44 protein-coding genes (2 of these 44 cut by a window edge) are annotated in these 57,671 nt (G+C 40.0%); 4 read left to right on the top strand and 40 right to left on the bottom strand.

Annotated elements, in window-relative coordinates:
* Positions 1-868, bottom strand: partial view of a DUF4317 domain-containing protein gene (locus tag ABD010_RS17755; RefSeq protein ID WP_343816177.1) — the 5' portion only. The gene continues 326 nt to the left of window position 1, outside the view; only the first 868 of its 1,194 coding nucleotides appear in the window; it begins with the start codon at positions 866-868; its stop codon lies beyond the left edge, outside the window.
* Between the two features lie 170 nt (positions 869-1,038).
* Here ABD010_RS17755 and ABD010_RS17760 point away from each other — a divergent pair, with 170 nt between their 5' ends.
* Positions 1,039-1,812 carry an SDR family NAD(P)-dependent oxidoreductase gene (locus ABD010_RS17760; protein ID WP_343816179.1) on the top strand — a complete coding sequence of 258 codons (774 nt, stop codon included), beginning with the start codon at positions 1,039-1,041 and terminating at the stop codon, positions 1,810-1,812.
* Positions 1,813-1,877: 65 nt separating this feature from the next.
* On the opposite strand, the gene ABD010_RS17765 is transcribed toward ABD010_RS17760, so the two are convergent.
* The 8 genes from ABD010_RS17765 to ABD010_RS17800 all read right to left on the bottom strand — a co-directional run bounded on the left by ABD010_RS17765 (position 1,878) and on the right by ABD010_RS17800 (position 9,601).
* The gene (locus tag ABD010_RS17765; protein WP_343816181.1) at positions 1,878-2,669 is read right to left on the bottom strand and encodes a putative hydro-lyase; all 792 of its coding nucleotides are present in this window, start codon (positions 2,667-2,669) and stop codon (positions 1,878-1,880) included.
* 105 nt (positions 2,670-2,774) lie between these two features.
* Positions 2,775-3,542: a LamB/YcsF family protein gene (locus ABD010_RS17770; RefSeq protein WP_343816183.1), complete on the bottom strand. Its 768-nt coding sequence runs from the start codon at positions 3,540-3,542 to the stop codon at positions 2,775-2,777.
* Positions 3,539-4,558, bottom strand: coding sequence for a 5-oxoprolinase subunit C family protein (locus ABD010_RS17775; protein ID WP_343816185.1), 1,020 nt, complete (start codon positions 4,556-4,558; stop codon positions 3,539-3,541). The genes ABD010_RS17770 and ABD010_RS17775 overlap by 4 nt, the downstream gene beginning before the upstream one ends.
* Positions 4,555-5,265 carry a 5-oxoprolinase subunit PxpB gene (gene pxpB, locus ABD010_RS17780; protein WP_343816187.1) on the bottom strand — a complete coding sequence of 237 codons (711 nt, stop codon included), beginning with the start codon at positions 5,263-5,265 and terminating at the stop codon, positions 4,555-4,557. Before pxpB ends, ABD010_RS17775 begins: the two co-directional genes overlap by 4 nt.
* A gap of 49 nt (positions 5,266-5,314) precedes the next feature.
* The gene (locus ABD010_RS17785) at positions 5,315-5,593 is read right to left on the bottom strand and encodes a hypothetical protein (RefSeq protein ID WP_343816416.1); all 279 of its coding nucleotides are present in this window, start codon (positions 5,591-5,593) and stop codon (positions 5,315-5,317) included.
* Positions 5,594-5,640: 47 nt separating this feature from the next.
* Positions 5,641-7,092, bottom strand: coding sequence for an MDR family MFS transporter (locus ABD010_RS17790; RefSeq protein ID WP_343816188.1), 1,452 nt, complete (start codon positions 7,090-7,092; stop codon positions 5,641-5,643).
* A 46-nt stretch (positions 7,093-7,138) separates the two neighbouring features.
* The gene (locus tag ABD010_RS17795) at positions 7,139-8,269 is read right to left on the bottom strand and encodes an FAD-dependent monooxygenase (RefSeq protein ID WP_343816190.1); all 1,131 of its coding nucleotides are present in this window, start codon (positions 8,267-8,269) and stop codon (positions 7,139-7,141) included.
* A 135-nt stretch (positions 8,270-8,404) separates the two neighbouring features.
* A complete protein-coding gene (locus tag ABD010_RS17800; protein ID WP_343816192.1) occupies positions 8,405-9,601 on the bottom strand; it encodes a dicarboxylate/amino acid:cation symporter in 1,197 nt (398 codons plus the stop codon).
* 521 nt (positions 9,602-10,122) lie between these two features.
* Here ABD010_RS17800 and ABD010_RS17805 point away from each other — a divergent pair.
* Complete coding sequence (locus tag ABD010_RS17805) at positions 10,123-11,862, top strand: M14 family metallopeptidase (protein WP_343816194.1); 1,740 nt, start codon at positions 10,123-10,125, stop codon at positions 11,860-11,862.
* A 155-nt stretch (positions 11,863-12,017) separates the two neighbouring features.
* On the opposite strand, the gene ABD010_RS17810 is transcribed toward ABD010_RS17805, so the two are convergent.
* From ABD010_RS17810 to brxF, 12 genes are all read right to left on the bottom strand, one after another.
* On the bottom strand, positions 12,018-13,565 hold the full coding sequence (locus tag ABD010_RS17810) for an acyl-CoA dehydrogenase family protein (protein ID WP_343816196.1): 1,548 nt from the start codon (positions 13,563-13,565) through the stop codon (positions 12,018-12,020).
* Positions 13,562-15,064 (bottom strand): class I adenylate-forming enzyme family protein, encoded by a 1,503-nt coding sequence (locus tag ABD010_RS17815; RefSeq protein ID WP_343816197.1) that lies wholly within the window; start codon positions 15,062-15,064, stop codon positions 13,562-13,564. Before ABD010_RS17815 ends, ABD010_RS17810 begins: the two co-directional genes overlap by 4 nt.
* Positions 15,061-15,441 carry a MerR family transcriptional regulator gene (locus tag ABD010_RS17820; RefSeq protein WP_343816198.1) on the bottom strand — a complete coding sequence of 127 codons (381 nt, stop codon included), beginning with the start codon at positions 15,439-15,441 and terminating at the stop codon, positions 15,061-15,063. Before ABD010_RS17820 ends, ABD010_RS17815 begins: the two co-directional genes overlap by 4 nt.
* 195 nt (positions 15,442-15,636) lie before the next feature.
* On the bottom strand, positions 15,637-16,191 hold the full coding sequence (locus ABD010_RS17825) for a hypothetical protein (protein WP_343816199.1): 555 nt from the start codon (positions 16,189-16,191) through the stop codon (positions 15,637-15,639).
* 411 nt (positions 16,192-16,602) lie between these two features.
* The gene (locus tag ABD010_RS17830; RefSeq protein WP_343816201.1) at positions 16,603-20,982 is read right to left on the bottom strand and encodes an AAA domain-containing protein; all 4,380 of its coding nucleotides are present in this window, start codon (positions 20,980-20,982) and stop codon (positions 16,603-16,605) included.
* A gap of 675 nt (positions 20,983-21,657) precedes the next feature.
* Positions 21,658-22,425, bottom strand: a complete 768-nt coding sequence (locus ABD010_RS17835) for a hypothetical protein (protein WP_343816204.1) — start codon at positions 22,423-22,425, stop codon at positions 21,658-21,660.
* A 42-nt stretch (positions 22,426-22,467) separates the two neighbouring features.
* Complete coding sequence (locus ABD010_RS17840) at positions 22,468-24,843, bottom strand: DEAD/DEAH box helicase (RefSeq protein WP_343816207.1); 2,376 nt, start codon at positions 24,841-24,843, stop codon at positions 22,468-22,470.
* A gap of 49 nt (positions 24,844-24,892) precedes the next feature.
* A complete protein-coding gene (locus ABD010_RS17845; protein ID WP_343816210.1) occupies positions 24,893-25,609 on the bottom strand; it encodes a hypothetical protein in 717 nt (238 codons plus the stop codon).
* Positions 25,602-27,548, bottom strand: coding sequence for a BREX-3 system phosphatase PglZ (gene pglZ / locus ABD010_RS17850; protein ID WP_343816213.1), 1,947 nt, complete (start codon positions 27,546-27,548; stop codon positions 25,602-25,604). Before pglZ ends, ABD010_RS17845 begins: the two co-directional genes overlap by 8 nt.
* Positions 27,549-27,559: 11 nt before the next feature.
* Positions 27,560-30,367 (bottom strand): DNA methyltransferase, encoded by a 2,808-nt coding sequence (locus ABD010_RS17855; RefSeq protein ID WP_343816216.1) that lies wholly within the window; start codon positions 30,365-30,367, stop codon positions 27,560-27,562.
* Between the two features lie 15 nt (positions 30,368-30,382).
* Entirely contained in the window at positions 30,383-34,084 is a 3,702-nt protein-coding gene (locus ABD010_RS17860; RefSeq protein ID WP_343816219.1) for a DUF6079 family protein, read from the bottom strand.
* 19 nt (positions 34,085-34,103) lie between these two features.
* Positions 34,104-34,544, bottom strand: coding sequence for a BREX-3 system P-loop-containing protein BrxF (gene brxF / locus ABD010_RS17865; protein ID WP_343816222.1), 441 nt, complete (start codon positions 34,542-34,544; stop codon positions 34,104-34,106).
* A 319-nt stretch (positions 34,545-34,863) separates the two neighbouring features.
* On the opposite strand from brxF, the gene ABD010_RS17870 reads away from it, so the two are divergent.
* Positions 34,864-35,259 (top strand): (deoxy)nucleoside triphosphate pyrophosphohydrolase, encoded by a 396-nt coding sequence (locus tag ABD010_RS17870; protein WP_343816225.1) that lies wholly within the window; start codon positions 34,864-34,866, stop codon positions 35,257-35,259.
* 21 nt (positions 35,260-35,280) lie between these two features.
* Here ABD010_RS17870 and ABD010_RS17875 read toward each other — a convergent pair whose 3' ends face one another.
* The 12 genes from ABD010_RS17875 to ABD010_RS17930 form a co-directional block, all read right to left on the bottom strand.
* On the bottom strand, positions 35,281-38,094 hold the full coding sequence (locus ABD010_RS17875; protein WP_343816227.1) for a DEAD/DEAH box helicase: 2,814 nt from the start codon (positions 38,092-38,094) through the stop codon (positions 35,281-35,283).
* Between the two features lie 1,438 nt (positions 38,095-39,532).
* Positions 39,533-39,679 (bottom strand): FbpB family small basic protein, encoded by a 147-nt coding sequence (locus ABD010_RS17880; protein ID WP_343816230.1) that lies wholly within the window; start codon positions 39,677-39,679, stop codon positions 39,533-39,535.
* A 194-nt stretch (positions 39,680-39,873) separates the two neighbouring features.
* Positions 39,874-40,503 carry a 3-hexulose-6-phosphate synthase gene (gene hxlA / locus ABD010_RS17885; RefSeq protein WP_343816232.1) on the bottom strand — a complete coding sequence of 210 codons (630 nt, stop codon included), beginning with the start codon at positions 40,501-40,503 and terminating at the stop codon, positions 39,874-39,876.
* Between the two features lie 15 nt (positions 40,504-40,518).
* Entirely contained in the window at positions 40,519-41,469 is a 951-nt protein-coding gene (locus ABD010_RS17890) for a sugar kinase (protein WP_343816235.1), read from the bottom strand.
* Entirely contained in the window at positions 41,462-42,178 is a 717-nt protein-coding gene (gene rpiA / locus ABD010_RS17895) for a ribose-5-phosphate isomerase RpiA (RefSeq protein WP_343816238.1), read from the bottom strand. Before rpiA ends, ABD010_RS17890 begins: the two co-directional genes overlap by 8 nt.
* Positions 42,179-42,201: 23 nt before the next feature.
* A complete protein-coding gene (locus ABD010_RS17900; protein WP_343816241.1) occupies positions 42,202-43,488 on the bottom strand; it encodes a TRAP transporter large permease in 1,287 nt (428 codons plus the stop codon).
* Positions 43,488-43,973, bottom strand: coding sequence for a TRAP transporter small permease (locus tag ABD010_RS17905; protein WP_343816244.1), 486 nt, complete (start codon positions 43,971-43,973; stop codon positions 43,488-43,490). The genes ABD010_RS17900 and ABD010_RS17905 overlap by 1 nt, the downstream gene beginning before the upstream one ends.
* Before the next feature lie 17 nt (positions 43,974-43,990).
* Entirely contained in the window at positions 43,991-45,010 is a 1,020-nt protein-coding gene (locus tag ABD010_RS17910; RefSeq protein WP_343816247.1) for a TRAP transporter substrate-binding protein, read from the bottom strand.
* A 34-nt stretch (positions 45,011-45,044) separates the two neighbouring features.
* Positions 45,045-45,677 carry a bifunctional 4-hydroxy-2-oxoglutarate aldolase/2-dehydro-3-deoxy-phosphogluconate aldolase gene (locus ABD010_RS17915; protein WP_343816250.1) on the bottom strand — a complete coding sequence of 211 codons (633 nt, stop codon included), beginning with the start codon at positions 45,675-45,677 and terminating at the stop codon, positions 45,045-45,047.
* A gap of 12 nt (positions 45,678-45,689) precedes the next feature.
* Positions 45,690-46,247, bottom strand: coding sequence for a 6-phospho-3-hexuloisomerase (gene hxlB, locus ABD010_RS17920; RefSeq protein ID WP_343816253.1), 558 nt, complete (start codon positions 46,245-46,247; stop codon positions 45,690-45,692).
* A gap of 20 nt (positions 46,248-46,267) precedes the next feature.
* The gene (locus ABD010_RS17925; RefSeq protein ID WP_343816256.1) at positions 46,268-47,272 is read right to left on the bottom strand and encodes a LacI family DNA-binding transcriptional regulator; all 1,005 of its coding nucleotides are present in this window, start codon (positions 47,270-47,272) and stop codon (positions 46,268-46,270) included.
* A gap of 236 nt (positions 47,273-47,508) precedes the next feature.
* The gene (locus tag ABD010_RS17930) at positions 47,509-48,477 is read right to left on the bottom strand and encodes a nuclease-related domain-containing protein (RefSeq protein ID WP_343816259.1); all 969 of its coding nucleotides are present in this window, start codon (positions 48,475-48,477) and stop codon (positions 47,509-47,511) included.
* A gap of 317 nt (positions 48,478-48,794) precedes the next feature.
* Between ABD010_RS17930 and ABD010_RS17935 the strand changes: the two genes are divergently transcribed.
* Positions 48,795-49,166: a DUF1360 domain-containing protein gene (locus ABD010_RS17935; protein WP_343816263.1), complete on the top strand. Its 372-nt coding sequence runs from the start codon at positions 48,795-48,797 to the stop codon at positions 49,164-49,166.
* Between the two features lie 79 nt (positions 49,167-49,245).
* Here the strand turns inward: ABD010_RS17935 and ABD010_RS17940 are convergent, their stop codons facing one another.
* The 7 genes from ABD010_RS17940 to ABD010_RS17970 all read right to left on the bottom strand — a co-directional run.
* On the bottom strand, positions 49,246-49,887 hold the full coding sequence (locus ABD010_RS17940; protein WP_343816265.1) for a DUF3889 domain-containing protein: 642 nt from the start codon (positions 49,885-49,887) through the stop codon (positions 49,246-49,248).
* A gap of 34 nt (positions 49,888-49,921) precedes the next feature.
* Complete coding sequence (locus ABD010_RS17945; RefSeq protein ID WP_343816267.1) at positions 49,922-50,680, bottom strand: hypothetical protein; 759 nt, start codon at positions 50,678-50,680, stop codon at positions 49,922-49,924.
* Between the two features lie 123 nt (positions 50,681-50,803).
* Positions 50,804-53,632, bottom strand: coding sequence for a VWA domain-containing protein (locus ABD010_RS17950; protein WP_343816270.1), 2,829 nt, complete (start codon positions 53,630-53,632; stop codon positions 50,804-50,806).
* A complete protein-coding gene (locus ABD010_RS17955; protein ID WP_343816273.1) occupies positions 53,613-55,439 on the bottom strand; it encodes a vWA domain-containing protein in 1,827 nt (608 codons plus the stop codon). Before ABD010_RS17955 ends, ABD010_RS17950 begins: the two co-directional genes overlap by 20 nt.
* 4 nt (positions 55,440-55,443) lie before the next feature.
* Positions 55,444-56,325, bottom strand: coding sequence for a DUF58 domain-containing protein (locus ABD010_RS17960; RefSeq protein WP_343816275.1), 882 nt, complete (start codon positions 56,323-56,325; stop codon positions 55,444-55,446).
* 38 nt (positions 56,326-56,363) lie between these two features.
* Positions 56,364-57,368 (bottom strand): AAA family ATPase, encoded by a 1,005-nt coding sequence (locus ABD010_RS17965; protein WP_343816277.1) that lies wholly within the window; start codon positions 57,366-57,368, stop codon positions 56,364-56,366.
* A gap of 1 nt (position 57,369) precedes the next feature.
* Positions 57,370-57,671, bottom strand: partial view of a hypothetical protein gene (locus ABD010_RS17970; protein ID WP_343816280.1) — the final stretch only. Its footprint extends 1,336 nt past the window's final position; only the last 302 of its 1,638 coding nucleotides appear in the window; the start codon falls outside the window, past its right edge; it ends in the stop codon at positions 57,370-57,372.

Below are 57,671 nucleotides of genomic sequence, written 5' to 3' on the forward strand. Positions count from 1 at the left end.
TGTAATCCAGCTTCGGTGTATCTTCTTCTTCACTCTCTTCCACGACCCGATGGATTTCATCATATACATTCGATAGCTTGGACGTATTCATTGCCTGATCACCGGCAACTTTATTTACGATTTCTTCAAAAACCAGTTTATCCTGAGCGGCAGTCATGATTTCTTCCGCATTTAATACGTCTTCCATAAAGTGGTAACTCGGTTCATTCTTCTTCCCTGCCGAATATAGTACATGATTAACATCCGCCGCATTATCCGTGATGGATGGAAACAGAAATCCTGAAATCGGAGCCTTCAAATTGATAATCGGATCGACGACAATATTATATTTGAACTCTTTTTCCACATAGTCAAACAGCAATTCTTTTTTCGGATCCTGCGTTTTATTCATACTGCATAAAATAAACGGATTGGAATAAACCGTATCCCGCTCACTCTCCTCTGATTCATCGCTCTGACGCTTCATCGGCTTCATATATTCCCCGTGAATAAACGTAACCACAATATCCATTTCATATTGCTTATCCTGCAGCATTCTTTCAATAAGCCGGAGCATCTGCCCTTTCCATTCTTCGGTATCATTGCTTAACAGCGCCTGATGAAGAGTAAGCTGACTGCTGTTTTCTACGTCACGCTGAAACTTTAATTCAAATAACTTCTCATCCAGCTGGCCGGACAGCACTTTTTTGAAGTTTTCCAGAAACAACTCCTGCTGCTCCTGTTCCAGCATGTCAAACGGCATACTCTGGTGGTGATAAATCTCGCTCGATTCCTTCATGATGTACACGTTAAAAATGTCATGTATTTTCAGTAAGTCATTATCTGGTTTAAATTGTTTTCGGATATTCGCAATGTCTTTTTTATCCAAGGTTGATCCCACTCCTATGTCTGTAGTCAGGTGTATATTACGCACACATTCTTTTATTCTATCATAGAGAAAGGGAGTTTTTGAAAGTGCCTATCTTGATAAATAAATTTACTTGATAATACCACACTGAAGCGTACAATAAATAGTGGATTAAAAAAAGGAGTGTTCCGATGACACAATTATTGGCAGGCAAAGCAGGTTTAGTAACAGCATCTGGTTCCGGTATTGGAAGAGGAAGTGCTGTGGCGCTGGCAAAAGCTGGAGCCAGCGTGATGGTTTCTGACGTCAATGAAGAGGCAGGTAAAGAGACCGTAAAAATAATAACGGACAATGGCGGGGAAGCAATGTTTTTCAAATGTGATGTAAGTGATGAAGAACAAGTGAAAGCATTGGTCGATGAAACGGTTTCCGCTTTTGGTAAATTAGACTTTGCGCATAATAACGCTGGCATCAATGCCGGCCAAAAGAAAATTGGAGAACTGGATTCGAATGATTGGGATAAAACATTGAAGGTTACGTTATATGGAACGTTCTATAGCATTAAACATGAAGTAAATGCGATGTTAAAAACAGGCGGCGGCGCAATCGTTAACACTGCGTCCGGTTCCGGTATAGAAGGTTCCCCAAACATGACGCCCTATACAGCCTCCAAACACGGTATTGTTGGATTAACAAAATCCGTCGCCCTGGAATATGGGAAACAAGGCATTCGGATTAATTCTATTGCGCCAGGCGCAACAATTACACCCGCAATAGAAGGTTGGGCAAAAAAAGCACCTGAACAATATAAAGGTGTTCTGGAAACACTTCCAGCGGGAGAAATGTCAACACCAGAAGATCAGGGGAATGCGGTGACATTTTTATGTTCTGACTTAGCCAAACAAATAAGCGGTGTGACCATTCCTGTTGACGGCGGGTATGTTGCGGGGAAACTCCAACAGTAAGCGAATGACCAAAGTTAGAGCGTATCCGGTTCAATACCGGATACGCTTATCAATCAGGAAGTGAATTACAACACCGAAAACTGCTCGTCCTTCAAATCGGTTATGAACATATGGCCTGGTGCATGCGTGATCATTATTTCCGGTCTGCTGTTCATGGCCACAGCTTGTGGTGTCACGCCGCACGCCCAAAATACCGGAACCTCCCCTTCCTTAACGGGAACCTTGTCGCCAAAATCCGGTTTGTCCAAATCTCGAATGCCAATTGAGTCAGGATTGCCGATATGAACCGGTGAACCGTGTACAGACGGGAACCTCGACGTTACCTGCACCGCCCGAACAACATCCTTTTCCTGCATCGGCCGCATACTGACAACGAGCGGACCGTCAAATTTTCCTGCCTGAACACACCTGCGATTCGTGATATACATTGGTACATTGCACTGTTCCTCGATATTTCGAATCGGAATGTCATTACGGATCAACGCCTGCTCAAATGTAAAACTGCATCCAATTAAAAACCCGACCATATCATCCCACCATAAATCCATGATATCGATACGTTCATCATCGAGTACACCATTTCTATAAATACGATATCCCGGAATATCAGTCCGTAAATCGGCATCCGGTGCTGCCGCAGCTGGTGCAAATACACCCGGCTCCGTGACATCCAGAACCGGGCAGGCCTTTGGATTCCGATGACAAAACAACAAAAATTCAAACGCGGACTCCTTGGGAAGCACAACAAGATTCGCCTGTGTAAATCCACTGGAAACGCCGGATGTCGGCTTCGTCCACTTTCCTTCACGAATCCGTTTCCTTGCTTCAGTTGGGGTTGCCTCAGCAAGTGTAGTCATTAGAAAACTTGGTTGTCGCCAAGCCTTTAGGTGACAGCCATAGTTGCACTTATGCAGTAAGAAAGTTTTATACTTTCTTATCTGCCAAGAAAACCTCCTTCCCGTTTAACGTAAAAATGTTCCAATCTTTGAAACTGAAATAGCTTCACTGGCCAATTTCTGATTAATATGCTGTGCAAATTCCAGCGCGTGGATACCATCTCCATGGATGCACACCGTATCCGCTTGAATGGAAATATCCGTACCTTGCTGTGACTGGACTGTTCCGTTTTTCGCCATATGCACCACCTGGCTGGAGGCAACTTCCTGATCCAATATGAGTGCATCCTTCTCACGGCGGGATGTTAAGGAGCCGTCTTCCTGATATGTACGATCAGCAAACACTTCACTGGCTGTCGGCAAGCCGATGTTTTCACCCGCTTTAACCAGTTCCCCGCCGGCCAAACCAAATAGAATCAGCTCCGGATCAAGATCATAGACCGCTTTCGCAATACTTTCCGCAACAGCTTTATCTTTTGCGGCATGATTGTACAAAGCACCATGCGCCTTCACATGCTGCATTTTTGCCCCTTCCGCTTTAACAAAACCTTGCAGCGCACCCACCTGGTAGATGACGAGTTCATAAATTTCTTCCGGAGATAATGCGATATACCTTCTTCCAAAGCCGTTTAAATCCGGAAAACCGGGATGTGCACCAATTCCGACATCTTTTTCCAAAGCCATTTTTACCGTTTTCCGCATCGTGGACTGATCGCCGGCATGGAATCCGCAGGCAATATTTGCCGATGTAATATAATCAAGAATTTCCTCATCCCGTCCCATGTTGTAGACGCCAAAGCTTTCTCCCATATCACAATTTATATCGATTTTCATGCATAGCCCTCCTGTTCTTTTTTCAAATCAATACTGACCTTTAACTGTTCAAAATGCTTTTCATTTTCCAACAGCAGCTCCTGGGCTTCGCTGTGCTTCATTTCATTAAAATATATTTTTTCGCCTGGTTTTAATTGTGCCATAACCGGCAAGTCTGCCGTAATGACCTGGCCGATCTTCGGATATCCGCCGGTTGTCTGCCTGTCAGCCATCAGCACAATCGGATTTCCGTCCGGCGGAACCTGAATAGTACCGAAAGCCACTGCTTCGGATAATAAGTCCTTTTTATTTTGCAACGCCAATTCCGGTCCATTTAACCGATATCCCATCCGGTCAGATTGGGTGGAAACGGTGAAGGCTTCCGACAAAAATAACTTCCGGCTTTCATCTGTAAACCATTCCGCTTGCCGCCCCGGTATCGTACGAATTATCGTTCCGTCACGGTCATCAGACTGAAAACCGTTTGAGACACCCCAATCCATTTCACGAAAATGTCCGGTATCAGCCTGGTCCCGCATTTGTTTCATGACTTTCCCGGCATGGTTGGATGGTGAACCAACCGGAAGCAAATCATCTTTTTGCAGTGCCCGTCCATTCAAACCGCCAATCCCGGCCCGTAAATACGTGGAGCGGCTGTCCATAACCAGAGGCACATCAATTCCACCTGCAACAGCCAGGTACGTCCGGCAGCCTGTCCGCGCTGACGAGAATTTTATGGTACTTGCTTTTCGAACCCATACCGCTTTATTCATCTGTACCGGCTCACCATCAATTACCGGTGCCATATCTGCTCCACAAATGGCAAGCAGCACATCTTCCTGCAATTCGATTATTGGACCGGCTATGGTCATTTCCAGTACAGCGGCATTCGGTGCATTACCGACAAGTAAATTGGCAAGCCGGCAGGAATTCCTATCCATTGCACCACTTACAATGACACCATATTTCTGATATCCGTATCTCCCTGAATCCTGAACCGTTGTTAACAGCCCGGATTTTATTACATGAATACTCATGACCTTTCTCTCCCCCAGTTGCTGTACTGTTCTTCAGATATAGGGAAAAAGCGAATGGAATCCCCTGCCTGCAGTAGAATGGGGACTTCCTCATCCGGCCGGAACAGTTCCAGCGGCGTTCTTCCAATCAGCTGCCATCCCCCCGGTGTTTCAATCGGATAAACCCCGGTTTGGCCGCCCGCGATCCCCACTGAACCGGCGGGAATCGTAAGCCGCGGTGAATCTTTTCTTGGGGTAGCAATCCGTTCCGACATCCCACCGATAAACGGGAATCCTGGTGCAAACCCAATCATGTACACCATATATTCCCCGTTTGCATGAATATCCATAACTTCCTTCTCCGTAAGATTATTCTCCTGTGCAACAACTTCCAAGTCCGGACCAAATTCGCCCCCGTAGCATACCGGAATTTCAACGACATTAGATTCAGTTTCGAAATTTTCCGGAAGACGGGAAATCATTTTTTCAATTTCATCAAGCATATGTTCATAGGCGTTTGTCCCGGTCGAATTCGCAATTACCTCCAACGCATTATAAAAAATGGTTATAGTCGTATATGCTGGAATGTATTCAACCATCCCTTGGATTGGATGATCATCCAGATAAGCGGAAACAGCCATAATCTGCTTTTGTTTTTCACCGGAAATTTCCACGCCAAATTCCAATACAACCGCTTCATCCCCCAGCGGTGACACTGTATAATCCATCATCATCCCCCGTTTCGACTAACGCTTTCAAGTTCGCTGAATCAGCACGTCATCCCGTCCAGATATCGGCAATCCCCTGAAGTGAGAAGTAACCTGCAATAACTGTAATGAGTACTGCCACCACACCAAGCACAATCATCCATGTCGGATGATGATAATCGCCGACGACTTTTTTCTTCCTTGATGCAACAAGAATGGCACCCAATGTGAGCGGCAGGATTCTCGACTTCGCACGTTTGAGCGGCCACTTCGCACGTTTAACCCTGACTTTGCACGTTTGGGCGGCCACTTCGCACGTTTCAATAGTTTCAGAACGACAACTAAACAAGAATATACTTCTACCTAATCAGGTATGACTATCCTTTCAAGGCCTATTCATCCTTCACTTTCAGCAGGCTGCTTCCTTCTTTCCAAAAACAAGGAAAGAACCAAACCCGTAACAGCAAACAAAAATGCGACGAAAAAGGCATTTTGTACACCGGTCAGGTACGTGGCGGGCTCGACAATTGTTTCAGAGCCGGATCCAACCATCGTAATGAATGAGATGATGAACGTTAATCCCAGTGAACCCCCAAATTGACGCGCTGTATTAATCACCGCTGTACCATGGGGAATCAGATGATCGGGCAACGCATTGATGGCGGAGGTCATGATCGGCATATTAATCATTGCCACACCAGCCATCGCGACCATAAACAATACCATCGTAATAGCGAATGGCGTATTAAGACCAAGAATAAAATGAAAGCTGAGCGTGCTTACAGTAAGCAGGGCAAAGCCAATAATCGCAATCATTTTACCACCATATTTATCGAACAATTTTCCCGCAAGCAGCGACATAACAGCAAGCGTCAATGCGCCGGGCATCACGATCAAACCGCCATAATATGCCGAGAACTGCTGTGCGTTTTGCACATACATCGGTAAAATGGTCTCAGTAGATATAAGCAAACTGAATGAAAGAATGGAAATAAACGAAATCAATGCAAATACCGGCACCTTGAGCACACGAAGTTCCAAAATAGGTGTCGTGAGCCGAAACTGACGCACTGCAAACAAGCCTAATGCCACCGCACCTGCAATCATACTGACAAGTGTGACCACATCAGTCAGTCCATTCTCCTGAATTTTATTAAATCCGAAAAGCAGTCCGCCGAAACCGATTGTGGAAAAAATGATGGAAAGACTGTCGATTTGCGTTGTCCGCTGTTCCGTGATGTTTCGCATAAACAGGAAAACCATCAACAGAATTAACGCGGCAATCGGCAACGTCACGAAAAACAAGGAACGCCACTCAAAATATTTTATCAAAATACCGGAAATCGGCGGTCCCACCGCGGGGGCCACGTTAATCACCAGTCCGGCAATTCCCATCGCATATCCTCTTTTTTCCTTTGGATAGACAAGGAACAATAATGTCTGCATTAACGGAATCATAATACCAGAGCCCATCCCCTGAATAACGCGCCCCGCAATCAGAATGGAGAATGATGGCGCAATCAAACAGATAAAGGATCCAGTAAAAAACAGAAACATGGCACTCATCATGATGGTCCGTGTCGGAAATTTATCAATGAGATAAGCCGTTATCGGAATCAAAACAGCAATGGTTAGCATATAGCTCGTTGTCAGCCATTGAACTTCTGTTGAGTTAACCGTAAATTCATCCATAATTTTTGGAAAAGCCGTAATCAGCAGAAATTGCGTTAAAACAGATAAAAAAGCGGCCGATAATGCGACCCCCACTATTAACCGCCGCTGCAGACGTGTCAGATTCGCAGCTGTCACTTTGTCTGCACCCCCTTTAACAATTAATCTAAACACCATCTTACATCCCGCCCGCTGTTTCGGCAATCAAACAGCAAGCCCCAACTCATTTAAATAAAAACGTCAGCCTGCGAAACAGTAACGATTTTGGAATCAGCGGAAGTACGGTGTTTCGAAACCCGATTAACAGCGGATGCTGCCACTGTGCTGCCCGGCCGATTTGTCGGGACAGCTGAATGACCTTTTTTGTTTTTTTAACGCGCCTTGTATTATAACGGGACAGAGCTTCCTTCATAGAAGCCTCTTCGTCAATGGCAAGCATTAATTCATAAGCATCCTCAATCGCTTGTCCAGCCCCTTGTCCCATATTCGGGGTTGTCGCATGAGCAGCATCACCCAGCAAAATCACCCGTCCATAAACAAAGGAATCCAGCGGTTCAATATCATACAAATCGTGATGTAAAAAAGACGCGTCCGCTGACTCACAGATCAGGCGTGCAACTGCTGGGGAAAAATGGGCAAACAAACGGGCTGCTTCGTCTTGATTCAAGTGTGCATAGCGAGCATCGTTTTCCGTCGCATTCACACACGCAAACCAGTATACTTCCCCATCATGAAGCGGTGCCCAGCCAAACCGCCCTTGTTTGGACCATGCTTCAGACGAAATATGTAATGGAACATCGCTCTTATTTTTCGCAATCCCACGCCAGCATGTATACCCTGCAAAATGCGGCTCGCTATTGGGCACAAGGGTCTGGCGAAAAATCGAACGAATGCCATCAGCCGCAATCACATAATCAAAATCTTGGTTAACGTTATCCTGAAAAGTCAGGGTGACACCATGATCATGCTGCGCAAAATCAGTCACTTGTTTATCAAAGTGAACATAGGCAGCGTCAACAGCCTCAAATAACACGTTATGTAAATGCGCCCGATGAATCGTAATCGTTTCTTCACCGAATTTCTTTTTTAACAGGGAAAAATCAATCTTATTCATAACATCTAACTTGCCATTTAAAAATCGCTGTTCCTGAAGCGGCATCCCGAATTTTGCAACATCCGCAGCAATCCCGATTCGATCCAGGGCGAGCATTGCATTACTGCCAAGTCCAAGCCCTGCACCAAGCGGCTTAAAAGAACGCGCCCGCTCAAACACATGCGTTTTCATGCCAATTTTATGCAGCCCCGCAGCCAACGTAAGACCGCCAATGCCACCGCCAACAATAGCAACCTTCACCGAAATCACCTCCAACGTTATTATACAAATGGACGATTACTTTATAAAATAAATCACCACGAATTCAAAAAGGCCAACACCTTTTTGAAAAAGGATGTTGACCTGATTTAATGCTATATTGTTTTGCAGTTATTTCTAAGAGGCGCTTCGCTGCTCACTCGCATCCACAACAACACTTGCTGCTGCATCACCTGTGACATTAACAGATGTGCGCATCATATCCAGAATCCGGTCGATTGCACCGACAAGCGCAATTCCGGTCAGCGGTAAGTTAACAGCACTCAATGCCATTGTCAGCATAATCAGACCTGCACCCGGAACCCCGGCAGTACCGATGGATGCCAGCGTACCAACCAGCACGACTGTGACCATTTGCGAAAACGTCAAATCAATTCCAAAGTACTGGGCGACAAACATCGAACAAAGCCCGACATACAATGCCGTTCCATCCATATTAATCGTCGCCCCCAACGGCAATACGAACGTGCTCGTCTCTTTGGATACGCCAAGATTTTCCTGAGCACTCTTAATCGTGACAGGCAAGGTTCCGGAACTGCTGCTTGTACTGAAGGCTACAGCCGATGCCGGGAAAATGCCTTTGAAAAATTTAATCGGACTCATTTTACCAAGCGATTTAACAAGCAGTGAATAGACCACGAACAGTTGTATAATACACCCTGCTACCATAGCCAGAATCAGCTTGATCAATGGAAGCAATACATCCAATCCATACTGCCCGACTACCGGAGCAAGCAGACCAAATACACCAATCGGAACAATGGTCATCACCATACCGGTTATTTTATACATCACTTCCGCAAATCCATCGAAAAAGTCTTTAACAGGTTTCGCTTTTTCACCCACCAATGCAATCGCAATACCAATCATTAAGGCAAAAAAGATAATTTGCAGGATATTCCCCGATGCCAACGATTCGAACGGATTCGTCGGTATAATATTTAAAATGGTTTGTACGACACCCTCCGTTTCAGTCGGCTCCGGGGCTTTCTTTCCTTCCAGTGACACATCAATACCACTGCCCGGCGAAAAGACCTTCCCAGCGATGACACCCAGAATAATAGCAAACATACTGGTAAGCAGATAAAATACGACGGTTTTCCCGCCCAGTCTTCCAAGTTTCTTCACATCATTTGTGCTGGCAACCCCAACAACGAGTGTAGCAAGGACTAAGGGAGCAATAATGAATTTAATCAATCGCAGAAATAAATCCCCAAGCGGCTGCACAACTTGCGCTTTGTCACCAAGTATGAGACCGGTTACAATGGCAAGTATAAATGCAGCAATCAACTGCCATATTAGACTTTTCTTCATAGCATACGCTCCTATCTTTTGTATATCTTCCAAAATTCGACGGCCCCTACTAAACTATCATATATTAGATAAGCGTACAATTGACTGCGGAGAAATAGGTCAAGGTCCTCATTTGTTTACATTTGGCTGCATACACAATTGCAAAAATCCGGATCCCCCTTAAAGGACCCGGATTTTGCAAGTTACAATGGCTTCTTTTTTAGCTATTCAGCTTTTCAACTTCTTCTGGTTCCAGATTGGTTACTCTTCTAATAATATTATAGCATCTCACCAAAATGCGAACAAACGTTTTCGTTAAGGTGGGATTTTACGAAGTTTAACAGTTTAACATACGGCATTCACATTGCCTCTTTTGGCAATCAAATCAGCAAACTTTGCTGCGCCCAAAACTATGGTTACTTTATACGACATTCTTCCTATTCTATAAAACACATCTTTTGTCGGAAGGAGTTGTTCCCCCGACCACGAACTTGTCTAATTAGGATGATAAATGTCAAAATCTATCAAAGGAGGAATGCATCTTGAAACGAAAAGCTTTATCTATTTTAATTCCATTAATTTTAGTTCTTCCGGTATTGTTTGGCAATCAATTAGCTGGTGAGAAATCTGCCAAATCGAATAATAACGAAGATCATATGGATTCGTCGGACATACCTATAGCAGGGCAAATGGGTTCAGACTTTACACCTTATTTTGGAAAGAAGTATGACTTGCCTAAACAAGTTGAATCGTTATATCCAGCTCCTGATATTGAATTCAACACACCTGGCTTTAAAAAAGGAAAAGAAAACTTCACGACTCAACGTGAAATGATGTCATTTTTACACAAATTAGATTCCTCAAGTGACCTAATGGAAATGAAAACAGCGGGGACTTCCCTTGAGGGGCGTGCATTGCCCTTGATCATTTTATCAACCAGCCATAATAATAAAACGGAATTCAAGGATAAAACAACGGTGATGTTGGAGGGGCAAGTTCATGGAGATGAGCCAACAGGAGGTGAATCCGTTCTTGTTATGGCTCAAAAACTGGCTAAAGGTAAGCTTGGTCAGAAAGTATTAGATAAAATCAACGTCATTTTAGTTCCAAGGATTAATCCCGATGGTTCCCGCTACTTTCAACGCCAGACCGCTAATCGGTTAGACGCCAACCGTGATCACGTAAAATTGGAACTCCCGGAAATTCGTACGCTGCATAAAATTTTCAATCGATATCAACCAGAAGTTGTTATTAGCGCCCATGGTTATCTGGCACTCCCTAGCAAATTTCCAAATGCAGCTGATAAATTTCCTGGAATAGGAGATAAAGGAGCTTTACCTTACCACGACATTCTTTTGGCACCGGACTTAAACCTCAATATCCCGGAGACGGTGCGCAACAAAGCAGTTAAATGGTTTATTAAACCGACTCACAAGAAACTTAAGAAAAATGGTTTTTATTCTTATCCGTATTACCTGATGAAAAAGAATGCGGAGAAACCAACAATTACAGGTGGCGGTCTGGCAGCAGGAATAGATACCAATGCTTATGGTCTGCAGCCTGCATTTACGATTCTTGTCGAGAGTCGCGGATATGGTTTAGGTCGGGAAACTTTTAAACGACGTGTAGCCGCATCGGTAAACGCCCATACGAATATAATCAAAATGACCGCCAAGCGTGCAACAGCAATTGAATCTATCATAGAAAATGCAAAAGCCAAGATTACGCGCCAAGGAGAAAAAATCGGGAAAAAAGATAAAATTGTCTTGGATTTTAAACGCCAGGAACGTCCTGGTCAGCAACACCTAAAAGTCGTTGATATCGCTGAAGGAGCAGTAGAAGAAATTCCTGTTGACTTTTATAGTTCCATAAATGCTGTCCCGACTGAAGAGATTGTCCGACCAACAGCGTACATTATGCCTCCAGCCTATCATGAAGCAGCGAAAAAACTGAAGATGCAAGGGGTAAACGTAAAACGGCTCGATGAATCCAAAACATTAACCGTTGAACGCTACAAAGTGACAGATAAAAAGGTGGATGAAAAATATAACCAAGGTCATTTACTGACTCATGTTGAAACGGACATCAAGACGAAAAAATATCAATTTCCCAAGGGTAGCTATGTATTCAGCTCAGCACAGCCAACAGCTAATCTGATTGCCCTGTCCCTTGAGCCGGAATCCCCGGCAAGTTATGTAACCTATAATTACCTGCCTGTAAACATCGGGGAAGTGGTTCCTGTATTCCGTTATATGAAAGAAGATAAAATTGTCGAGAAGTAACGGAAATGAATAAATCAAAGAACGAACTTACGCTAGAACAATAGAATTGAATAATTGTTACTTTCAACTGTCCTGTTATAGGGCAGTTTTTTGTCTGCTCACTCCACTAAAAAGGGATGCTGCCAAAACAACATCCCTCTTATTTTTACATTCATTCAGTAACCCAATTCCACATACACAACCCGTTCATACAGCTCGGCCATTTCTTTTGCCATCGATTTCGCCTTCAACTCCTGTGTAACATGGTCATCTTCGGCAAACACATCAAGACGGCCCTTTAACGCCTGCCACTGCTCCACTAATTCCAATGCCGCCATTCCGTCCAATCGTTCTTTTAAATCATGGAGAAAAATCTCATGTGCGGAAAACTTGTTGACCAGACGAATCAACTCCAGTCCGAGAATGTTGGCGGTGCCCTCCCAGACGGTTAACACCTGTGCGTCCCGGAGCAATCTCGGTGTGACAAAGTCTTCAATGTAGCCGTTTCCGCCGTGCATTTCAATCGCCTCATGCGCAAAAGCGATAGCCTGTTCTGCTGACTCCTTTTTCATGATGGCGATCAGCAGACGGTTAAGCGCCTCTTCTTCTTTTGTCGCTTCTCCGTTTGTCACCTTTTCATATAATTGAACCATCTCGAATGTAGCTGCCATTTCCGCCTCCAGTTTCTGCTGAAGCTGATTCAATGTTTGCTGCACCATCGGAAATTCAACCAGCCTTTTGCCAAAAGCGTCACGGCGTTCGGCATATGCTTTTGCTTCTGCATAGCTCCTGCGCATGATACTAATCGATGCTACTGTATTGCAGATTCTTGATAGATTAAGAGCCTCCATCATATAGTAGAATCCGCGATCTGGATCCCCGACCACATATGCTTTTGCCCCGTCAAACTCCACTTCAGCGGAAGGAACTGCCCGTACGCCAAGCTTATCCTTTAACCGTCGAATCCGTAAATGATTCACACTGCCATCTTCTTTTTTCCACGGAACAGCGAATAATGTAAGCCCCTGTGATCCGGCAGGTGCTCCTTCCCGTCTCGCAAGCACCATCGCCACTCCGCACATGCCGGCATTGGAGGCAAAATATTTTTCGCCGTATAACCGGTAATGACCCCCTTCTTCTTTTGCCTGTACCACATTAGCGCCAACATCAGACCCGCCTTGCCTTTCCGTAAGAAACGTTGCACCCTCATACAGTTCGACATCGCCGGTTGCACAAATATAAGGTAAAAATCGCTGTTTAACCGCTTCATCCGCATAATGATCCAGCAAATAAGCAGTTGCCAGCGTCAGCGTGACCGGACAATGAAAGCCGGGCTCAGCCTGTGACAGCAGATAACCTTGCGCAAAACTGTAGGTATAGTTTCCTTTCCGTCCAAGTTCAGGTATTTCTTTGTGCACATAACCAACAATTCCTGTGCCATACGTTTCCGCAACCGTCTTTTTGTAGCCTTCGTTCACCCATACCTCGGACACTTCTTCACCATATTTATTGTAGCGGATTAACTGTGGTCTCCCGTCCCGGTCGGTATGTGTCGCACGTTCGTCAATTTCATTCGCACAAGTTTCCCCGAACTTCTCCAATTCCTTCGTTGCATATGCATAAAACTCATCGTCCAAGTGTTTTTTTAACAGCTTCTGGAAAAATTCATCTTCGGTAAAAAAATTCCGCCGTTTTTCTGTACGTTCTTCCTGCAGTACCTTCACTTCGCAACCCCTTCCCGCAATACCTGTTTTAAAATTTTTCCGGATGCATTTCTCGGCAAGTTCTCCACCTGCTCATAGATACGCGGCACTTTGTACGATGCCAGCTGTTCTTTTATAAAACTTTTGATATCATCCGGATTCACCTGTTCTGTTGCTGCGAAAATGGCCTTAACCGTTTCTCCCCATTCCAGATGCGGCACACCAATCACAGCAACCTCCGTCACTCCTTCATACATCAGAAAAACATCTTCAATTTCTTTCGGATACACATTGACACCGCCAGAAATAATCATGTCTTTTTTCCGGTCAACAATCCAAAAATACCCATCCTCGTCCTTCATCGCCAGGTCACCTGTCCGCAGCCAGCCGTCCCGTAAAACCTCGTCTGTTGCATCCGGATTATTGTAATATCCGACCATATTTCCTTCACCATGGAGTGCAATCTCCCCCACTTTTCCGGACGACATTTCGTTCCCATCATCATCAATAATTCTGATTTCCGTACCAAGCGCAGCACGTTTGCCGATACTTCCCGCTTTTGTTTTATGTTCATGATTCAACAGTAACGTCCCACTTGGTCCCGCTTCGGTCAGACCATATACACAAACCAGGTTCCCATTCGGAAAAACCTGCTTGATATGCTGTACCTCTTTTGCAGACAATGCCGCACCGCCATATACCCACCACTTCATCGATGACAGATCAGCCTCGTTTACCCGCGGATGTTGCGCAGTGGTCAAATATGCAACAGGCGCGCCAAAGAAATGCGTTGTTTTTTCCTGCTCCACCGTATCCAGGAAAAGGTCCGGTGTGAACGTTGGTGTCAAAACTAATGTGGAACCGACAATCATCCCTGCCATGAAAAATAGATGAAGCGGTGCGGAATGACTAAGCGGCATCATCAACAGGATACGGCTCTCCGGCTTTACTTCCATTTCAACACAAATCAAGTTGGCAACTGATAGTATATTGCGGTAACTAAACAACACTCCCTTTGACTTCCCAGTGGTACCCGACGTATACAAGATGGTGGAAAGATCATCCTCGGTTAAATCACAGGAAATCGGATTAGGACTTCCACTTTCCATCAATGCCTCAAAACTTTGCCAGTGTCCATCAGAATCACCTGTTTTTATTAATATGGAAGGATCCGTGAAATGCTTTATACCTTGAAATAACAACTCATGCACGATTATAGCCTTCGCATCGGAATTATCCACAATGTATTCCACTTCAGCACCCGTAAGTTTTGCATTTACCGGCACAACAATGGCACCAATTCGCTGCACCGCAAAATAAGCAATCGCAAACTCTGTAACGTTCGGCATCAGCAAAGCAACTTTATCGCCTATACCAACCCCTAACCTTTTGATAGCGCTTCCAAAACAATTCACATGAAAATCCAGTTCTCGATAGTTCAACCGCTGTCCCTGACAAACCACAGCCTCCTGTGACGGATACTTCCTTGCATTACGCGCCAGCAATACCGAACTGTTCATGAACCTTCCTCCTCTTCCTGTAATTTTTGTTTAAACTGCCCCAAAAGTATTTCCATTTCTTCTTTTAATGCCTGAAATTCCGCAATGGCATCCTCAATTTCCGCAATTCTTGACTCCCCATATTCGACTGTTCGCTTAAGTTGCTTCTTACCCGTTCGATCTTCATCAAAAAGCAAAATCATTTCTTTAATTTCCTCAAGTGAAAAACCATAGCGCTTCCCACGAAAAACAAGCTTCAACCTTGCCATATCAGCCTTGGAATACAGTCGCCTGTTACCCGAAGTACGCTCCGGCACCAATAGACCAACTTCCTCATAATAACGAATCGTCCTCGTCGACACATCAAACTCCGCAGCAACTTCTGCAATCGTCTTCACAGCCCTCCCCCTCGCTTTTGAAATTAGTTTATCATTGACGTTGACGTAAAGTGCAATTTTAATGTGGTTTCCCTTTGATAGTCCAGTTTTTAATTTTGTTTCGTTTGAGCTTGGAGCCATTCTTATCAGTTTTTTCTCAGTACTGATTAATAACAATACCGTTATAAACAGAACTATTTTCATGTAGAACTGCTTTTAGTCACTTTTATTTTGGATATCTATGATTTCATCGACCACAGAATTAATATCCTTATACCTAACTGGATTGCACACTTTTTTTAATGGATTTAAGGATACTGATTTTTGATCACCAAAAAATTCATTTATCCTTCTAGTTGATAAAATATAAAACTCCCATTGTTCCATATCTAAAGGATCCATGAAGTTTCGGTCTTCTTCATATAAAAGCGCAAAAATATAGATGTGTGCATGTCTAACACGTGAGGATGTATATTCACCAAACTCATATTTTTTAGCAATATCAAATATTGGAATCGATGGCTTTTTCTGTTCCCATTCTTGCAAAAAAGCTGATGATTTTACTTCTATAAGATTACCTCTATATTTTATATCTGCAACATCCCACTCTACCCTACCAGTTCCAAGAGAATCCAAAGCACTTCCTATCAAAAATTCAGCAAATACTCCTCTCTCGCTGTTCATATTAATATTTGAGTACGCCCATTTCCAATAATCAACTATTCGCTTAGATGTTCCTTTTATTATAGTGAACTCGTTTAATTCAGTCATATTAACACCCAATCTAGCTTAGTTTATAGAAAAATATTTAGTATGATCCGCCCATTAGTTAGCAACATAGCAGTTTATATAATAATAGTGTTGCATAGTAAAGGGTACCTTAACACCACCTAGGGATCTGATGCCTTACTAAAATATTCAAATATAAATCGTCCTTTTTTAAAATATGCTATTTTCTACCTACACCCCTATATTAGCGAATATTCTGTAAAAAGGTAAGGCATGGATTTTTATGTTCATTAACCTTATTACCCCATTTTCACCTATAAATAGAAATGGGTAAAAGGATATTTTATCTGCCCTTTTACCCCATTATTGAATTATTAATTCCAATTGATGCGCCGAAATGATTTTCTACAGCTTTTTTACTTTTCATACTTTCAAGTGCCATTTACTTGCTTATTAAGTATACATAGATGATTTTGTTTGTTCACTGATGGAATCTTCATTAATTAACTCATTATTTACCGGATGAATGTCCATTTGTTCTAGTTTATCCCACAAACTTTCCATGGCACTTTTACGATTAAAGTAAAATTCTCTTCCACGAATTCGCCAAAACTGCCAGCCCGCTCTTTCTAGTGACTCTTGTCTCAGCATATCTTCTTCAAATTTTTCCGGGCCATGCCATGCTTCTCCATCGCATTCGACGGCTAAGCGATTTCGTAATCCCTCAACTACAAGATCAATCCTATATTTTCCCACTTTTACTTGAGGAGTTACTTTATAGCCTTTTGCAAGTATCATACGAAGAGCATCGACTTCAAACGGTGAATCACATTTGCCCTCCAACTCCTCAACTTGCTCATTGATTCTTGAAGGATTTTTACAGTAACTTAGCAAACGATATCTTAAATCATCAGGATTTAAGTCCCCCACATCAACGGAATGATAAAGACGCATTTGATTCTTTGCTCGACTTGCAGCTACGTTTATCCTTTGTTTTTCACTATTTTTTGTTAATGCTCGGAAATTCCTTTCAGGTGCTACAACCATCGATAAAAATATGACATCTCTTTCATCCCCCTGTAATGTGTAGGGATCTCCACAGATGATTTTTCTCTCCACAAATTCTTCATCCCCGATTGCTTCTCTTATTTTCCCTTCAATATATGCGGCTTGCTTTTGACCTTGGAGAGCAATAACGCCAATTGTTTGACTATCATAAGTGGGGTTTTTGGTCATTGTTACAATATCTTCAACAATACGTCCAGCTTCTGGTATATTTATATCCTTTTCCTTGGCATCATTATAACCATCATCAATTTTAATAGCTTTTACAGGTGGATCCAGCTTTTCTTCTTCCAACGGTAGACGTAGTGGTATCATGTCTCCCCCATAACTCAAATCGTTAGAGAATTGAATAATTTCCGGCACACAACGGAAATGCTCACGAAGCATGAGTTTACCTTCTTTAGGAAATGTCTGCTCAGCGATTTCATATAAAGAGATATTCCCGTCAAATAAGTTTGCATTCGGTACGTCGGCCAAATAACGACGAACAAGCTCGTTAACCGCTTCAAATTTCGTTCCAATTGCTTGCGGGCTAATTTGCTCTTCATCTCCAACTACAATCATTTTCTTCCCACGAAGAAGCACATTTGCTGAGAACAAATCACACTGACTGCTTTCATCAAAAATAATTACATCGAACTTATCATTCATTACAGGAAAATTCTCCAATACCTGATTAATCGGCATAATCCAAACAGGAATGGCCCCCTGAGCTATTTTCATGGAGTCACGGGCACCTTTCAAATTTGTTTGTGCTGACTTTCCGCTACCTTTTCCGAAACGCTTAATATACGTTTTCCAGGATGATAAGGCACGTTTTTCTCGTTGCGTGACACGTTCCAACTGACTTTTCCATGTTGAAGCGGAGACAACATCATAAATTAATTTTCTCTGCTCCTGATGCTCATCTTCAAGTTTATCCTTCAGCCTGGCTACATTCACATCTTTGGTTTCATCCAACCAAGTTTGCAGCTTTTTTAATTCCAGAGCTTTTTGGTAATCGTCAATATACCCCCACTCCTTACCAACGGAGGATTCAATTGAAATGGCAGTAGTCGGAAATTTTTTCTGCAGCAAATCCAGCAAGTCATAAAACTCTGTTACAAGCTTTCTCACTTCTTCATATTGGAAAAGCTGTTCTGTCAATGCTTCCCACTGTTCTTGATTCTTTTGTTCCATTGCTTCAATAAATTGGTACATTATAGAATGCATATTCTGCTCTTCACAAAGGTGACGTAATTCGTTAATTTCCTTTTCCTGTTTGTTTTTCCAGTAATTCAATTTAATGTAATTTTCAACGACTTCCAATTCCATGTTTACTCTTTTCAATTCATCAAAATTGTAAGGATTTACATTTATTGAAACAAATGCGGGGAATTGATTTTCTAAAATACAGATCGCATCGACATATTCAATAATTTTTCTAATATCATCTAATACTTTTTCCGCTTCGTGTGGAAAACGAGCAGCTTTCACATCTAGTTGCTCGCCATTTGCTTCTCGCATGTTTCCATTTAAAATACGGGATGTCTCTTCTTTTTGTTTCTGATATTCAATATACTTTTCAAGAGGGTCTAAATCTTTGAGACATTCCACCGGTTTCCCATTTAAAATGTTATTTTCAAATAAATATTTTGTTGACTTTCCTTTTATTAGGAAAAACATAAAGTTTGGCTTTTTGCCTTTTTCAAAGTGTTCTTTAACTGTTTGGATATCAGTTTGAACATCCTTTAAATCCTTATCAGGAAGTCGAATATCATGTGTAATTAAATCATTATAAAGGCTAAATAGATGCTGAATATTTTTCTGTTGTTCTTCAATTAATTTTCTCCATCTCTCTTCCCGAATACCACCTGCCCTTAGTTCTTCTACTATCACTGTAGAAAATTCCTCAACTATAAGAGGTTTATAAGACAAAATATCAAAAATCTTATCTCGAATAGCCTGAACTACATCATGGTCTTTTGGAAGTTGGTAGGATTGAATAATTTGCTGACCTTCATCCTCATATTCATTTAAACCCTCTTCTTTTTGCATTAGTTCCTTAAAAGAATGCACATTCCGAATTTCAGTATCTAATACTGGCAAGCGCTTATCTCTTAATAAAAGGTCTTTTTTATTCAACTGATTACGAAGATCCCATAAACGAGTCCATTGAGCATCAGTTAACGGAAATTCAGTTTCCATTGCAACATCATCTTTTATCCATTTGTAGTCAACTTCGGCCTGCGCCAGTTCCTTTGCTATATCATACTTATACCGTTTTTCTCCTTTATAAATTAATGGAGTACCTTCCTTTTCGGTATATCTTTTTAGCTCACCTTTTAATCTAGCTTCTTCACGCTTGCTTACATCAAGGGATTCAAGGTTGCGATTAATTCTTTTGTCAAGAGATTCGGTATCCAATTCTCCTAATTTTTCACCAAGGGTACGTATAGAACTTTCAATTTCTTTCATTGATTCTCTACCGCCACCTAAAACTGGTACACACAAATCACGAATTGCATCAGGAATTTTATCCTTTAATACTTTCAGGGCATTTTCTTTTTGAGAAGTAATTAAAATCCTCTTTCCCTGCGAAAGAAAATGAGAGACTAAATTAGCAATTGTATGTGTTTTACCTGTGCCGGGCGGACCCTGAACAGTGACTCCATAACTACGGTCTATTCGACGTACAATTTCTTTTTGTTGCTCATTGGCTGGCAATGGAAAATATAGATGATTCTTAGGTAACGGTGAAAAGGAATCTTTTTCAGCAGTAAATTCTGCTTCATCCCTCTCTTCTTCAAAAATTGAAGTGACAGCTTCTGTTAACTCAATGGTACCTGTTTCAAGCCCTTCAATTATCTGTTTTAAATCCTCACGAAGCACGCGAACCTTTTTACTACGGAGAGAAAATATGGGATAATCAAAAATGGAAGGCTTCCTACTAACAGAAAGTTTGCTTCCTTTATTCTCCACAAAGGAACCATCTGGGTGAATTAAAGAGGCATATTGATGAAATAAGTATGACATATCATCCAGAATATCCATGGATTTTAGTTCTTCCACTATTTCATCCAGTTTCTGTTTATTTGGAAGATCAACGTTCGTGAGCATTTCCCTTTCGACTTTCACATTCTCCTCTGATTGTTTGGCAATGATAAGGCCTTTCTGGGGAATTAGCTCAAGTTCCAGTTTACTTGTAACGAGCGGATGACGGATAGTTCCAATTTTTTTATCAGAATGTTGCCATGTCAAAATGCCACGACCAAATATGAGTTCCAACGTATCCCCTTCTCGTTCAAAACGTGAAACTAACTGAAAGAACTCATTGTATAATTTCGATACATATCTTTTCAGCTTTAGATTATCCGCCCAATCCTGCCACTCTGACTTCCACTTATTATAAAGGTTACGCCTAACTTGATCATCCTCAAATAATATATTTTTTTCTTCACCGTATTCGTTTTTCTCCGCTTTTTCAACATAGAAAGTTGGTTCCAAATCTTCTCGCTTGTATGTACTTTTTATCCAGTTTACTATTTCATCCGGAGGTTGTGGAGCCCTTTCCTCCTCTTCAGTGATAATGGGCTTTTTTATTTCCAAAAAATTCTCTTCTTCATTACATTGAGAGAGAACATTACATCCTTCTAATTCTTCCAAGTCAGTTATTGCCCAGGTCATTTCATTTTTTTTATAATCCCGGTCAACTTTCCCTACCAGGTTATTAAGCTCCAATAAATAATTAAAAAACCGGGCAGCTTTTTCTTCTTGTATTTTACTCATAGTTGACACCTCATTTACACTTATCTTTGCATCTTCTATTGAATTTTTGTTACAATAATTACAATTGTATTACAAAGTGGATATATAAGCAAAATCAACCCATTCTAATAAATCAATAAATAATGATCTTATAGTGTAAATATCCACATTATTTCAGTTTCACATTAGCACAGCATTCCAGTTTGGAAGATACTTACATAATCGGGTGATACGGCTTTACATGGAGAGGTGGGCATGGTAGGCTATTTTCCTTGTGAAATCGGCGTTTTCCCGTTTCGCCTTTCACTACAACCCATGCCCACAGAGGCTCCATGTCAAGCCACAAACGGGATAATTGTAAATAAATGGTCGGGAATTTGCAAATTGCACCAGATTTTGGCTGAGATAAGGTGAAAATATCCGTCTTAATTTGAAAAAAATCACCCGTTTTCGGCTGGAATAGTGTGCCGCTTTACACTTATAGTTCAGTTTGTATAATAATTCAATGTTTTATATTATCAGATGCTGTACATTAACCATTTTATAGAAAAACATGTGCAAGAAATTGTTGAGGTGTATTTTTATTAAAAAACTAGTAAGAACCTGGTTGGATAATCACGTAAATTTTAGTCAAATAACATTTCAATTTGCCCTTTATCCATACAAATTCCTCTGCATTTTCTCACATTTCCTCTATCACATTAATTTCATTTCTTCTTCAACCAAACAATCTCTCACCACATAAACATACAACATATCCAACACATCTTGTAAGTCTTCCAATTCCCGATCACTCAACATATAACCAGGATCTGAAGTAAGTAATATATACCTTTCTTCTCCATTAAACCTTTCACTAGAAAAGTCTATCAATCCGAGATTGTCATATTGTTTTACATTTAACCTGCCATTTGCTTTTTCATATTGAACGATCGTCTCATAATAATCTGAAGCAAGCACCTGTTGACTATATCCTATGGGATCCACTTCTAATGAGATCATTTTCTTTGGAGGCTTGATTGATACGTTTTTTTGGCGGTTAATTAAATTCAAACGTTCTTCTTTCTTCTGATCTAAATCAATCAATTTAGCGTTCATCTGATTTATCGGAGCACTATTTCTATTATCAGTATTTTCTTGTTGATAACTCTCAAGCTTATCTAATGTATCCCTATATTGCTGATTAAATGATTTCTCTAGAAATGTGTGCATTTTATTTAACTGCTTTTCCCTGTTTGATAATACCGCATGCCTGACTGATATCGACTGTTTCATGATTTCACTGCCACATTGATTAGCTGAGGTATTTTCAACTTTTAAATCTTCTTGTGCAAATTCATGTAGGAAAATCCAATTCGGATTTAATATTAAAATGTCTCCGGATTCACGTTTGGCCAAATGTACAAGACGTCTTTCTAGCTCCTTACCTGTTCCATCTGTAATTGTAATTTCATAAAGTTCCACATGTAGTTTTTCCGGTACATTAACCGAGACAATATAATGCTGTCAGGCTCTACCTTCTATTTCCTTTTTCATTAACTGAAGTCCAACATGGAATAAGGGGTGTATATCTGTTATTAACGGTACATCCTCTGATTCAGCGTTTACCGAGTTGGTAAAACGATAGCTTTGTATTTGTTCGTCGTGTGAATCAGGCATATTGTCACGAATAAACTTAGGCAATCGCTCAATTCGCATGATTGTTTCATCTTTAGACTTTTGTATTCGTACACGTTTCTTTTCAAGCACAAAGGAGGTGAAATCAGCGTAGAAGCGTTTTGGGATACGTTCCACAAACCATTCATTTGTTTGCCGTTTTAACTTTGGCAAATCAATCTTTTCTTCCGTCAGACGCTCTTCCTCAACTAGGTTTAGTAACCTTTCGTTCTCATCTGACAATGTCTTATCCATATTAGCAATAACTTCTTCAAGTTTTTCACGATTTACAATGGCCTCTTGCATTAAATTAGCCAAACTATCATATTGATCCTCTAGCACTTCACCAATAAAATCATATACTAAGTCAGATCCTAAGTCTGTTCTCATTTTTTCCATTTTCTCAAGCAAACGGACCATTACACTACCTTCACGTGTATTTTTGGCTACTAAATTAAAGATAAACACTTCATTTTTTTGCCCTATTCGGTGGATTCTTCCCATTCGCTGTTCAAGCCTATTTGGGTTCCATGGTATATCATAATTAATCATTTGATTACAGAATTGTAAATTTATTGATTCACCACCAGCATCTGTAGCCAACATAATCTGACACTCGTTTCTAAACATCTCAACTTGCTGATGACGCTTATTCATTGAGAATCCACCGATGATTTTAGCCACTTTTGGTACCCGTTTTAATAATTGTTCTTCCAAATAATTAAGGGTGTCTACTGATTCTGTAAAAATAATGATCTTTTCATTTTGTTGTAGTAGTAAACCGCCTTCGCCGAATAACGTTTCTTCCAATTCTTCAAACTTTTTCTCAACTGTATAAAATTTAATGTGCTCTATTTGTTTAATAAGTCCCTTAATCGCTAGAATTTCTTTCTTCAATTCCTTCATATCAACAACATCCGTAGACTGCACTAACTGAGCATCCAATTTTTCTTGTAGTTCATTACCCTCTTCTAAATAATTTTCCGTATCTAATTTCCTTACTTTATTCACATATCTTTTTCTTTCTTTCTCTGTTTGTTTATATAATTTAACTAGACGTTTATATCTCCTGCGCAGAGATAGATAAATGGCTTCAATCGATGAACTTGATCTTCGTTGTAATAACATCATTGCAAATGCTGTACTTTGACTACCATTGTTAATCGCTCGATTAAAGTAATGACGTACGTACTCTGTAACAGCATCGTATAATTCCAGTTCCTCATCTGTTAGTTGGAATTGGATGGTCTTGGATGTACGTTTAGGGAAAATTGGCGTACCATCAAAATTGCTAAGGTTTTCTTTTAGGCGCCGAATAATAAAAGGGTTTGCTTTTTCTTGAATACTTTCATTTATTATCGTACTTGAGAATACGTCTTCATCTATTAACTTCATCAAATGGCGGAAATTTTCCGTATCCCCTTTATGTGGAGTTGCTGTTAATAATAAGCAATGTTCAGCTTTCCTCAAGATTGATTCACCTAGCTGATAAAGCTTGGTACGAAATACTTTCTTTTTAGCCGTTCCTTGTGTGTATGCAGCCATCTTATGTGCTTCATCAATGATAACTAAATCAAAATCAGATTCTTGTATTAATGCTTTGACATCATCACGTATAGCCCAATACATTGAAGCAAGACAAAGGGAATTTGCTGTAAATGGATTTTTGCCACCATATTCCTTAACAACATTCCGATTTATGATATGAAAATGCAAACCGAATTTTTGATCTAATTCTTCTTGCCATTGTTTAAGCACCAACGGTGGAACAAGTATCAGAATTCGATTGGCCATTAGACGTGCTTGCAGCTCTTTTATAAGCATCCCGGCCATGATCGTTTTACCTGCACCGGGATCATCTGCCAATAAGAATCTTGGTTGTGGCACTTGAAGCATTCTTCCATATACTGCTTCGATTTGGTGTGGTAATGGTATTATATTTTGATTTCCTAATGCTTTTGTATGGGAAAATTTTGCTTCATTTTTTAGTAATAAGTATTGAATATATTTCTGTACATCCTCAGCCTGGATACCGGATTTCTCTTTATTATTCATCTGTTGGAATTCATTTATTTTTTTACTTTCCACCATCACTTCATAAAATTTACTTGATTCTTGACCAATCGCTTCAACCACGTAGAAGTCTTCCGCTATTGATTCACACTTTTTTATTTCAACAGCTTCTGGAAAATATGTGCTCGAAACAATATCCCCTTTAGCCAACATATCTGTTACCTCCATCGTAAAATGCCTTATTTAGGGTTGAATAAGGCTTTTAGATTGTATTTTTTTCAATTACTAAATCCTTAACACCTTGACGATGGAAAGAAAATACTTCATAATCCTGTAACCCTACAACATCTAGTTCATAATCGAACGGAAAAAATAATGGATGATGATGAATAAATTCAACTTGAAGTGAATCGCTATCTAATAATTTTAATAAAACCTGAGCAATGAATGCATGTATAAACGGGTTCGTGATAGAAATTTTTTCATTTGCCTTATAGGTACGTCTGTCAATTGGTTGAATCATTTCCCATGCCTTCATGCTTGATAACACTGCACTCGTTGCTACTTCTACACGACGGCGATCCCCATACGCTTCTTTCATTCGTTTCCCAATCGCTGCACTAGAAATTTCATCTTGTAATTGAAATAGGCGACCAAATTCATTGGCAACATCCTTAAAAAACGGATAAGCAACCATGGTTAGTCCCCAATGAACACATGTCCGTTCCTCTTTTGTTAACTGGCTATACTGGTCAAGAATTTGATCACGAACTTGCAACAAATCATTATCAACTAAATACCAAATTTTCATCAACATCGTAATCGCATTCTTTCTTGATTTAGCACCTGTTATGTCGTCACGTAAATAGCCGTCCAAGATTGTATACATTTTTTTACGTGTGTTCTTTTTGGTTTGATTTGCTGTAAAATCTAAATGCTTTAACAACACTTTTTGATCAAATCCGACTGGTTTACTCACCCAATCCACTTCCTTTATTTTTTTGTACCCTAACAAAAGGTACAATCACTTCTTCAATACTAATACCACCATGTGTAACGATCGAATGATTTTTTGGAACAAAGGCTTGACCATAATCTGCAAGTAACACATTATAATCGTCTGGTAATCCAACATTCGACCATTTTAATCCGGATAACTTAGATACTGCATCTTCATACAGCGTGGTATCATTATAAACTCGTACACGCTCCCCTTTTTGATCAACAAGGACACCTTCTGAAATGCGACCAATCCCTGTTGCATTTGTATTCCCATGGTCTGAAGTAAGATAGACAGTATAACCATTATCGATTAAGTCATCAAGAAGATTCACAAGATAGTTTGTTTCTAACCATAACTTAAGATCAGAGGTGATGCTTTTCTCTCCTAACACAGCATGGTGGGTAAATTGATCAATCACATCAATTACTGCTCCATACACCTTTGTCGACTTTCTAGCCAAAGCCTTTATATTTTTCCGGTCATATTTCTCTTTTCCTAGACTTTTCTGATAAGCAACATACTGTTTTAATACACCTTGATTTTCCCAGAAGGATTTCCATAGTTTTTCTTCTGAAGCGGTTGTATGAATGGTTTGACTAAACGTTAATGGTATGTTCCCAGACAATATGGCTTGTCTTGATACAGAAGTTAATGTCGGAACCCATGCAAATACTTGCTGTTCTTCAAACAAAAATTGGTATCCTCTTAAGTATTTTTGTACCATTTTCCACTGCGAATAATTCATACCGTCAAGAACTAATAATGCTACTTTTTCACTATTCTTTCTCTCTTTATCAATCACATGTGGGATATGATGCACAAGCTTTGGTTTCGGGTATGGTGGTAAACTTGTTAACGTATGAAACTGAGTGATCATCCATTTCATAAATTTTTTATTAACAGTTTCCATCAGGTTGTCAATATCCACTTTATGGTGGTCATTCAAAATAGCAGTTAGCTTCAATTCTCCAATCAGACCACTAATTTCTTGCCAATCTTTATAAAGAGTAGCGTTCTGCACATATTCATCAATCTTCTCCCTTAAATGATGCGATTTCACCTCTACATCTTCTTCATTTTCATCCTTTTCAATTCCGAATCGCATCCAATTTGGGATAAATTCCGATGACACTTTCACCTTGGAAAGAAAACCTTCCATAAATAAATCATTCATCAATCGTCTTACATCTCCATCCAATAACGGATGACTCTGATAAACTTCAATAGTATCCTTTATTTGTGTTTGTTGAACTTGTATGAATTCTTTAACGAACTCAGCCCATTTTTGTTCCATAAAGTGATAAAAAAACGTTGGGGATTCAACGATTTTTTCCAAGGGAACTTTGTGATAAGCAGGTATGTGCTTCCATTCATGAACAAGAAAGTTCTGAACTACCAGGGGTAAATCAATATTATTATAATGTATGGATAACAAAGACTTGTATAAATCTACCTGTGAATCCATCACATCATACGGGATTTTATATAGGTGTTTAATGATATATTCCAACGTTTCTTGGTCTGAAGATGAGCCTGTATACTGTTTATGAACAGTGTACAGGGCATCAAAATCTTCCCGATTGATTTGTCGAATAACTTGTGCAGAAAACTTTGGAAAAATATGTTGTAAATCCATTTCTACCTCTAATGCTTGTTTTTGAAATTCATAAGGAAATACAATATCCTCATTTGTATAGATAACAAGCTGTGGTGAAGAAGAATTCAAACGATATTGTTGCTCGTACAAGTAGCGGAACGTCATACTATCATCAAACCGAATTATATCAAAACCATGACTTCCAAGTTTACGTAATATATATTCATCACTTAGTAAATAATCGTAATCATGGACCAAAATCAATTTGGTTTGTTGATACTGTATTTTTCCAATTATTGCTTCACGCCATCCAAGCATTTTATCACCTTCTATAACCCTAAGCGTATACATGCATTATCAAAATACATGAGCAACTTATCATCCTCTTGAATAATTTTCTCTGGCAGACGTTCTCCTACCTTTACAATCTTTTCAAAATCCTTATCACCGTAAGCCTTCTTGAATCCAGCACGAACAGCTTCTGTACGGAATTGTTTCAATTTCTTTTTATTTCCTTCTAATTGTTCAAGGTAACCTTCAAACTCACGTAAGAGTGATTTTTCACGTAATTTTTCTAAATCCGCTTGTTTGGTCGGATCAGGCACATACCAACGATTTTTGGCTTTTTCAATCGCCTTTTGATCAATCGACTCTAAACCTCTTAAATCCTTATAATTTCTCCGCAAATAAGCCATTATTTGGTCTGGGACCGATCCATCTCCTTCATAAACCAAGAAATTCTGGTACAATAATTCGTCCAATTCAGGCAGTAATTCATGTTTGGCTATATGTTGAATTTCCTTCATGAAGGTTGGCTGAATATCCTGACGGGTTTGCGGCTTCTTCATAAATTGTTGACGAATCCATTCAATAGCACTACTTTCGTCAGAAACAAAGAGGCTCATTTGTGCAAAATCTTTTATTAGAGTCCTTTTTTTGTCATATTCTGCTACCTGATTTTCTAAAAAGGCCATACCCTCTCTCATAGGAAACTTCTCAGATACCATTGCTTGGAATTCAGATGAAGAAACAGGAACCGGCAACCCTCTTTGTACATAATAAGCCACCATTCTATCGAATAAAACTCTTGGAGTACGCTCTACTATTAATTCAGCCTGTTTATTTTTCCCAATAAAAACTGGTAATTGTTCAAGATGTTCACTAACAAAAATCAAGATAGATTCAGGGCGATTCCTTTCTATATAAATTTTATTTAATAATTCGGTATCTGGCTTATAAACCGAAATAATTAAGTCCTGTTTCACTGCGGTTGTTCCAGTAATTGCCTTAAAACCACCTTGTTTTTTATCAAGGGCAGCGACGTTAGCAACAATAAAACCTGCTTCAGTTAATGCAGTTTGAATACTATTCCATACCGATGCATTAGTATTAGAAAACTCAACAGTCATCCACCTATTAGGCTTTAAGATCCTAAAAGCCTCACGAAAACATGCCAACATTAGTTCCTTATATTCCTCAATCCCTTTACCCTGAGTTTTATTCTCAATTGCTTCTCGTTTATTATTAGTCCAAACTCTTAACCATGATTCCCATAAAAAATTTAGCTCTGAATAATTTATATTGGAACCGAATGGAGGATCTAAAAATATATAATCAACACTGTTGTCTACCATGCTTTGACTTTCTGCAGATGAAGTATTAATAATAACTTCACCATAATTTTTTTGATAGGAAAAAATAGATTTATAAGCTCTAGCCCTGTCTTTTACTAATTCAATAATTGAAGTTTCAATAGGTAGTGAGGAAACATATAAGGTTCCTTTTTGTTCACCTGGATTCCAACCACCACCACCGAAGAAAAAGTTTTTGAGATGTATTCTATTCATTTTGGATGCACGATTTGATATTCCCGTTAAAATAAAGTTTAAATCAGGGTCTTCCTTACAAAGCGAAGATAACATTGAAAGAGCAAGCAAATTCCTTTTTGTATAAAAATGATGAATTCGATTTATACCATGCGATATACCAGGTTGGTTAGTATTAAAACCATCCGGTAACAAATTATTAGGATATTGAAAATCCATTAATTCATCTTCAATTTTTTTTAGAATTTCAAGATCATTTTCATCAGGATTTTTTTGGTATCGCTTTTTTTTATATGTATAGCTAATAAGTACAGGAACCTGTTTTACTTTTTTAAAAGGTTTAAGCGTACTTACATCCAACTCAGTCTCCCATTTCTTCTCTAATTTTCTTTTAGTTACAATTGAACTGCACGTGGGGCAAAAGAATTCATCCAAGGCCTTTCCCGCTTCTTTACTTACAGCACTGTTCCAATATATAATGTCATTACTACAGTTTGGGCATATAAAGACATCGGACCAAACTACCGAATTAATTGTTCCCATACCCTCGTTATTATGTTTAGTTTGGTACATCCAACCATATTTTTTTTCTAATTCATCTACAATTTCTTTTAGTTTTCTTTCAAAAGTTAGGTAATTTATAGGTGCATTATAATTTCTAGATATAAAGGTAGCAGCAGGAGCTAAATCACTAAGAACAGCTTTTCTTTTCCCAACAGTTGAAAATTCTTCCCAATCGTACTTTCCATCTTCTAATTCGATCTTTTTTAAAACTTTACCATTTTGAACTTTGTATCCTAAAGATTCAACTTCCTCTTTTTTGTTACAAAATTGTGCAGCTACCCCTGTCATACCCGTACCACTAAAACCATCAAAAACAATATCTCCAGGTTGTGTGTAATGTAAAATAAAGTGCATAATAGCTTTATGAGGAACTTTAGTATGATATGTATGTGCCCGATAAATAGAATTACTTTTACCCTCTCTAACATCAGAAGCAAATGGTTCACGGTGGTATTTAGTTATTTTTTTTTCCTTAATCCCCTCCCAATGTTTAATAAATTCATTTACCCAAGGATTAGGACATGCAGTATAATAAGGAGGATCCGACATAGCAATAATATCTTCATCTTCCCCAATAGGGAATCCTTCTATTTTTTTCAACTCCGGCAATTTCATTCTCAATTCATTCCGAAAATATTCACGTCGTTCATCATCATTTCTAAAAGTCATACCTAAGCAGACAACAGGCTCGTTTTCTGCATTAGATTTTTCTTCTTCAAATGAAAGTTGTTCCTTCTCATTTGCCATAATATGTTCCTCCTACTATTTTTTAACCGTTAACCGCACACGTTCTTGGTCATTGTTACCAACAAGTGCTCGTAGTAGCTTGTCTAAGTTTTCTCGTGCTTCTTTTACGGTAATTGGATTTCCATCACCGAACATTTTCTTTAACTGCTCTAGCTCTACTTGTTCTTGGTGTATACCTTTAAGCACTTTATTAATAGCATTAATAAGTTTGATTGGTATTGGAAAAGTGAACACTTGCTTATTAATGAAATTATTTACTAACTGTTCTTCTTCTTCCTCCAGCAAATTAATGCTTTCCTTAACAGCTGGATCGTTAAAGTTCGTTAATAATGTTTCGGTCCAGGTGTCTAATAGCCCTTGTAATTCTTCTTCAAGCTCAGATAATGACAACTTCTGTTTTAATTGCTCTTCTCTTGGGTTAAAGTGACACTCTGGACATTCCGGTGAATGTTGCAATTTATCTGCAGTTAGATGATAACAAACGTTCAATGTTTTTACTTTATCTTGCCATTCCTTAAAAACTTCATTTGGTAATAATTCAATTTTTGTAGCTAATAAGTTTAAAGCATCAAAACGTTCATCCTGTAATAATTGTGATTTCTTTTTGCTTTCCGTTGCATTCAAGCGCATTTGTTGATGTAATGACAAATAATAATCAATATAAATCCTTTTCAGTCGGGCTAACTCTTGAATCTCATTTGTACAATCTTCATCGTTTTTTAATGCAATGCTTAAATTATCCAATGCAACACTTACTTCATCAATCCAGTCATTGCTTGGAGAAACGACAAATTTTGCTTTGACAAGATAGTCTGCCACTTTTGTATATTCATTAATTTTCTTTTGCAGATTTTCTAATGTAACTAAAAGATCAAGATTTTCTTTTTCCTGATTAATACGATCCAGACCAAACTTTAGGTTCATCATTTTCGCACGCGTATTATAAACCTGTAATCCCTGCAAGAATTCATTCAGACTAGAAAGTTTTTTCTCTTTTTCTTTAATCTCTTCTGGTGTAAACAGTGGTCCATCCCATACTTGAAACTTAGTCCCTATGTTAGCCAACATCTCCACTGTTTGACTTGTTGCTTTTTTCGCTCCAGCAACAATTTGTTTGATGGCAAAATCGACCTTCTCTTGATTTGAAAAGTCAATTTTAATGGTATCAAATAAATCCATTAATGCTTGTACTTCGCGTACAGGCAATCCAGTTGGCTTTTTGATATGGCTAAAATAAGTTATATCCTGAATAGGTAGTCGAACAAATTCATTAAAATTCATAGCCTCATACTGTGTGCCATCGATCGTAACAACAATTTGACCATCCTGAATAAGCGCACCAAGAATTACAACAAGTAATTCAGGCTCCATTGCAAACTTTTGTGTTCGTCGTTGATCAGGCGTTCCTTGGGAAGTATTAATTACTTCAATCAATTCATTCTGATTCAATACTTGACCATTTTCCTTGCTATCAAGCAAATCTGTTACCCATTTCGCATATCCTGAATTTTTTGTTGTCGGATTTCCCTGTTGATCAACTAGAAGTAACCCATCAAGAACCGCTTTACCTTGATTCGTCATCTTACCATTTAAATAATTCAGCGCATCTTTTACATACGTATCCATATTTTTTCTGGTTAAAAAGGAGCTATCTAGCTTACGGAAAGAAGGATATTCATCATATTTCACTTCAAACCATTGTGATAGTAAATCTTGTGCAACGGAATCAACAAGTTCAACTAATGTATCAGGGTTACTTGGTAAAAACATTCCGTGTTCTAATACACCGGCCTTATTTCCTTTATAAACAATTTCATATGCATCAACGAAATTTTCTTTAATCCATTTGACAAGCTTCTTTTTATATTCATCCATTTTTGGTTTATACAACTGTTTATTAGTGGTTGTATCACCATACATTTCACCTGCTCCACCATATAAACGCAACAATTGAATGAACGAATCATTCTTTTTCTTAAGTCGGAAGAATACTTCATCTTCTTTCTGTTCATCTTTAAACTTTGGCTCTTCAAATGGTTGAAGCATATAAATATAGAAGTCCCTTTCTGGCTGTGCAGTTGACCGCTCATTCGGTGCGCCAAAAAACAAATACCCTTCACGTTTTACACGTCGGTCCATCCACGGAATTTCGTGAAGCCAAATTTTGTATCCAAATACATAAGCAGACGTTTCTGAGACTTCTGTTGCTTGTTTCAACACTTCGAAGTAATAGCTATCCAATTGATTATCCGATAACCCTTCTCCGCGTTTTTGGATTAATTCATCGACGGGAATAGATTCATCTATATTGATGTAATATTGGCCATTGTCATTATTTAAAGAAATAAATTGAAAACTTGCCGCATTTCGTAAGTCTTTCATTGCCGCTTCGATTGTTGTCTGCAGAAATTCAGCAGCATCGTCTTCAAAATCAAGCAATGTTGGTAAACTCAAGAATAGTTTGTCTCGAAGTGTGTCAGAATTTAATCCTATAGGTGTCTTCAAATCCTCTGTCGTTAAACGAAAGACTGCCAAAGCATTCACCATCTGTGTAGCGATTGATTTATACTGTCGCTTCACACCGGATTGAATCGTTCCTTTTAACGTTTCAACTTTATCCATTATCGCTTTTACACGATCATCTGAACGTAGGGCGGAATCCTCTTCAATGTATGTCCAATATCGATCAAACGAGATCAATCCCGTTGCATCTTCTGGCACTTCTTCAGATAGCAACTTATTAATTTCACCTGTAATTGTCGAGAGTGCTACCCGCTTTTCACCAATATGAACCTTCTCAAACATTTCTAAGTAAGCAGGGTGAATCGGAAATAAGTTTACAAATGTTTCCATATCCTCTGTTAGGCCGCTGTATAACTTTTTAAATTTACTTAAGTGCTCACGAATCAATGCTTTCTGCTCATCATTTTTCTTCAACAGACGTTCAGAAACAACAAAAGCAATATCTTCACGAACAATGCGTGTCTCTTTAAAACGCTCTTTAACACGACGCAAAGAATCCGCTACGAAATTAAACCTTTGATTTTCAAACAACATTTCCTGCACACCGGAAACAAAGCGAAAACGAGTGCTATTACACACTTCTCCAATTTCGCGTAAAAAGCCTAAATCAAGCGTTAATTCCTGTTCATTTCTTCCACGTAAATAGTCAAGAAGCTCATCTATAACAAGTAATAGGCCTTTATCCGGATATTGTTCATGAAATAATTCCATCATTTCAAACAACATGTCTTTATTATTTGTCACTTGATCAGCTGAGGGAAAAGAGTATTCAAGGCCCATATTCGCTAACCCTTTTTCCAATTGACGACAAATTATTTCGCGCAAAGGCATGGTCACAGCACCAAATTCTGCACGAATCACTTGGAATTTACCTTCTATTTCTTTTGCTTTTTCAGCCACCTGTTCATGACGCAAATGTTTACTTGCACCAGGCTGTTCAGCAATTGTAGAAACCACACTCATTAAATGGGATTTACCAGAGCCATAATTCCCGACAATCAACAACCCTTTGTTATCAACCATACGATCAAATTGAAGATTTTCCATTATATCATTAATTAATTTATCGGCCATATTGTCTGAAATCACATACGTGTTTAATAATGAAATTGCGCGATCTTTATCATCTGCTTCCCGTAGCTTAACAACGGATTCAACAGGATCAAATGAGATTAACTCATCATAACGTAGCATGTCACTTCCCTCATTTCAATTATTTTAGAAAGACTTTCCCTTCAAATTCATTGCAAGTAAAATATTCGGGATGACCATATTCAGCATAAACCAATCGGCCATCTTCATATTTACCTGGCCACTCCACAATAAGCTTATAGTTCTTACTAATATTTTCTAGTAAACGAACGGGATGTACCTGAAGTACAGGATCAAAAAGGATATCTATATGTTGGAGTAAATATGTTTGATTTGTATCAATAATTACATTCTGAAGTATGTCCTCAACATGTAATGGATAATTTTTTTGCGATATATGAATCAATTCCTCACTTAACACAAGATTCACGTTTATCTTCTCAAAACTATCAGTGATTGGTATGTTTGAATCAAATTGATAGTTTCTATTACATAAAAAAATTAGTTTGTGCCATCGTCTTCCCAATTGTTGAATTTCATTCTTTACACTGGATACACTCACGTGACAACACCCTTTTTCTTTTAATTATTTCATTTTCAGTGGTTCGTCTAATATCGTCTTTGTTTAACAATTGTTGATAAAACAATTCTATCATTAACCTCAGAGAAATTTAAGGTTGCAATTGCTTCCAATTGACCTGAAAAATAAACCAAAAAAGCCGCCTCCAAAAATAATTTCATACATTATCTTACAACAAAACAAATACAAAAATATGTATACCTCTAAATATAATGGTAAACCTGTAAATCTTTATCAGTATTAAACTCATGTCAAACTCTTCACCACTATGGTAAGATAATCAACAGAAAGGAGTATTCCCATGAAAAAAACAGTAAAAGTAGTCGCAGCTATTATCGAAAATGAAAACAATGAAATACTCTGCGCCCTCCGCTCCCCAGAAATGTCAATCCCTAACATGTGGGAGTTTCCTGGTGGAAAAGTAGAAGAAGGTGAAGACTTACATACCGCATTAGAACGTGAAATCACAGAAGAGTTCGCATGTACAATCAAAGCATCTGAAATATTTAATGAAAATGTTCATGAGTATAATGCCTTCATTATCAATCTTATAGCCCTTAAAGCTAAACTCATAGATGGTGAACCAAACCTAAGTGAACATTCCAAATTTATTTGGCTAAAGAGAGAAAACCTACAATCACTAGTTTGGGCACCTGCCGACGTCCCGGCAGTGGAACAGCTTGTTACAGAGGTATAGACTTCTTCAAATGGAAGAAGCCTATACTTTTTCTGTTAGTTCCGTATACAATTGTTGTGGCAGCGTATGTTCCAGCTCTAATTGTACTTCAATCGGTCTCTCCCCTTGCCAAGAGATCGTGTTTCCTTTTCCGATGTAAATATATGGCTCAACTGTATTCTTTTCAATCTCTTTATATTTTCGAACAAAAAGGTGAAGGTTAATTCCTCTTTCCTGATTGTAAATAATGTTCCTGCCTCTTTCTGAACTTGGCGCTGTACTGTTCGAAGTCTCCCACTGGAAATGGTTTCGGTCAACGATCTTATCATTGTAATTAATGCTTTCCTTTATGTCTGCTTCTTTATGAAGGTCGATATAAAGAAAATAATCATCACCGTTTGCAAGTAACCCTGAACCCCGGAATGCACTATGACTCTTTCGGTAATTTGACATCAATGCTGCATCCATCATCTGATACTGCTCATATAATTTAAAGTGTGGTACACCAAAATATTCTTCACCAAACTCCCGTTCATAGCGAAACAAACCATACTCAATAACATCGTGTAAATATCTCTTATAAGTTGGGTTTTTCAAAAGCTGGTCAAACGAATCGGATCTGCCAAGACGCTTACCGTTTAAATTTGTGAGCTTAGGTGTTCTCTTTTTCTGTGTGTCATCAAAAAAGTTCTGATTCAGGAATTCCATGGCGTGATAAACACTATCTTCATCCACGTTTTTTACCCATTTCAGTATCTCTTGTTCAGCCTCGTCAATTGTGACAGCTGGCTGTTCAAACAAGTAGTTCAATATAACAAAATCATAGATTCGCTTTAGTGGCAGCATGCTGGATAACCATTTCAATCCTTTTTCAAATGTTTCGTTTGCCAGTAATTGTTGTAGCTGCTGATCTTTCTCCACTTTTGCGACAAAGTTTAAGTAAGATTTTTCTTTATCAATAAACCTCACTGGATCAGGTGCCCCATCGAACTTATAGAAATCCATCAACAAGTCAGGAACCCTACCGTTGTTCATTTTTTTGAATTCGAAATACTCCTCTTTTAAATATTTCATCGAAGTGAACTTCTCTTGATCAATTTGTGCCAAAATACGTTCTTGAGATATTTTATCCATTTGAATATGCGTGGCACCAGGTAAGTGAGCAAAACCTGTAGATATAGCCACTTTTAGGCTTTCCTTATCATAATAACGACTACCATTAAGTGCAATTGCTATTAAAAATGTCTTTGTATGATTCCCTATAAAATCGAGTACCGTTAAAAAGGATTTGTCTTGATATTTTCTTAACCCACGACCCAACTGTTGAATAAAAACAATTGGCGAACTAGTAGGTCGAAGCATTAATACTGTATTGACTGATGGTATATCGACACCCTCGTTAAAAATATCAACCGTAAAAATAACTTGTAATTCATAACAATCATCTTCTAGTTCAGCTATTCGAGCTTGTCTAACTGGCACATCGTCCTCACCTGATAGATAAGAACTTGAAATGCCACGCTTATTAAACTCCTCTGCCATATAGCGCGCATGTTCTCTACTAGCACAGAATCCTAGACATTTACGTTTCTTCCCATCATGTCCATAAAACTTCATCTTCTCAATAACAAAGTCAACACGTTCATTGACCTTGAGACGCTTTGTAATTTCATCCAAATCATCGACAGAAACGTCGCTAAGATCAATCTCATCTATATCCGTGATACCGAAATAATGGAATGGAACAACAATGTCATCTTCTAGCGCATCATGAAGCCGCACTTCAAGTGCAACATTAAAATCGAATATCTCAAAGATCGAGCGACTATCTCCACGCTCGGGTGTTGCCGTCATTCCTAACATAAAACCAGGCTCAAAATAGTCAATAACATGCTGATATGTATCAGCGGTGGCATGGTGAGCTTCATCATAAATAATATAATCAAATTTAGCCGGATCAAGTTGGTGATAATATCGTGAAAGCGTCTGGATTGTCGCAAAAATATAATCTGCTTCAAAATCTTTCTTTGTCCCTGTTAGCATGCCGAACGTTATATTTCTGTTAGGAAGAAGCTTTTCGTAAGTTTCCTTTGCTTTGGTCAGGATCTCTTCACGATGAACGATAAAAAGTAGTTTTTTTGGTTTCAAATGCTGTACATCGAACGCAGACATATACGTTTTCCCGGTTCCTGTTGCTGCAATGACCAGTGCTTTTTTCTCTCCCAAAGTTCGAAGTCGCTCTAAATTTTCCATTGCCTTTTTTTGCATGGAATTCGGTACAATATATTCGGCTTTCTCATAGATCAAAGATTTAGATGAAGTCACACGATTGATATTCTGAATAAATTGTTTGTAGTCCTGCAAAAATGCGTCATCAACTACTGAACTTCTTTCCCATAAATCCTCGAACTCCAATATCACTTGCTGGATAAAAGTTTCATCATGCTTAGAAATAATTTCAACATTCCATTCCACATTACTTTTTAATGCAGATTGAGTAATATTGGATGAGCCAATCATCACTTTAAAATAATCATCATATTCGAATATGTATGCCTTCGTATGAAACCCAACATTTCGTTCAGTTAAAAAGATCTTTAAATCTAAATTTTTAAACTCTCGTAGCCTATCCAAAGCCTTTGGTTCTGTAAAATTCAAATATGTTGAAGTAATTATTTGCCCTTCTACTCCCCTTTGTTTTGCTTCCTTAATTGCATCCAAAAGAAGCTGGAGACCGCTGAAATTTACAAATGCTACACTAAAATAGAATCGATTGCACGTTTCTAAGGACGACGTTAATTCTTTAAGAAGGTTAGTCTGTTCTGAATTTACGATTAAATTTTTTTCATCATGCATTAATAGTCCCCCAGTAAATCCATTTTACCAAATATTAGTGAATAGATGAATAGCCTCATAAATTTGTTCAGATAGTTATATAAATACCTTCTTTTTACTATAATCGAATCTACTCTTAATAAAGTAGCAAATATTCTTTAACTTTTTTTCACGCAAAATGTCACCTTTTTCATTTTACAATCGATTATAATAATACAATACCCCTAATCGTTTAACTCAAATTCCAGCCGCAAAAACACTTAAGATGGCATACCTCAGTGAACATGATAGTCTGATATCTTTTTCCAATAATCATTTTTATGAAAATAAATTGGTCACTTTCCTGTCAATCAATGATATTCACTCAAGGGTTTCGTTTAAAAATGTTGTCGGTGTCTATGATCGTGGAAGAACCAAACAGAACAAGGTGGAAGCTAAGGCTATCATCAACGATAGTTTTTCCGGATTGGGTAATCCTGAAAAACGGCTTGAAATTATTAGTGTCGTTATAGTCAGAACCAACAATCATTTAACCGCGTGCTGCAAATCATGCAAATTGCCCTTCGTTTGCCAAAATCCGATCTGATCCGAGAAATAACCAAACATCTCGGATACAACTGAACCAGCAGTAAATCCGAAAAATATGTACAGGAAGCGATTGATCTTAATGTTGATAAAGGGCTGATTTCTGAAGATGACGACGAGAATATTGAAATAAAACAGTGATCGTGTTGGATCCTTTAACTTTGGGTTTAAGGCTCTTTGTTTGGTTGGAAGGCTGTACATTTCCATGTATGGCTTATCAGAAATTTGGCAGTAAGCACTTTCTGTTTTATTATTACAACAATTGATGTATAATAAAAATAAATAGGAAGTATATTAATAATGACCGACTGGTGCTGATACACCAATCGGCCACGAGTGCAATAGCCCTTCAAGGGATTCACATTGGGGAAGTAATCCACCCAAATGCTTATCAGGCTTGCAGGGTGGTTACTTCTTTTCTGACAGAATTGCAACGAAGCGTCGCGAACGCAATCATTGATTAATGATTCGTAAACTGTCATAGACATCACCCCCCTTTCTATAAAAGAGAGTAAGCCACCATCCATGAAAGCCTTATTACACTGAATCTATAATATCATAAGGATAGGATACTGTATCACCAATTATTTCAAGTGAACAATGAACCAATCCAAGTTTTTCGTTTTTTTATAATTTGGCATTAAAACAATCCACACTCTTAACCTTAGATAATACTCCTCCTTATAAAGAGCACGATACTTCAATCAGTGATCAGGCAATAAAAATATTTTTGTTTAAATACAAATTTTTGTGTTATAGAAAATATACAACAGTGTTGCAAAAGTAATCATTAGAACCAATGTTTCAGAAACAAAAATACTGGAATGCACCATTAGGCGCATTCCAGTATTTTTGTATATTCTTAAACGATTTATTAAGCATTTTGTTCTTTAGAACTGCTTACTTCTGTTTGTTTCTTTGCTAAACGCAACTCAAACTTGGAATTCATTTCTTCGTCTTCCCGAAGTTCTTCTCTGTTTTGATCAACAAGCTGTTCAAAATTTAACATCTTCGCTCGCATGTTATGCACTCCTTTTACCCTTGCTACCTTTAGTATAACCCAAAAATAATCAGAATAAACTTTTATTTTTCGAACATTTTGTGAAGTTTTTGACAAAACCATTTCATAAATGTGTAAAACTCATAACATTAAAGACCGAAGATACGGGCATATCCTCGGTCTTTAATGAGTTTCTCTGCGAACATGAATTCAATTCAGCTATTTTGAATAAAAGACTTCATCTGTGCAGCGGCTTTTTGCGGATTATCTGCCTTTGTAATTGCACTTCCCACAATAACAATATCCGGTTTCTCCCGGGCGACAGCAGCGATGGTATCCAAATTGATTCCGCCTGCCACTGCAGCTTCCATGTCATCAAAACCATTTAATAGTGAAAATAAATCAGAATTAAAAAGGTTCCCTTCAGCTTGCATATCTTTTCCAACATGAAGACTTACTAGATCAACACCAAGTTTATACAGCTCGTTTACCCTGTCACTGGAGTGGATGCCCAAAAGGTCAACCATTACCCGGTTACCCGTTTGACTGGCAGCATGCAGCATATCTTTAATCGTTGAATCTGCGGAAAAAGCCATTACCGATGTAATATCCGCACCGGCGTCAAACGCCTGCTGCGCTTCATGTTTTCCTGCGTCACAGGTTTTCATATCAGCGAAAATTGTTTTATCCGGATACCGTTCGCTTATTTCCCTGACAATGGCCATCCCGTATTCTTTGATAACCCCGGTACCTATTTCGATAATATCCATTTCTTTTTCTGCATCGTTCAGAACACGCATACATTCATCCTTGGTTAACCGGTCTAATGCAAGCTGCAATTTCATCTGATCATCCCTTCCTTACCTTTCAATCCGCTCTTTTTCACCGAGCTGTTCCTGTACATCTTCATAATAGGGCAGCCCCTCATTGTCACCAGCTACACGGACAACCATGGATCCGATTGTATTCGCAAATTGTAATGTTTTATCTAATGTCCAGTTGTGCAAGAAGCCATATAGTATACCTGCATTAAAGCCGTCTCCCGCACCAACTGTATCGACCACCTTTGATGCTTTGACCGGGGCCGCTTCCACGATCTTTCCATCATGATAGCCGACAGCACCATTCTCCCCCTGTTTAATGGCCACGTATGAAATACATGATTCCTTTGCCTTTTCAATAATACGCACAGGATCTGTTTCGCCCATTATGATATCCATTTCTTCTTGTCCGGCAAGCAAAATATCGACGTGCGGCAGAATCTTTGACAATACTTGTTTCGCTTCTGCTTTACTCCACAAACGCAAACGAATATTTGGATCGAACGAAATTTTCAAGCCGTGTTTTTTTGCTAAATGAATGGACCGATTCAGGATTGCAACATTTTTCGGATCAACTGCGGCAAAAACTCCGGTTATATGCAAAATCTTCGCCTGCTGAAAATATTCCTCATTTAAATCTTCTTCCGTCATCGTCAATGTCGGTGACTTATCCCTGTAGTAAAACGTTCGTACAGCACCATCTTCCATGATTTCCTTAAAATTTAATGAGGTCGGATATCCTTCCACAAGTTGAACTTCGGACACATCAATTCCTTCACCGCGCACAAATGTTTTGATGTATTTTCCGAATTCATCATTTCCCAGTCTGCTGATCCAGCCAGCTTTAAGACCCAGTCTGGAACAGCCAATGGCCAGATTTAATTCTGCTCCCCCGACCTTTTTTTCAAACGTATTTACAAATTTCATCGGTCCTGTTGTTCCGGGATCAAACGTAATCATTGCTTCCCCGATTGTAATTACATCATTCACGCCAATACCACCAATCATCCTTTTTAGTATCACCTATCATTTCAACTTTTCCATTTTGTCCGATCATTGCCTGATCGGTCATCCCGATAAATAAACCCGTCTCCACAACGCCTGCCATCGATTTCAATGTGTCATGCAGACTCTCGGGATTGACCATTTTACCAAAGCTGCAATCCAAAATATAATTTCCATTATCCGAAACGAACACGCGATTTTCCTCTTTTCGCAATTTCGGTTCAGCACCATACGCAGCAATCTGTTTTTTCGTCATTTCCCAGCCAAACGGGACAACTTCAATGGGCAGAGGGAAACTACCCAGTTGTTGTACCATTTTAGATTGATCAGCTATAATGATTAATTTTTCAGCTGCAGCATCGATGATTTTTTCCCGTACAAGGGATCCCCCTCCGCCTTTTAACAGATTCAATTGGCCGTCTATTTCGTCCGCACCATCAATGGCAAGGTCAACAGTTGCAGTTTTGGAAAAATCGGTTAACGGAATGCCATGCTTCCTGGCCAATGATTCTGTTTTTACAGAAGTTGGTATTCCTTTTATATTCAGTCCGTCTTTTACCAATGCGCCAAGCCTTTTCAGCATCCATTCAGCGGTTGAGCCGGAACCCAAGCCAACTGTCATTCCATCTTTCACATAATCCGTTGCCGCCTCAGCAGCGAGCTTCTTATCATTGCCTTTGACAGACAACTTCATCACCCTTTCACCAAATCCTCACGCTAAAACAAGCCTGGATTTATAATTTTTGGAATATAAAATGCAATATCCGGCAGGAATGCGATAAACAGCAGAACCACCACAATAATTGCTATATAAGGTATGACGGCTACGAACGATCTTTCTATGGACATATTTCCAATTTTCGCCGCAAGTAATAAGCATAAGCCATAAGGTGGTGTAATCAGCCCGACTGCCAGGGTAATCACAACAATTAAACCAAGGTGCACAGGGTCAATTCCGAATTCCAAAGCGGCCGGCAAAATAACAGGGACAAACAAAATCATTGCTGGAATGGCATCCATAAACGTGCCGACAAATAAGAAGAAGGCAATTATGATGATAAGAAACAACCATTTTTGACCAACATTATTTGTAAAGAAATCCTGTGCGATGCTGCCTAATTGATAATAACTCATCAATTCGCCAAGTGCACTTGCAGCTGCCAATGCAAATAATGAAAGCGAGCTTAACGCCAATGTGTCCATTAATATCTTTGGCAAATCTTTTATTTTTAATGTTTTATAATAAAACATACAGACAATTAACGTATACAATGATGCTACCGCAGCAGCTTCTGTTGCGGTGAAAAACCCGGTAATAATCCCGCCAATAATAATAATCGGTGTAAACAAAGCTGGAATAGACTGTCCAAATAGCGTTGCTAATTTTTTAAACTCTACCCGTGCAGATTTTGGGTAATTTCGTTTCACTGCAATAAAATAGACAAAAATCATCATACTTAAGCCAATTAATACACCCGGTATTATTCCACCGAGAAACAAGGCTCCAATGGAAGCATTTGTTAATCCGGCAAAGATGATCATCGGTATACTGGGAGGAATGACAACACCTATTGTTGAAGATGCTGCTGTAATGCCCACCGCAGTTTCTTTGTCATATCCTTTCTTCTGCATACTTGGAATCAGGATTTTCCCTACCCCGGCCGTGTCAGCCTGGGAAGCACCTGAAACACCTGCAAACATCATCGAAACTAACACGTTTGCATGTGCCAATCCCCCGCGAACCGGTCCCACAATTGCCAATGATAAATCAATCAGCTTTTCGGAGATCTTCCCTGAATTCATTAAATTGGCCGCTAGAATAAATAGTGGTACGGCCAGCAGAACAAAAGAATCCAGTCCATTTAACATTTTCATCGGCACCGTCGCCTCAGGGGTATATGGCATATCAACTATACCAATCAATGCAACAATTGCAATTACAAATGCAATCGGTATCCCGATAAGCATTAAAACGATAAATAGTCCGATCAATAAGAATCCCATTATTTATGTACCCCCTTTGCCTTTAATGAATTGAAATGATCCATTAAATGTGCCAGCGAATAAATAACCATTGTTCCGGCCATAATCGGAATTGCTATCCAAATATAGCCCATTTTCATTTCCGGGATGGACACCCATGTATAGTTCCAAAACTCATTCACAACCTGTAACCCAAGTATAAAAATGGCAACATTAAACAAAATCAATACGACATCATTAAAAATAGATAAGGAGATTTTTTTCTTTCCTTGTAATTTTTTTAATAGAAAATCAAAGTTAAAATGTTCACGGCGATTCACCATAACAGCAGCTCCCATAAAAATGGACCATATGAAAGCGTATTTCGAAACCTCCGTCGTCCAGATCAGCGAAATTCCCATGTGCCTCGTTATAATTTGCAGCATGATTACCACAAAGAAGATGCACAAGAAAACTATTCCGACCGTAATTTGTACTTTTTCAAGGGCTTGAACAAAACGTTTCACTTTCTACCCCTCCCCGATTATTTTAATTCTCTTATTTTTTGCAGCATGTCAACAACCCCAATTTCTTTTGCAAATTTCTCTTGAATGGGTTTCGCTATTTCAATAAAAGGCTGCCGATTGATTTGATTCACAACTGCACCATCTTGAATTGCCTGTTTTTTATATTTCTCTTCCTGTTTCCGTGTTACCTTCCGTTCCTTCTTAACTGACGCTTTTGCAGCTTGCAGGATAACCTTTTGATGTTCTTCAGAATACTTATCAAATTTCTCACCGTTAATTAACATAAATCTTGTTGTATAATCATGCCCTGTCTCCGTTATATATTTTCCGTTCGGTGTCGTATGATGGGCTTGCTGGACAAAAAACGGATAAGCATTTTCTGCTGAATCAACCACATCCTGCTGCAGTGCCTGATAAAGCTCTCCCCAGGCAACAGATGTCGGAACTGCTCCTGCTTGCTCCCAGAATTCTGCTACAACACCGGATGTCTGTGTTCGGATTGTCATACCTTCCAAGTCTTCAATCGATTTCAATGGTTTCTTTCCATAGAAATGCCTGACACCCGCTGTCCAATAACCTAATAACTTAAAGGAATTATTTGACTTTTCATTCAACATATTGGCCATCTTTTCCCCGACTTTTCCATCAACAACTTTTAACCAATGCTCATAGTCTTCAAATAAATACGGTGTGGAGAAAAAACCAATTTCTTCAATACCGGTCTGCGTCATAAATCCCGGTGATGCAACAACTACATCAACTGCTCCCAATTGAAGCTTTTCCACCAGTTCTGATTCTTCCGTGCCAAGTGTTCCGGCATGTACTTCCACTTCGATCGATCCATTTGATTCTCTTTCCGCCACCTCTTTGAATTTTAATAATCCTGCTTGATATGGACTATCAGGTGACGTCTGATTATGTGCTGCAATTATTTTTATCTTTCCATCTCCATCAGCATCAACTTGATCCGAGCAAGAAGTCAAAATGGCGGCAGATGCTATCAAAATTAAAATGAAAGCGCATTTAATTTTACGCATGATTACGAACTCCCCTCTCTATTGCCAAAATCATTCACCGTTCACCCAGTTTTGCAACAACGTTTTTCGCGTTGGCTGTTAATTGTTGATAGTCTTCATTTATTTGCAATTTTTTTGCGTTTACCAGACTGCTGCCAAGTCCTGCTGCCGCAGCCCCTTCAGCAAAATAGTCATTCATGTTTTCTATCGTTATACCTCCAGTCACCATTGCCTGTACATGTGGAAGCGGCCCTAAAATATTTTTAATATAATCAGGTCCGAATGTATTTGCTGGAAAGATCTTCACCATTTTTGCTCCGTGCTCATATGCGGTCAAAATTTCCGTTGGCGTCATAACGCCAGGGATATTCAATACATTGTACCGGTTTGTGAATGCCAGGATGTCTATGTTTAACGCAGGTGAGACGACAAATTTCGCACCGGCCGCCAGCGTTTTTTGCGCCGTTTCAGGATCTAAAACGGTGCCAGCTCCAATACATACTTCGTTTCCCATATGGTTTACCGCTGTTTCAATCACGCCTTCTGCATTCGGGGTCTCCGCAGTAATCTCTGCTATTTTCACGCCTCCTGCAGCTAACGCTTCAAGAATTGGTACAATCGATTGCTTATCAGCATGACGTATAACCGCCACTATCTTTTGTTCGAGTATCATTTCCATTGGTGTCATCCAATCACCTCCCTATTCCAAGTTTGCATGTTTTTGAACCAGGTCTGAACTTTCATTACGCTCCGGAAATTGCTGCAGGAGATAAACAACTATTGCGTCCAATAGCAAGTGTGCAGATTGGTCAAATTGACTCCCAAGCGGTTGAATGGTTTCCGGTTCTGATGGAAGGCGTTTCTTTGTCGCTGCCGGAATCCTCAAAGTGCAGTCACTAAGCGTTCCAATCGGTGACGCTTCATTCGTTGTAAGCAGAACAACTCTGGCATCAATTTCTTTTGCTTTTGTCGCGTATTGTTTTAACGTAGCCGTGCTTCCGGATCCTGAAATAATAAGCAATACATCATCTGATGCAATACTTGGCGTTATGGACTCTCCAACGACATACACATGAAAACCTATATGCATTAGCCTTATCGCAAACATTTTTCCAACGGCTCCTGACCGTCCAGTCCCGGCAATAAAAATTTGTCTTGCCTCTTGCAGTTCTTTTGCTGCTTTCACTGCCTGATCAGTATCCACCTGATCAAGTACTTCTGTTACCTCGTTAACCACTGTATCTGTTATGTTTTTCAATTTAGTTCCTCCCTTTTGTTTTAGCAGGATTCCCGTGTAATAAGTGTCGGCTCAAACCTGTATATTCCAAAAACTTCTTCATTGCTTTTATCCCTGATTAAACTTAATAATAATTCTGCTGCCTTCTTCCCCATCTGAAATGCCGGCTGGGCTATTGTAGTTAGGGAGGGGGTATAAATTCCTGCGAACGACACATCATCAATACCTATCAAGGCGATATCTTTTGGAATAGCAAGATGATGTTTTTTCGTATATGCTAAAACCTCCAGTAAAACCCGATCATTCGATGCCACAATTGCTTCAGGGGGACTGGCTTGCGTTAGCATGTTATGAATTTTATCTGCTAATTCCGTTAATTCCCCGCTTACCAGGAGATTGGGGTTTAATGGTATTCCGTTTTTTTCCAATGCCTGTTTGTATCCATCCATTCTTTCTAATCTTGGGGTTACACATGTATGAATGGGAGGAGAAATCATTCCGATTTTTCGGTACCCTCTCTCCACCAGTTGACCAACAGCAAGTGATGATGCCTTTACATTATCGGTCATAATAGTTGGGATTTGTACATCTTTCAGAATTCTATCCATAAACACAACAGGAAACTTAGCATCTATTAATTTTTTGTACAGCTCAACATTCCCGCCGGTAGGAAAAGCAATTATTCCATCCACCTGTTTAGCACGCAGCATGTCGATATAACGCTTCTCTTTTACAGGATCGTCATCTGCATTGCAGACAATAATTTGAAAATCCGATTCATTGCAATAATCTTCAATCGCCCGAATCACCTGCGTGGAAAACACGTGAAGAATATTCGCAACAATTACTCCAATCGTCTTCGTGGACTTTTGCTTCAAACTTCTTGCTACTATATTGGGACTGTAACCCAATTCCTCAATTGCCTTTTCAATTTTCCCCTTTGTTTCCGCTCCCATATAATCGTAGCGCTTATTTAAAAATTGGGACACGGTACTCTTTGAAACGCCAGCATGCTTTGCGACATCAGCCATCGTTATCGTTTTCATCGTATTACTCCCATATTTACTTATTCTCATTTCACTAAATCGGTTTACTAAATCGATTTAGTGAAAGTATAAAATAAATGAAAACGTTTTACAAGGGGGGATCCAAATTTTATTTTTTTACTGCAAAGAAGGATTTCTCCCCATGTTTCAGACAAACGGTTTTCAGCAAAGAGCTGCATCCTGTTAAAGATGCAGCTCTTTAAAATAATAGTTTCATTCTCCAAGTGATTCTACTTTCAATAAACACCTTCCTTGTGCAGGTAATTTATATTTTCCAGGGCCTCTTTCGTTTCCCAAAGAATCGCTTGTGAATACTTTTTCTGTTCACCATTAAGCTGGTCACGGAAGTATTGCCGTATCTGTGTTTCCCCTATTAATCTGGGAACATTTTGATTGTCAGACAGGTCAATTACACCATCTGAACCTTTATCGGAGGAATAACCAAAATACACAATTGGCGTAATAAAATTTGTTCTGCCAAACTGTTCATAAATATAGTCCCTCAATGTATATGCCGTTGTCATAACCTGTTGTATTGGATCGCCATAAGATTTGATTATGATTTTTCTTTCATCATATTCCTGATCCGGGACAAACACCAGCGTATGTTTTTTCCGTGATGACCGATTTCGCGATGTCATCATATCTGCAATGAATGAAAACGATCCGGCATTTTCCTCTGTCAAACCATGAACGATTTTCCCTTGCCAGTACTTGGTTTCCACGACATAAATGCCGGTTGGCAACAATATCAAATGATCAATTTGACGCGTTTTTAAATTCCCGTTTTCCTCAAAAGGTATATAGAGATTGGGTAATATAAACATGTCATCATCAGAAATAATGCCTTCCCGGACCAGTTCACTTTTCAATTGCTCCAAAATTTGATGCGTGATAATTTCGCCGGCATTCCGGGAATACCGTTGTAAATCGGTTATATTTTTATTCAATTTGCCAATATGTTGATTAAGGGTTTGTATATCCCTTAAGTAATACTGTTCAAGTTCAGCCGTTTTCTCCAGCCATTCATTTTCCTGGTCATGATAGGAAGATCTGAAATCTTCTTCTGCTGCGGCAATCTCCAGCTGGTGCTTTTTCATTGTTTTTGCTTCTCGTTTATTTGTGCTTTTTTTTAAACGGAAAATGTACCAGACACATCCGATTAAACCGATACATAAAATACCTATCGCAATATTGTAAAGCATATGCACCCACCCTATGTTAATGGTACGTATTTCAATAGTAACAAATTGATCACAGTGAAACTAGTAGCTTTTTCCAACAGCAGCATATTATTGTTTTACTGCTGTGAACAAAACAGTTACCCGTACTATTCATTTCCCATCATTCGTTTTTTAAAAACCGTATACGATGGAAGCGGGCGCTTTCGTGTCCAGCAATGGCACCATTATCTAAAACTGGAAATCGCTCGCTTTACAGGGATAAGGAATCTGTCCCTAGGCCCGGTTTAAGATTCGTTTTTGCGGATAGACTAAGGGGAAAAATCGGAAAGGTCGGTTTTATGGAACTGGACATCACCTGGATGGGTTTTATCATGCTGATACTGGCCAGCTATCGCCTGACACATCTGATTGTTTTCGACAAAATAACGGAATTTATCCGCAAACCGTTTTTAACAACGAAAAAAATCACCGCGACTGAAACAAAGGCAGTTCCCAAATCCAAAGTCGGCTATCTCCTTACTTGTTACTGGTGCACAGGAATCTGGAGTGCCATCTTATTAGGGCTGACCTACTTGTGGATTCCATATATAGCCAAGTATTTTATCTTGATTCTAGCCATCGCCGGCGGTCAGGCCATCCTTGAATCATTTGTCGGTGTAAACATAAAGCGGACTGCTTTGTATGCCGAGGAAACAGAGGAATTACAATAAAAAAAGGGCAGATAAACAACACGACACACGAGCGCCCGGATCTGATTCAGCAGTCTGGTCACCGGGCGATTTTAAAGTGTTATTCATTTATTTCCTGTACATCAAAAGAGATAATCCGGTCATTTGCTGCATTATAGACAACTGTACCACGCACTTTCACCCGTTCCTGTGGTGACTCCAGGATATAATCGTATGTTTCCCGAATTTGATTCCCGGCCAATTGTGTCTCACCGCTTTTATCGTATTCCAAAACATTATAATTCGGATACCCGACCTGGACTACTTCAAGCAAATATTTTCCCCATTCCTGTGCTTCCAGTTCGGGGACAGGGGTTATCTCCACATTAATTATTCCCTGACTCGGATTTGCACCGAGTGCGGTGAATGCCAGCCTATGCAAATTAATCCGGTTCGGCGGATAACCACGTACTTCATCAACAACGGTAACAATTATCTCACGTTGCGGGATAGCCGGATTTGATACTTTCAGTGATTGACCACATTTAAATGGGGCGTTCGGACTTACCGCGACGGTCATATACTGGTTCGCCGACCAGGGTATACCGCATTTTGTAACTGGTCCGCCTTCCGTCCATGTGGCCTGCCCCTGGATGGTTTGCTGTCGATGCGAAAACACCGGATAGCTCTGCGGATATCCATTGTAAGGCATTCTGTGTTGGGGATGGGGTCCTTGGCCTCCATTTGCATACCAATTCATCATTTGTTTACCTCCTGTCTGGTTATATAGCCTGCTGTTACCATATGCACATGGGAGGTTGGCCTGTGATGTTGGTTTTTTCGCGGGCGGTTGATGTTTCTCTTTTGCGGTTGATATTCGTCCCTTTGCGGTTGATGTTTCTCTTTTGCGGTTGATATTCGTCCCTTTGCGGTTGATGTTTCTCTTTTGCGGTTGATATTCGTCCCTTTGCGGTTGATGTTTCTCTTTTGCGGTCGATGTTTGCCCCTTTGCGGTTGATGTTTCGTCGCGGGCGGTTGATGTTCCTCTTTTGCGGTTGATGTTTGCCCCTTTGCCGTTGATGTTTCCTCGCGGGCGGTTGATGTTCCTCTTTTGCGGTCGATGTTTGCCCCTTTGCCGTTGATGTTTCGCCCCGGGCGGTTGATGTTCCTCTTTTGCGGTCGATGTTTACCACTTTGCCGTTGATGTTTCGTCCCGGGCGGTTGATGTTCCTCTTTTGCGGTCGATGTTTACCACTTTGCCGTTGATGTTTCGCCCCGGGCGGTTGATGTTCCTCTTTTGCGGTCGATGTTTGCCCCTTTGCGGTTGATGTTTCGTCCCGGGCGGTTGATGTTCCTCTTTTGCGGTTGATGTTTACTCCTTTGCGGTTGATGTTTCGCCCCGGGCGGTTGATGTTTCGCCCCGGGCGGTTGATGTTTCTCTTTTGCGGTTGATGTTTACCCTCTTGCGGTCGATGTTTACCACTTTGCCGTTGATGTTCCTCTTTTGCGGTTGATGTTTGCCCCTTTGCCGTTGATGTTTCCTCCCAGGCGGTCAATATTTTCCTTGTCTAAAACAAAAATTCACTCAGGAACAAAATCAGAACAATCCTTATAGGAACGGGGCGGAATCAAATGCCGCCCTGTTAATTTTTTCAGTTCATTTCAGGTCCACGAAATTCTTATTTAGGCCGGCGTTTTTTAGCATCCAGTAATCTGGCGAGTCTTTCTTCCCTGCTTTCATCACCACCCGACTGACTGTTCGCGGACTTTTTAGCCGATTCCGGTCTTTTCGTTTTTTCTTTTGATGAGCTACTTTTTATTGAATTAGGCCGGTGTCCGGTCCCCCGTTTCTTCTGCTTCGGTTGAAAATTGGCTTTTTTCGTTGATGCTTGTTTTAATTGACTCAGCTGTGCAGACCTTTTTTCTGTACCGTCACTTTTCTTATTCTGCTTGTTTTTAAAACTGATTTTATTTAAAAAAGCAAAATTAATACGGAACCGTCGTACTGCCACGTCTATCATAAATAAAACCAAAGCCATGGCCAGCAGCAGATAAAACAAATGCTGCCGATTGTAATGGGGAGGCATGCCCTCTGGTGAAAAAACATTGTCCGGATTTTCAAGGACCTGTCCGCCACCCGCTTCGGCTATTTTTTTAATTTTGTTTTCATTCGTGGGTGTGAATGTGTATTCCTGTGAATATGGAACGACGATCCCCGTCTTGAACGAGCCGACAACTTTTTCGTTTTGCCGCTCCGTAATTTGCAGAAAGTATACACCGGATTCATTTGCCTTAAATGTTCCTTGATACTTTCCCGGGGCTTTTGGTTGTACATTGAAGTCGACTTTTTCTCCTGTTTCACTTACTAAATTGACGTTTAAGTCAGCCGGCTTATTATCTGCAGCCGTTATATCAAGCGTGACCTGATTTCCTTCTATCTTTTTTGATACAAGATAGGATTGCTTTTCATATTGTGGAAACGTCCAGGTAACAATGTCATTCCATAACGGTGCCCAATTTTTCCATTTTGGCCAATCACCTGCCCATTTTCCTGATAAGTCCGACGTCCAGGCAACGGTTTTGCCCAGACCATATTGCCACCTGGCCAGGACAGGATCACCTTTATCACTCGTTAAAATCTGCTGTGCCCGATTTTTTGGAGTTGTGGCAATATAAGCATTCATCTTCGGGACGCCATTTTCAAAATATGCTCCTAATCCAAAACCGCCTGCAAGCTTTGGATAAAACGGATCATCTTCAATATAGGTTCTTGTAACCAAAGCTGTTTCTCTGGATAAAATGGTTGGGATATTGGAGTTGTTTTGCACCTGATAAAAACGACCGCCTCCCAGCTGCGCCATTTCTTCCAACAACGGGCCATCTGCTCCCATACCAATCGCTACCGTTGATAACGTTATCCCGTTTTCACTTGCTTCTTTAATCATTTGCCGATAGTTGAGACTTGTCGCTGACTGTCCATCCGTCAGCAGAATGATGTGCTTCCGCTTTAATTCCAGGGGTTCTATTTGGGAATACGCCTGGGATAAAGGTGTGAAAATATCGGTTCCGCCGCTTGCTGTTATCGAACGAATTTTCTTTAATACTTCTTCCTTATCTTTGATTGGACCAAGTTCAACCACTTGCCATGGTGTTGAATCAAAGGCCATTACCCCAAGTGTATCTTTTTCCCGCAGCAGCTCAACTGACCGGGCAGCTGCTTCACGTGCCATGGCGATTTTATTTCCCATCATGCTTCCTGACTTATCAAGCACAATGTACAGTCCTAATGATGGCAATTCCTTTTTACCCTTGAGGTCCATATTAACCGGCAGCAATCGCTCAATCGGTGTTTTAAAATAACCGCCAACACCAAACGATTGGTCACCACCTGTCATAACGAAACCAACGCCAAAGTCTTTTACCGCCCGTTCAATGACTTCCATTTGCTTTTTTGTCGCCATATGTGCGGACACATTGCTGAAAATAATCGAGTCATACGTCAAATAACTGCTTAACTGTCCCGGCAACAATTCGGGCTGGATGGTTTCCACTTGCACTGCTGAAGCATCGAGTGCTTTTTCCAGGTTGGCTGCTGCCCCGTTTTTTCCTTCAACAATGAGAACGCGCGGCAGACCTTTCGTTTCGGCAAATGCTGATAACTGATTGTTTTCGATGACCTGATCATCGTCACTGACTATTTCCGCATTAAACGTATGAAATCCGTCAGTTGAAATTAATGGATGAAAGGACAATTGATTGGTACCTTTGTTCAGGTCAACGGTTTGATCAATGATTGGTTCACCATCCATCGTAATACGGACTTGGCCAGTTGTATCAACGGTGCTGTCTATCTTCAGGGAAATGGCTGCTTGTTCTCCTAAATATATATTTTCCGGTACATCAAAGGAGGAAATGGCAACATCATCCTTGTAAACCGATGAAAAAGGTACAACGTCCACAACATAGCCCCGTCTGTTCAAATAACTTGCCTGTCTGACTGCATCATTCATATTTTCGTTGCCATCGGTCATTAAAACAACCCGGCCCTTATCATCCGGTGAAAATAAACTCCCAGCCAGCTGTAATCCGGAAGCCAGGTTTGTGTAGGAACGGTTTATTTCAGTCTGGAAATCCTGGATACCGTCTGCCCGTTCAGATAAAGGAATTTCAACTGCAGCTTTTCGACCGGTAGACACAATTCCTGCCTCATCTTCCGAGGTTTTATCATCGATTGCGTTGTTTACTTGTTCCAACATACGGTCTTCGTTATCTGCCATACTGTGTGACCGGTCCACAACAAAGACGGTCGCCACCTGCTGAATCGGCCAACGTAATTGCACCCCTGCCAACGCAAGGATGATCAGTGTAAAAATAATTGTCCTTAGTGCCGTCAACACTATTTTTCTCCCACCGCCCAGCAGCGTATCAGATCGCCAGTATAAATAAATAACGACAGCCATCGGAATAAATACGAGAAACCATAAGGGATTATCGACTTGAAATGCCACGCCGATACACCTCCCACTCGATAAACAAAATAAACAAAGCGATCACTGCAAAAATACCCCAGATTTCTTGCTTGGATAATGTTGAAGTATCTTCATTTTGTCCGGTATCAATGGAAAACGATTTGGATGATACGGCAGTCCGTTCCTCATTGTCCAACTGAACGACAAAATTACGAAACAACGATCCTGTTGCTGTTTTTTCATGAAGTTGATAGATTCCCGGTTTCATTGGCATTGTTACTTCTGACTTTCCAAGATCAAGCTGCTTTATATCCTCACCATCCAACTTTTCGATTATCGCTTCATCTGTTGCGGTTGATAGTTTAATTGCTGCCGTTTCCTGTGGTTGATAGTAGCCGAGTGATTTTCCACTGCCTGCCAGTTCATCAATACTGTTTGCCAGCATAATTGGAAATCCCGGCTGAAGCGGCCAATCCGAATCATTCAAGTCAAATGCAAATAACATCAACGGGGACTTCTTGTACATCCCTTTACCGATAATGACCTGATCCCCGCTTTGAACAAGTGGATCCACCCCGTTCCAATCGCCAATCGGCAATGCCTGTCCTAAATAAACATTACTGACATCAGTATAGGTTAACACCGGGGCATCCTTTACTTGCTTTAATCCGTAATCCAATTCAACTTTTTCTTTCACATCAAACGGTCCTCCCGCAGAAGGCGAAAAAATCAGTTTCGGTCCGGCCGGCCATTGATCTGCTTCAATTCCGGATAAAAGGTAAACGGCATTAGGCTTCTGTTCCGGAAAAGAGTAATTTCCATTTTCATCGTTTGGCACGCTTGTTACCTGCATTCCTGCTGACAAAAGTGCCTGCTCAATAAACGGATTAACCTCTCCCGCTAAATAAACAGCGGGAGATTGCTGTTTTGGCAATAACGCATACATCACATTGTCCAAGGGGTAAGCATCATCGCCTGTTTTTACCTGGTAGTAATCATGAATTGGTAAATTCGTAAGGTTAAACGTTTGTTGTTCATTTGCCGGTACTTTTTTTGTTAACTGTTTCAGTGTATTCGCATCATTATTGACTGATAGTGTAACATCAGCAGCCTCTGATGATTCATTTTTCACCGTTACAATTGCAGAAACCTGATTGCCGGATTGTTTAACACCAAACGCCTGGATTGATATATTTTTTTGTAATGCTCCTCCGTTATGAACCATAATTGGATTAGAAAACGATTGATCAGAAATGCTTTCCTTTTCGAGATTGTCTGTGAAGACATGTATCTCCCCTGTACCCTGTTGAATTAGTGATTGTGCCAACTGCAGACTGTCGCTTACATTCTCATGCTGATAGGTCACCTGCAATGCTTCAATTTTCTCGCGGACAGCAGCGTGATCTGTCTGATTCGATGCAAGCAGGACAGGGTCTTTTTTGGCATGGACGACACTGACCTTTTGCTCATTTCCCAACTGATCAATTAATTCCAGTGCCTGTTGTTTTGCATCGACAAATCGGCTTTTCCCATCCTGTTCGGCCATCATGGTTGCGGAAGAATCAAGGACGATAACCAGATGATCCCCATGTACCTCCTCACCGACGATGAATGGTCTGGTCAATGCAAAAATCAGAAACAGCAGAATGAAAAGCTGCAGCAACAGTAATAAGTTTTTCTGCAGTTTGTTCCACCAACGATCTGATTCCCATTCCCGGAGTGTCCGTTCCCATAGATAAATAGATGATATCGTTTGCTGCTCATATTGTTTCTTAAAAAAATAGAATACAAGTAAAATTGGAATAGCACTTAAAAACCAGAAGGAAATCGGTGCCAGAAACCCCATGCCTTCACCTCCCTATCCAGCCTTTACGTAATAGTGATGAAAAAATAGTTTCTTCCAGGCTATTGGCAGTAGAACAGGAAACCAGATCCATCCCGCGCTTTTGGCAAAATGATTGGATGGTTTCCAAATGTTTGTCAAATAACTGCTTGTAATCGTTCATAACTTTCGGCGACATCGATACTTCACGACGTCCAGCCGTTTCGATATCAACAAGCTGGAGATCGCCTATGTAGTCGGGATAAGCCTCTTCCGGCAATAAAACTTGAACAAGCAATACCTGTTGACGCCGTGCCTGCATCTTCTTTAATGCGGAAAACAAATCAGCCGGGTCATCTAAAAAATCGCTTATTAATACCGTAAGACTCCCTTTTCTGCCTTGGTTTGCCTGCTTAATCAGCTGCCGGCCAAATCGTACGTCACCAGTCGCTAAAGAGGTTTCCTGAATAAAATCAATGACTTTATTCGTCATCGCCCTCCCTTTTGTATACGGATAAGCGTTAGAAGGAGAACCAACTGGTATAAAGCTTAACCGGTCAGCGTTTGTCAACGTTAAAAAAGTGAATACAGCAGCAAGCTGCTTTGCCCGCTCCCACTTTTCATCCTTGACCCCCATTGATTTGGTACAGTCCAAATAGACAGAAACCGAAAGCTCCTGTTCGTCCAAAAAACGCTTTACATAATACTTCTGTGTTCTTGCATATGTATTCCAGTCAATCTGCCTAAGGTCATCTCCAGGGTTATACAGCCGGTAATCAGAAAATTCAAGGGAAGACCCCTGTCGCTGTGACCGCCGTTCACCCTTGTGCCCCCCTCGGACAATTCGTTTGGAGGTAAGTTTGAAATTAGCCAGGCGCTTTGACAGGACTGGTGATAGGAGCGTACCCATCGGTTCACAACCTTTCATCAGGAGTGTGCTTTATTACGTCATTTCCGGGCCTTTGAAACATCCTCTTCCACAGCCTCAAGCAATTCTGTAATCAGCTGATCCTTGTCGACCTGTTCAGCCTCACCTTCAAAGTTTAAAAACAGACGATGGCGCAGCACCGAACATGCAACCTTTTTGATGTCTCCCTTTGACACGTTATACCGTCCATCAAATAATGCCCGTACCTTTGCAATGGCGATTAAACTCTGCAGCCCCCTTGGACCCGAACCATAATGAACATATTTTTTCACCCCGTCTGGTGCATGCTTATAATCCGGATGCGTCGCCATTGTAACGTTAACGGCATAATCCAATACATTATCCGCCACCAGCAGCTGTTTTGCCAATTGCTGGGCATGAACAACGAAGGATGCATCGACAAGTTTTTCCAACGCTTGCACAACCGCTCCTGTTGTCCGGACCGCTATTTCCTTTAGATCTTCGCGGGTTGGATAAGCGACATCAATCTTCATAATGAACCGGTCCATTTGTGCTTCCGGTAATGGATATGTTCCTTCTAATTCAATCGGGTTTTGCGTGGCAAGCACAAAGAACGGCTCTGGCAATGGATGCATTTCGCCCATTACGGTAACGGTTCGCTCACCCATCGCTTCAAGCAGCGCACTTTGGGTTTTCGGTGTGGCCCGGTTAATTTCATCCGCTAAAACAATATTGGAAAAAAGCGGCCCTTGATGAAAAACGAATGACTGTCCACCTTGCTCGTTTGGCTGAATCATATTCGTTCCGGTAATATCTGTCGGCATTAAATCCGGGGTGAACTGTACACGGGAGAACTGCAGATCCATCACTTCAGAAATTTTGCGTACGACCATCGTTTTCCCAAGACCGGGAAGCCCTTCCAGCAAAACATGACCCCCGGCAAATATTCCCCAGAGAAGCTGTTCAACCACATCATGCTGCCCAACGATAAAGCGGCTGATTTCTGCTTTAACGGATTCCATTCGTTCCTTTACTTCGATCAATTCTTGTTCCTGTAATTCCATATTAATTCGCTCCTTTTTCCGGCTCTATATCGGAAAAGTAACCTTTGATTATTTTTTGCAGATGGTCCGGATAATCATTTCGTTCTAAAGCCTCGCGATACGTATTTTTATAGTGCTGATAAATCTCATCATAGGAGCGCACTTCCCCTGGGAGAATTGGCGCGTTTGGAGCAATTTGCTGTTCACTTGGCCCTGATCCCGATTTCCCTGTATCCACTTCCCGGTTTTGCTGACCATCCAGTTTTTTAGGAACGGTCAGATTACGATTGCCTTTACCTAAACCGGCACCATTGCCACCACTTC

The organism is Virgibacillus siamensis (genome assembly GCF_039522605.1).
GTDB classification, from domain to species: Bacteria; Bacillota; Bacilli; order Bacillales; family Amphibacillaceae; genus Lentibacillus; species Lentibacillus siamensis.

Excerpts from the sequence above, each read along its gene's own strand:
- ABD010_RS17935 (WP_343816263.1), top strand. The coding sequence starts at position 48,795 with ATGGAACTGGACATCACCTGGATGGGTTTTATCATGCTGATACTGGCC.
- rpiA (WP_343816238.1), bottom strand. The coding sequence starts at position 42,178 with ATGAAGTTGTCTGTCAAAGGCAATGATAAGAAGCTCGCTGCTGAGGCG.
- ABD010_RS17930 (WP_343816259.1), bottom strand. The coding sequence starts at position 48,477 with ATGCTTTACAATATTGCGATAGGTATTTTATGTATCGGTTTAATCGGA.
- ABD010_RS17775 (WP_343816185.1), bottom strand. The coding sequence starts at position 4,558 with ATGAGTATTCATGTAATAAAATCCGGGCTGTTAACAACGGTTCAGGAT.
- ABD010_RS17760 (WP_343816179.1), top strand. The coding sequence starts at position 1,039 with ATGACACAATTATTGGCAGGCAAAGCAGGTTTAGTAACAGCATCTGGT.
- ABD010_RS17855 (WP_343816216.1), bottom strand. The coding sequence starts at position 30,367 with ATGGCAAATGAGAAGGAACAACTTTCATTTGAAGAAGAAAAATCTAAT.
- ABD010_RS17840 (WP_343816207.1), bottom strand. The coding sequence starts at position 24,843 with ATGTTGGCTAAAGGGGATATTGTTTCGAGCACATATTTTCCAGAAGCT.
- ABD010_RS17790 (WP_343816188.1), bottom strand. The coding sequence starts at position 7,092 with ATGGTGTTTAGATTAATTGTTAAAGGGGGTGCAGACAAAGTGACAGCT.
- ABD010_RS17880 (WP_343816230.1), bottom strand. The coding sequence starts at position 39,679 with ATGCGAGCGAAGATGTTAAATTTTGAACAGCTTGTTGATCAAAACAGA.
- ABD010_RS17910 (WP_343816247.1), bottom strand. The coding sequence starts at position 45,010 with ATGCGTAAAATTAAATGCGCTTTCATTTTAATTTTGATAGCATCTGCC.
- pglZ (WP_343816213.1), bottom strand. The coding sequence starts at position 27,548 with ATGCTTGGATGGCGTGAAGCAATAATTGGAAAAATACAGTATCAACAA.
- ABD010_RS17860 (WP_343816219.1), bottom strand. The coding sequence starts at position 34,084 with ATGCTACGTTATGATGAGTTAATCTCATTTGATCCTGTTGAATCCGTT.
- ABD010_RS17830 (WP_343816201.1), bottom strand. The coding sequence starts at position 20,982 with ATGAGTAAAATACAAGAAGAAAAAGCTGCCCGGTTTTTTAATTATTTA.
- ABD010_RS17770 (WP_343816183.1), bottom strand. The coding sequence starts at position 3,542 with ATGAAAATCGATATAAATTGTGATATGGGAGAAAGCTTTGGCGTCTAC.
- ABD010_RS17825 (WP_343816199.1), bottom strand. The coding sequence starts at position 16,191 with ATGACTGAATTAAACGAGTTCACTATAATAAAAGGAACATCTAAGCGA.
- ABD010_RS17870 (WP_343816225.1), top strand. The coding sequence starts at position 34,864 with ATGAAAAAAACAGTAAAAGTAGTCGCAGCTATTATCGAAAATGAAAAC.
- ABD010_RS17925 (WP_343816256.1), bottom strand. The coding sequence starts at position 47,272 with ATGAAAACGATAACGATGGCTGATGTCGCAAAGCATGCTGGCGTTTCA.
- pxpB (WP_343816187.1), bottom strand. The coding sequence starts at position 5,265 with ATGGATTATACAGTGTCACCGCTGGGGGATGAAGCGGTTGTATTGGAA.
- ABD010_RS17815 (WP_343816197.1), bottom strand. The coding sequence starts at position 15,064 with ATGAACAGTTCGGTATTGCTGGCGCGTAATGCAAGGAAGTATCCGTCA.
- ABD010_RS17915 (WP_343816250.1), bottom strand. The coding sequence starts at position 45,677 with ATGACACCAATGGAAATGATACTCGAACAAAAGATAGTGGCGGTTATA.
- hxlA (WP_343816232.1), bottom strand. The coding sequence starts at position 40,503 with ATGAAATTGCAGCTTGCATTAGACCGGTTAACCAAGGATGAATGTATG.
- ABD010_RS17900 (WP_343816241.1), bottom strand. The coding sequence starts at position 43,488 with ATGGGATTCTTATTGATCGGACTATTTATCGTTTTAATGCTTATCGGG.
- ABD010_RS17800 (WP_343816192.1), bottom strand. The coding sequence starts at position 9,601 with ATGAAGAAAAGTCTAATATGGCAGTTGATTGCTGCATTTATACTTGCC.
- ABD010_RS17955 (WP_343816273.1), bottom strand. The coding sequence starts at position 55,439 with ATGGGGTTTCTGGCACCGATTTCCTTCTGGTTTTTAAGTGCTATTCCA.
- ABD010_RS17765 (WP_343816181.1), bottom strand. The coding sequence starts at position 2,669 with ATGACTACACTTGCTGAGGCAACCCCAACTGAAGCAAGGAAACGGATT.
- ABD010_RS17960 (WP_343816275.1), bottom strand. The coding sequence starts at position 56,325 with ATGGGTACGCTCCTATCACCAGTCCTGTCAAAGCGCCTGGCTAATTTC.
- ABD010_RS17965 (WP_343816277.1), bottom strand. The coding sequence starts at position 57,368 with ATGGAATTACAGGAACAAGAATTGATCGAAGTAAAGGAACGAATGGAA.
- ABD010_RS17875 (WP_343816227.1), bottom strand. The coding sequence starts at position 38,094 with ATGCATGATGAAAAAAATTTAATCGTAAATTCAGAACAGACTAACCTT.
- ABD010_RS17940 (WP_343816265.1), bottom strand. The coding sequence starts at position 49,887 with ATGATGAATTGGTATGCAAATGGAGGCCAAGGACCCCATCCCCAACAC.